Raw genomic sequence first — 56,469 nt, forward strand, 5'->3', positions numbered from 1 at the left:
GCCGATCGCCCGGTGCGGGCTCGTCTACGAGCTGACGCCCTACGGACGCGAGCTCGAGCCGATCGTGATCGCCCTCGGCCGCTGGGGGTTCGCGCGGATGGGAGACCCGCGCGAGGGCGACGTCGTCACGCCGGACTCGCTCACCATGGCGCTTCGCACAGCGTTCCAGGTCGACGTCGCCGCGATCATGCCCGACACGGCATACGAACTGCATGTGGGCGACATCGTCCTGCGTGCCGATGTGCGCGGCGGGGAGCTCGCCGTCGCGCAGCTCGCTCCGGCCGCACCGCCCGTGGGCGGCCGCGCGCCCGAAGGGGAGCCGGACGTCGTCCTCGCGGCCGGGCCGGCCATCCGCTCGGTCATCTCCGGCGAGCTCTCGCCGGCCGACGCGGTCGAGCAGGGGCTCGCCCACGTCCTCCGCGGCGAGCCCGTGCTGTTCGAGCGCTTCGCCGCCGTGTTCCACATCGACCCAGGAGCCGCGGCGGTCGCGGCCTGACCGGAAGGAGACCCTCATGGACGAGGGCGGCACGACGAGGGGGCGCATCCGCATCGACCTCTTCACGACGCTCGACGGTGTTGCGCAGGCGCCGGGCGGACCGGACGAGGACCCGTCGGGAGCGTTCCGCTTCGGCGGATGGCAGGCGCCCTTCGAGGACGAGACCGTCGGCCGCGAGATCGGCGCGGGCATCGAGGCGCTCGACGCCCTGCTGCTCGGAAGGCGCACGTACGACATCTTCGCCGGGTACTGGCCGCACCATACGACCGGGCCCGCCGGCCCGATCGGGCGGAAGTTCGACGCCGTGCCCAAGTACGTCGCCTCCCGGCAGGCGCGGGACCTCGCCTGGCAAGGCAGCACGCGCATCGGCGGCGATCTCGAGGTCGAGATCGCGGCCATCCGCGCCCGTCACCGCCTCACGGCCGTGATCGGCAGCGTCGACCTCGTGCAGACCCTGCTCGCGCGGCAGCTGTTCGACGAACTCCTGCTGTGGGTGTATCCGGTCGTCCTGGGCCAGGGCAGGAAGGTCTTCCCGGATGGCGCGCAGCCGGCGAACCTGCGGCTCATCGCCCCGCCCGTCGCGGGGCCGAGCGGTGCCGTGCAGCTGCGCTACGCCCCGGTCGACCTCGCGCCGCAGACGGGGACGATGGGCGACTGAACGGCGGGGCGTCAGCCGAAGATCATCGGCACGTCGTCGTCCTCGGCCTCCGAGGGGAGGTCGATGTCGACGACGACGGGCACGTGGTCGCTCGGGGAGTCGCCCTTCCGCTCGTCGCGCGCGATCGACGCCCCCGCGACGGCATCGGCGAACGCGCGCGAGCCGAGCACGAAGTCGATGCGGATGCCCTGGTCGCGAGGGAACTTGAGGCGCTGGTAGTCCCAGTACGTGTACCCGGTGGGGATGAGCGGACGCACGACGTCGGTCACGCCGGCGGCCTCGAGGGCGAAGAACGCGTCGCGCTCGGCGGGGGAGACGTGCGTCGACAGCCCGGGGACGATGTCGGGATCGCCGTTGTCCGCGTCGAACGGGATGATGTTGAAGTCGCCGACGAGGGCGAGCGGCAGATCGGGCTCGGCACGCAGCTGTGCCTCGGTCGCCACGCGCAGCGCCTCGAGCCAGCGGAGCTTGTAGGCGTAGTGCGGGTCGTCGAGCGAACGGCCGTTGGGCACGTACAGGCTCCACACCCGCACGCCGCTCACGAGCGCCGAGATCGCCCGCGCTTCATGCGGCGCGTCGTCGCCGTCGTAGCCCTTCTTGAACCCGGGCATGCCGTCGAAGGAATGCTGCACGTCGGCCAGCGGTTCGCGGCTCGCGATCGCGACGCCGTTCCACTGGTTGAGTCCGTGCGCCTCGACGTGGTAGCCGGCTGCCTCGAAGGCCGCATAGGGGAACTGCTCGGGCTTGCACTTGATCTCCTGCATCGCGAGCACATCGATGTGCTCGCGCTCGGCGAACGACACGATGCGGTCGACGCGGGCACGGATCGAGTTCACGTTCCAGGTGGCGAGGCGCATGCGACAAGCCTATTTCGCGCGTCCGACAGCGCGATCCAGCCGATAGCGTTCTCGCATGGACAGCGCAGCCGCCCCTCTCGCCACGACGACGGCGGGGGAGGTGCGCGGGATCGACCGCGGCGGGTCCGCCGCCTTCCTCGGCGTCCCGTTCGCGCAGGCGCCCGTCGGAGCGCTGCGCTTCCGACCGCCGGTTCCCCCGGTGCCGTGGGACGGCGTCCGCGACGCGACCGTCTACGGTGCGACGCCGCAGCGGCGTCCGTTCTCTGCCGTCACCACCATCCCCGAGCCCTCCGTCCCAGGGCAGGCGACGCTCAACGTCAACGTCTTCACGCCCGCTCCGGGTGATCGCGGCGCCGGTCTGCCCGTGCTCGTGTGGATCCATGGGGGCGGATTCCTCGCAGGATCGCCCGCGAGCCCGTGGTACGACGGTGCCGCCTTCAACCGCGACGGCGTCGTCACCGTGACGATCTCGTACCGGCTCGGCTTCGACGGCTTCGGATGGATCGACGGGATGCCGGCCAACCGCGGCATCCTCGATCAGATCGCCGCGCTGGAGTGGGTGCGCGACAACATCCGCGCTTTCGGCGGTGACCCCGCCCGCATCACGATCGCCGGGCAGTCGGCGGGCGGCGGCAGCGTGATGTACCTGCTCGCGGCGCGCGCCGCCCGCGGGCTCTTCCACGGCGCCATCGCGCAGTCGCCCTCCTGGACGCACCGCACCTCCGCCGACGGGGCGGCGGTCTCCTCCGCACTCGCCCGCGAGCTCGGGATCGACGGCATCGGCGTCGACGGCTTCCTCGCCCTCGACGAGGAGGCGATCCTCGACGCCTCCGCGCGTGTCGACGCGGCGGCGGCGCTGGGCCTGGAGCCCGCGCACGGCATCGATCTCCTCGGAGCCGGCCGCGACGCCATGCCGCTCGCCTTCGTCCCCCTCATCGACGGGGAGGTGCTCGCGCCCGTCGCCGACGTCGTCGCAACACCGCCCGTGCCGCTCCTCATCGGGACGACGGCGAACGAGTTCGGCTTCCCTGCGGAACCGGGCGATCTCGACGGTGTGATGGCCGCTCTCGGCGCCGCGGGCGCACGCGACGATGTGCTCGCCGGCTTCCGTGCCGAGCTCGACGGCCTCGGCGCGGGCTTCCTGCAGGGTCAGCTGCTCAGCGAGGCGATGTTCCGGATGCCCGTGGCCCGGTTCGCGGCGCAGGCGGCGGCCTCGGCGTGGGGCGCGACGACGTGGCTCTACGACTTCCGCCACCACTCGCCCGTCTCGCGCACCGCAGGCCACTGTCTCGACCTGCCGTTCACGTGGGACGGGCTGGCGCAGGAGGGCGTGACGGCCGTTCTGGGTGAGGAGCCGCCCCAGCTCCTCGCCGACCGGATGCATGGCGACTGGGTGCGCTTCGTGCGCGAGGGACGCGCCCACTGGGCTCCCGTCGACGACACGCCATCCGGGGCGTTCGTGTACGACATGCCTGAATCGGCATACGGAGCTCGCGCGTACGGGCTCGAGTCGGATCTCGCCGCGCGTCTCTAAGCTGGTGCGCATGGCCATCGCATCCACGCCCGAACTCGAAGCCGACCGCCAGGAGCTCATCCGTCTCATCACGGAGGACGCGGTCTTCCACGGCGACTTCACGCTCTCGAGCGGCAAGAAGGCCACCTACTACGTCGACATGCGCAAGCTCACGCTCGACCACCGCGCCGCCCCCGCGATCGGGCGCATCATGCTCGACCTCATCCGCGACATCGACGGCGTCTCGGCGGTCGGCGGGCTCACGCTCGGTGCCGACCCCATCGCGAACGCCGTCGTGCACGCGTCGGTCGCGGCGGGGACCCCGGTCGACGCCTTCGTCGTGCGCAAGGAGCCGAAGGACCACGGCCGCGGTCGCCAGATCGAGGGAGCCGAGGTCGAGGGCAGGCGCGTCGTCGTCCTCGACGACACCGTGACGACGGGCGGCTCTCCCCTTAAGGCCGTCGAGGTGCTCCGGAACGCCGGCGCCGAGGTGGTCGCGGTCGCGACGATCGTCGATCGCAAGACGGGCGCACAGCAGCGCATCGAGGCCGAGGGCCTGCAGTGGCTCGCCGCCGTCGACCTCGACGACCTCGGGCTCGAGGCGCAGTAGCCCGCGCCGCTAGGCTGGGCGGGCCCGAAGGCGGGCCACCCCGAGGAGCATCCATGACCCGCATCGCCCTCGCCGTCGATCTCGGCGGCACGAAGATCGACGCCGCCCTCGTCGACGAGAACGGCTCCGTGCTGCCCGACGGCCGGAACCGACGCCCGACGGGCCGCGCCATCACGCCCGACGAGCTGCGCGCGGCGGTCGCCGACGTCGTGTCGCACGCGCTCGCGCACCTTCCCGAGGGAGCCGAGTTCGCGGGAGCCGGCATCGGCAGCGCCGGCCCCATCGACCAGGCGGCGGGGGCCATCCACCCCGTGAACATGCGCGGCGTGCACGGGTTCGGCCTCGTCGAGGCGGTGCGCGACGCCGTCATCGCCTCCACCGGCGAGTTCGACCCCGTCGTGCGCCTGCGCCACGACGGCGGCTGCCTCGCGCTCGCGGAGTCGTGGATCGGCGCCGCGGCGGGAACCCGCGCATCGCTGTCGATCGTCGTGTCGACGGGCGTCGGGGGAGGCATCGTCATGGACGGCCGCCCCGTCGGCGGCGCATCGGGCAACTCCGGCCACCTCGGGCAGGTGCACATCGGCGAGCTCACGGTGGAGGAGATCGCGGCCGGCCCGCCGAGCGTGCAGTGGGCGCAGCTGCAGGGATGGCGCGGCGAGACGGGCGAGGACCTCGCGCGCGCGGCGCGCGGCGGCGACCGCATCGCGCGCGCCGCGATCGAGCGGTCGGCTCGCGCCGTCGGGCAGGCCCTCGCCGACGCGTCGACGCTCCTCGACCTCGAGGTGGTCGCGATCTCCGGCGGCTTCTCGAACGTGGCCGACGACTACGTCGACCTCGTCGCGGCAGCCCTCGCCGACTGGGCCGACCTGCCGTACGCGCGTGCCACGCGCGTCGTCCGCAGCGCCCTCGGCGGCGACGGCCCCATCATCGGAGCCGCCGCGCTCGTCCTGCGGGGCTGAGCCCGTCTCAGCGTCTGCGGTACGCGGCGCGCATGCGCCGCGTCGACAGGATCGCGCCGACGGTCAGCATGATCGCCGCGAAGGCGACCTGCTCGAGCGTCATCCACAGCGGATAGAGACCGGGGACGGCGGCGACCACGAGCGTGACGGCGGGGAAGATGAACGAGAACAGGCGCATGCGCGAGTAGGCCCAGAGCCAGCCCTGCTCGGCGCGGAACGAGAAGTAGCCGAGGCCACCCGTGAGCCCCAGCACGACGACGCTGCGGAACCAGACGAGCACGGGCTCCGGCACGCCCTGCAGGGTGAGCCAGAACGCGATGCCGACGGCGCTCACGCCGAGCATGATCGCGACGCCGAGCAGCACGCGCACGACGAGCCAGTCGCGGTGCAGGGCAGCGGAGTCGAGGCGGTCGGCGGGGATGCGCACATCGCGCTGGCGCCCCGCGGCGAGGCGGTCGACGCGCAGCAGCACCTCGTCGAGACTCACGCCGAGAATCGTACCCGGCGTGCGACCGGGGCCGCCGGAAGGCCCCTCGACATCGAGGCTCCCGCCCTCCGCCTAGTCTGTGGAGCATGAGCGACCCGCACGCCAGCGAGCCAGAGGCAGCCGACCACCGTCTGGAGAAGACGGTCGGCAACCGCGTGCGGCACCACCGCCTCGCGGCGGGTCTCACGGCGAGCGATCTCGCGGCGCGGGCGGGGCTCTCGCCCGCGATGATCTCGCGCATCGAGTCGGCCACGACGTCGGCGAGCCTCACGACCATCCACCGCCTCGCGCGGGCGCTCGACGTCCCCGTGGCGTCGCTCTTCCGCGGAGCGGACGCACCCCGCGCCGCCGTGGTGGTCAAGGCCGGCGCCGGCACCGACTCCGTCCGCGCGGGCAGCAGGCAGGGCCATCGCTATGCGAGCCTCGGCAACCTGCTGTCGACGAGCGGCCCCTCGCTCGAGCCCGTCATCGTCACGCTCAACGCCGACGCGGCCGAGTTCCCCCTCTACGAGCACGCCGGCATCGAGTTCCTCTACATGCTCGAGGGGGCCATCCGCTTCCGCCACGGCGACGACGAGCACGTGCTCGAGGCCGGCGACTCGATCCTCCTCGACGCCGAGACGCCGCACGGTCCGACCGCTGTGACGGCGGGCCCCGCGCGCTTCCTGTCGGTCAATCCGGCAGGAGCCTGACATGCGCGTGTAACACCAGACGTTTTACTGTCGGTAAATTAGTTGCGTTGGCCGCAAGATGGCACACGCGCACGCGCCGGACCCACCCCGTCCGACGACGACCCGATCGTCCTCTGGAGCACCCGTGCCCGAAAGCACCCTGTCCCGCGTCGCCATCTGGGACGGCGCCCGCGCCCTCGGCGCCGGCCGCCTGTCGTGGAACGGCGACGAGATCACCGCCGTCGAGGCGGACGCGGCGGGGGAGACCCCGCGCTACGCCGTCATCCCCGGTCTCATCGACACGCACGTCCACCTGGGCGGTTACGCGGGCCCCGGAGAGCAGCCCTGGGGCTCGCCCTGGTCGCTCGTCACGCCCGACGCCGAGAAGGTCTTCCACATCGCGGCGCAGGCGCAGCGCGCCATGCGCGCCGGCGTGACGACCGTGCGCGACCTCGCCGGCGACGCCCTGCAGCTCGCCGTCAGCCGCGTCTTCGACGACGGCGTGCAGATCGGCCCGCGCGTGCGCGTGCACGGCCAGGTGGGCATGACCGCGGGGCACGGCGACCTCTTCATCCCGCCGCACTACCCGCACCGCGACCCCGTCGCCGACAGCCCCGACGAGTGCCGCAAGCTCGTGCGCCAGTGGGCGCGGCAGGGTGCGCACGGCATCAAGATCTACGCGTCCGGCGGCGTGCTGTCGATGGGCGACCGGGTCGGATGGCGCAACCAGACCGACGAGGAGATCCGCACCGTCATCGACGAGGCGCACGCCCTCGCGATGCCGGTCGCGGCACACAGCCACGACGCCGTGAGCGCGCGCCGCGCCCTCGAGGCGGGCGTCGACTCCATCGAGCACGGCACGGGCCTCGTGCCCGAGCTGTGGCCGCTCGCCACGGCGCGCGACGTGCCCGTGGCCCCGACGCTCCTCATCAACGACCGTCTCGCGGATGGCACGGTGCCGGTGAGCGCGGAGGCGCGCGAGAAGGCCGCAGCCGTCGTCGCGGAGCGCGACGCGAACTTCGCCGGGGCCGCGCAGGCCGGCGTGCGCTTCGTGCTCGGCACCGACGCGAACGGCGTCATGGTGCGCTTCGGCGAGCAGCACGCCGAGGTGCGCCTCATGGCGCGCATGTTCGGCTGGTCGGCCGAGCGCGCCCTCGTCTCGGCCACGAGCGACGCGGCCGACGCGATCGGGATGGGCGACCGCATCGGCCGCCTGCGCCCCGGTCTCGGTGCCGACTTCGTCGTCGTCGACGGCCGCCCGTGGGAGGACGTCTCCCACATCGACGCCGACCGCGTCGTGGCCGTCGTCTCCCGCGGGCGCCTCGTCGCCGGCTCCCTGCCGTCCTGAACCCTGGCCTCCTGAACCCGACCTGCACCACCCTCCCCCCGAGAGGATCCATCGTGAACACATCCCCGAAGCGCCGCGCGGCCCTCGCCGCCGGCTCCGCCCTCGCGCTCGGCGCGCTCCTCGCCGGCTGCGCCGCGGGCGGCGACGCGGAGTCCGAAGGCGGCGGCACGCTCGTCTTCGCCGTCGAGACCGATCCGAGCTGCATCGACCCGCAGCAGCCCACCGTGACCCAGGCGCTCTACATCGGGCGCCAGGTCGTCGACTCGCTCGTCGACCAGGACCCCGAGACGGGCGACATCGTGCCGTGGTTGGCGGAGTCGTACGAGTCCGCCGCCGACATGACCTCGTTCACCTTCACGCTGCGCGACGACGTCACCTTCAGCGACGGGACGCCGCTCACGAGCGACGTCGTGAAGGCCAACTTCGACAGCATCGTCGAGATGTCGGCGGACGGGTCGACGGCCACGCTCGCCGGCCAGTACCTCTCGGGCTACACCGGCACCGAGGTCGCCGACGACCAGACGTTCACGGTGTCGTTCGACGCGCCGAACGCGGCGTTCCTGCAGGGCGCGAGCACCATGAGCCTCGGCATCGTGTCGCTCGCGAGCACGGAGGAGACCCCGGAGGCGCGCTGCCAGGACGGCGTCATCGGAACGGGGCCGTTCGTCTACGACTCCTACGCGCCCAACAGCGAGGTCTCGATGGACCGCCGCGAGGGGTACGCGTGGGCATCCGAGCTTCGCGGCCACGAGGGCGACGCCTTCCTCGACCGCATCGAGTTCGCCGTCGTGACGGAGGACAGCGTGCGCGTCGGTGGGCTGCAGTCCGGCGAGTTCGACATCGTGGGCGAGCTGCCCTACGCCGACGAGCCGCGCATCGCCGACGAGGGCTACTCGATCTACGCGAAGGCGAACCCGGGCATCCCGACGAGCCTCATCCCGAACCTCGAGAACCCCGTCCTCGCCGACGATGCCGTGCGCCAGGCCATCCAGCTCGGCATCGACCGCGCAGAGATCACCGAGACCCTCGGCTACGCGGGCGGCGACGTGCCGACGAGCGCGCTCTCGAGCGGCACCTCCGGCTACACGAGCCAGGCGGATGCCCTCGCCTACGACCCCGACGCCGCCGTGGCGGCGCTCGAGGCGGCGGGCTGGACCGAGGGGGCGGACGGCATCCGCGAGAAGGACGGCCAGCGCCTCGCCTTCACGGCGACGGGCTTCTACGAGCAGCAGATGATGGAGCTCATCCAGCTGCAGCTCACCGAGATCGGCATCGACATGCAGATCGACTTCACCGACGCGGGCGGGTTCTTCGGCGCCATCGCCGAGCGCAGCTACGACGTGCTGTTCGCGGCGCTCACGCGCACCGGCCCCGACGCGCTCGCCGTGATGTTCGAGCAGGCCGCCCCCTCGCACTGGGCCGTCGTCGACGACGCCGATCTGGAGGCGATGCTCGTCGAGCAGGCGGCGACGAGCGACGAGGTCGCGCGCCAGGCCATCCTCGACGACATCCAGGCGACCGTGATCGACGAGGGCTACCTCTTCCCGATCCTCGAGGTCTACCAGCTGCACGCGTCGCAGCCCGAGGTGACGGGCTTCGCGTTCGACTCGGCGTCGCGCTTCCACCTCTACGACGTGGAGCTCGGCTGACATGACCGCGGCAGGAACGTCACGGGCCGCCGGCCTCCTCAGGCGGATCGGCGCCCCCCTTCTCCAGTTCGTCTTCGTGGTCTGGGCGACCTACACCGTGACGTTCCTGCTCATCCGCGTGCTGCCGGGCGACCCCGTGCTCGCCGCTCTCGCCGTGCAGTCGGGCGACGCGACGACCGTGGACCCCGCGCAGCTCGCGGCGCTGCGGGAGGAGGCCGGCCTCGCGGGCGGCCTCCTCGAGCAGTACCTCGCTCAGCTCGGCGGGCTCATCACAGGAGACCTCGGCACCTCGCTCGCGACCGGGCGGCCGGTCGCGCAGATGATCGCCGACGTCGTGCCCGGCACGCTCGCCGTCGCCGGACTCGCGCTCGTCATCGGCGTCGCGATGTCGCTGCTCATCGGCTTCCTGGCCTACCTCTCGCCGTGGCGCTGGCTGCGTGAGACCCTCGTGCAGCTGCCGCCCCTGGGCGTCGCCGTGCCCGCCTTCGTCACGGGGCTCGTGCTCATCAGCGTGTTCTCGTTCGGGCTCGGCTGGCTGCCCGCCTCCGGCGCGCGCTCGCCGCTGAGCGTCGTCCTGCCCGCCGTCACCCTCGCGTTCCCCGTCGGCGCCATCTTCTTCCAGGTCTTCTCCGCCGCCGTCCGCGAGGCCGAGTCGAGCGCCTACGTCTTCACGGCCGACGTGAAGGGCCTCTCCCGCCTCACCGTCTTCGGCCGGCACATCCTCCGCAACGCCCTGCTGCCGTCCGTCACGAGCATCGGCCTGCTCATCGGCTTCCTCGCCGGAGGCACGGCCGTCGTCGAGACGGTGTTCTCGCGCGACGGCATCGGCCGGGTCGTCGTCGCGGCCGTGCAGGCGCGCGACGTCAACGTCATCCAGGGCGTGATCATCGTCGTCGCGGTCGTGTACGCGCTCGCCGCGCTGCTCGTCGACCTGTCGTACCCGCTGCTCGATCCGCGGCTGCGCCCGCGCGACCGCGCACGCCTCGTGCTCTCCGAGCCGGCGCCCCCGACTGCCACGGGCGCCGTCGCCGTGGATGCCTCCCCCCGGAAGGAGGGGCTCCGATGAGGGCCCGCCTGCTGCGTCCGACGACGCTCCTGTCCCTCGCGATCGTCGCTCTCGCCGCGATCATGGCCCTCGCGCCGCAGCTGATCGCTCCCGGCGACCCGCTCGCGGGCGAGCCCGCCGACCGCCTGCTCGCCCCCGGCGCCGGCCACCTGTTCGGCACCGACGCGCTCGGGCGCGACGTGTACACGCGCGTCGTGCACGGTGCCTTCCTCTCGCTCGCGGCGGCGACGGCCGCCGTGCTCGTGGGAGGACTCGTCGGGGGAGCGGTCGGCCTCGTCTGCGGCGCGCTGCGCGGACGCGCCGGGCGCATCGTCGACTTCGTCGTCATGCGGTTCGTCGACGTGCTGATCGCGGTGCCGGGCATCCTCCTCGCCCTCATCGTCGTCGCGACGCTCGGATTCGGGCCGTGGAGCATCGCGCTCGGCGTCGGCCTCGGCGCCGCGGGCAGCTTCGCCCGCGTCATGCGCGCGCAGGTGCTGCGCGTACGCGGCGAGGAGTACGTCGAAGCAGCGGCGACCCTCGGCGTCCGCCCGCTCGCCGTGCTCGGCCGGCACATCCTGCCGAACGCGATGCGCCCCGTGCTCGCGATGGCCGCGCTCGAGCTCGGCACGGCCATCCTCTCCGTGTCGACCATCAGCTTCCTCGGATTCGGGGCGCAGCCGCCCTCTCCCGAGTGGGGCGCGCTCGTCAGCGACGGCCGCGACTACATCGCCACCGCATGGTGGCTCACGGTGCTCCCCGGCGCCGTCATCGTCTGCGTGGTGCTCGCCGTCACCCGCATCGCGCGCGTGATCGGAGTGGAACGATGAGCGACGACATCCTCGCGGTCGAAGGGCTCCAGGTCGCCTACCGCACCGGACGGCGCGAGGTGGAAGCGGTCCGCGGCGTCGACCTGCGCGTGCCGCGCGGCGGCATCGTCGCGCTCGTCGGCGAATCGGGCTCGGGCAAGAGCAGCGTCTCGCAGGCGCTCGTGCGACGTCTGCCCGAGAACGGCCGGATCGCGGGCGGCTCGGTGCGCTTCGACGGACTCGACCTCGCCAGGGTGCGCGAGCGCGAGCTGCGGCGCATCCGCGGAGGGCGCATCGGCTTCGTGCCGCAGGACCCGAACGCGTCGCTCAACCCCGTCCTGCGCATCGGCGAGCAGATCGCCGAGGGGCTGCGCCTGCACGCGCGCATGTCGCGGGCGGATGCCGCCGCGCGCGCCGTCGAGATCCTCGGCGAGGTGGGGCTCTCGCGCCCCGAGCTGCGGGCGCGCCAGTACCCGCACGAGCTGTCGGGCGGCATGAAGCAGCGCGTGCTCATCGGCATGGCGTGGAGCTGCGACCCGCAGCTCGTGATCGCCGACGAGCCGACCAGCGCCCTCGACGTCACCGTGCAGCGGCGCGTGCTCGACCAGATCGAGGAGCTCGCGGCGTCGCGCGGCACCGCCGTGCTGCTCGTCACGCACGATCTCGGAGTGGCGAAGGACCGCGCGAGTCGCGTCGTCGTCATGCAGCAGGGGCTCGTCGTCGACGAGGGCACGACCGACGAGGTGCTCGGCGCCCCGCGCACCGACTACACGCGCGAGCTCGTCGCCGCGGCACCGGGGCTCACGAGCCGGCGTCTGGAGCCGACGATCGTCGGCGACTCGCTGCCGGCCCCCGACGGGCCGCCGCTCCTCGAGGTGGAGGGCCTGCAGAAGGCGTTCGGCGACGTCGTCGCGGCCGACGGCGTCTCGTTCGCCGTCCCCGCGGGCGCGACGGTCGCGCTCGTCGGCGAGTCGGGCTCGGGCAAGACGACGACGGCGCGGATGGCCGCGCGCATCGTCGACGCCGACGGCGGGCGCATCCGCTTCCGCGGCGACGACGTCACGGCGCTGCGCGGGTCGGGTCTGCGGGAGTGGCGCCGTCAGGTGCAGGTCGTCTACCAGAACCCGTTCGGCAGCCTCGACCCGCGCATGAGCATCGAGCGGATCGTCTCCGAGCCGCTCCGGGCCTTCGGCATCGGAGGCCGGGCGGAGCAGGCCAGGCGCGTGCGCGACCTGCTCGAGTCGGTACGGCTGCCGTCCTCCGTCGCCGAGAGGCTGCCCGCAGAGCTCTCCGGCGGCCAGCGCCAGCGCGTCGCGATCGCCCGCGCGCTCGCGCTGCAGCCCACGCTGCTCGTGCTCGACGAGCCGGTGTCGGCGCTCGACGTGTCGGTGCAGACGCAGATCCTGCAGGTGCTCGTCGACCTGCAGGCGCAGCTCGGCCTCGGGTACCTCTTCATCACGCACGACTTCGGCGTCGTCCGGCAGATCGCCGACCACGTCGTCGTCATGCGGTCGGGGAGGGTCGTCGAGCAGGGCCCCGCGTCGCGCATGCTCACGGCCCCCGGGTCGGACTACGCCCGCGAGCTGCTCGAGGCGGTGCCGGGGACGCTGTAGGCGGTGCCGGGCCCGCTGCGTCGGGGCCCGCCCCGCCTCGGCCTACGCGTCGCGGTCGTCGTCCTTGCGGCGCCGCAGCATGCCCCACACCACCGCGACGAGGGTTCCCGCCGTCACGAGGATGCTCACGGCGAACAGCAGGTCGCGCTCGCTCATGTCAGACTCCGGCGGCGAGCTCGCCGCCGCCCTCGCCCTCGACCGCGGGGCTCAGCAGCTCGGCGACCGAAGACACGATCTCGTCGGGCCGGAACGGGTACTGCTCGATCGACGCGCGCGACGAGATGCCCGTCATGACGAGGACGGTGTGCAGACCCGCCTCGATGCCCGCGACGATGTCGGTGTCCATGCGGTCGCCGATCATGCCCGTGTTCTCGCTGTGCGCGCCGATGCGGTTGAGCGCCGAGCGGAACATCATCGGGTTCGGCTTGCCGACGATGTACGGCTCCTTGCCGGTGGCCTTCGTGATGAGGGCGTTGATGGCGCCCGTGGCCGGCAGCACCCCCTGCGCGCTCGGGCCGGTCGCGTCGGGGTTCGTCGAGATGAACCGTGCGCCGTTGTTGATGAGCCGCACGGCCTTCGTGAGCGCCTCGAACGAGTAGTTGCGCGTCTCGCCGATGACGACGTAGTCGGGGTCGGTCTCGGTCATGATGAAGCCGGCCTCGTGCATGGCCGTGAGGATGCCCGCCTCTCCGATGACGAACGCGGACCCGCCGGGACTCTGCTGCTTCAGGAACGCCGCCGTCGCGAGCGCGCTCGTCCAGATGTTCTCCTCCGGCACCTCGATGCCGGATGCCCGCAGTCGCGCCGAGAGGTCGCGCGGCGTGAAGATCGAGTTGTTCGTCAGCACGAGGAAGGGAGTGCCCGTGTCGCGCCACTGCGCCAGCAGCTCGCTGGCCCCGGGGATGGGACGCTCCTCGTGCACGAGGACGCCGTCCATGTCGGTCAGCCAGCACTCGATCTCATCGCGTCGCGCCATGCTTTCAGCCTAGATCGCCCGAGCATCCGTCCGTGGCGGGAGTCGATGCGGCGCGAGGCATGCCCGCGGGCGTATCTTCGTCTCGTGACCGATCCCGCGCCCGCCGTCTGGGACCCCGACCGTCTGCCCGACCAGACGGGACGCACGTTCCTCATCACGGGCGCCAACGCGGGTCTCGGCTACTTCGCGAGCGAGCAGCTCGCCCGCGCGGGTGCCCACGTCATCCTGTCCGGCCGCAATCCGAACAAGCTCGCCGCCGCGCACGACGCCCTCGAGGCGCGCGTGCCGGACGCATCGGTGCAGACGCTGCTCCTCGACGTCAGCAACGTCGGCTCGATCCGGGCCGCCGCGGCGAGCGTGCGCGGAGGGCTCTTCAAGCGTCAGCGGCTCGACGGCGTCCTCCTCAACGCGGGCATCGTCCACACGCCCCGTCAGCGCGAGACGACCCGCGACGGGCGGGAACTCGTGCTCGTGACGAACGCGCTCGGCCACTTCGTGCTCGCGGCCGAGCTGCTCACGACGATGTCGAAGTCGGCGAGCCGCACGTGGACGCCGCGGATGGTCTGGCTCGGGAGCATGTCGACGCGCATGGGCGCCTACGATCCCGTCGACATCCAGCTCGAGCGCGGCTACGCGGCCTGGAAGGCCTACGTGCAGTCGAAGGTCGTCGTGCAGGCGCTCGGCATCGAGGCGGACCTGCGGCTGCGCGACGCGGGCGTCCCCGTGGAGAGCGTCGTCGCTCACCCCGGCTACTCGATCGGCGGCCGCACGCCGCGCGTCTCGGGCGTGAACGAGCCGAGCGCGTGGAAGCGCCTCAAGGGCGGCCTGCAGGCGCCCGTCGCGCAGTCGAAGGAGCGCGGTGCCGCATCCCTCGTGCGGGCGCTCATCGATCCCGAGATCTCGGGAGGCGAGTACTGGGGCCCGCGCCACCTCACGCGCGGCCTGCCCGTCCGACAGCAGCCGTCGCGCACGTCGTCCGACCCCGCCGTGCGCCGCCGCATCTGGGAGACCTGCGAGATCCTCGCGGGCATGGAGTGGCCGCTGCAGCGCGCCGCCCGGATGGCCGGCCGCTGATCAGCGGATCGGCCGCGCCGTCAGCTCCTTGAGGGCGGCGGACAGCTCCTGCACGGCATGGGCGAGATCCCGCAGCGCGGGATCCTGCGCCTGGTTCTTCGCCATGCGGGCGAGCGTCTCCGCGCGTTCGGCGTGCTTGTGGGCCTCGGGCTGGCTCATGTCGACCTCCCTGCATCGGTGCGCAGAGTGTAGCGCCGCCGTGTTTCCGGCACTCGCTCAGCGCACGACGCCCGTCTCGTAGGCGAGGATGACGAGCTGCACGCGGTCGCGCGCGCCGAGCTTCTGCAGCAGCCGCCCGACGTGCGTCTTCACCGTCGACGGGGCGAGGAAGAAGCGCTCGGCGAGCTCGTCGTTCGTCAGCCCCTCGGCGATCGCGACGAAGACCTCGCGCTCGCGCGGGGTGAGCGCGTCGAGGGCGTCGGCGGACGGCCGCGGCTCGGACGCGGCCGCGAACCGCTCGAGCATGCGCCGGGTCGTGCTGGGCGCGAGTGCCGCGTCGCCCGCATGCACGGCGCGGATGGCCGCGAGCAGGTCGGCCGGGAGGGCGTCCTTCAGGAGGAACCCGCTCGCCCCCGCCCGGATGGCCGCGAGCGCGTACTCGTCGAGGTCGAACGTCGTCAGCACGAGCACGCGCGGCCGGTCGCCGACCGCGGCGATGCGCTCGGTGGCCGCGATGCCGTCGATGTTCGGCATCCGCACGTCCATGAGCAGCACGTCGACGTCGCCCCGCGCGGCGAGCGCGATCGCCCCCGCCCCGTCGTCGGCCTCCCCGACGACCTCGACGTCGTCCTGCGCATCCAGGACCATCCGCAGCCCCAGCCGCACGAGCTGCTGGTCGTCGGCGACGCCGACCCTGATCCTGTCGGTCATGTGCCGTCCTCTCCCGTGTCCGCGAGCTCGGCCCGCAGCAGCCATCCGCCCTCCGCTGTCGCTCCCGCCTCGACGGCGCCCGCGTACAGCGCCGCCCGCTCGCGCAGGCCGACGATGCCCGTGCCGCGCCCGCCGGGAGCCGCCGTCGGGCGCCCGCCCGCGCTGTTGACCACCTCCACGACGACGCGACCGCCCCCGCGGAGCACCGAGGCCTCGACGCGCCGCGCACCGGGTGCGTGCCGGAGCACGTTCGTGAGCCCCTCCTGCACGATGCGGAAGATCGTGAGGGCCAGCGCCCCGTCGGCGATCGCGGGTCCGGATCGGGTGAGGCGCACGGGCAGCCCCGCCTCTCGAAACCGCTCGGCGAGCACATCCAGATCGGCGTCGCCCGGCTGCGGCGCGAGTTCGGCGCCCTCGTCGGGCGAGCGCAGCACGGCGAGCAGGCGCCGCATCTCGGCGAGCGACGAGCGGCCTGTCTCGGCCACCGTGCGCATGGCGTCGGGCGACGGCCGCCCCGCCTCGGCCTGCGCCGCCGCCCCCTCCGACAGGGTGATCATGACGGTGAGGCTGTGCGAGACGATGTCGTGCATCTCGCGCGCGATGCGCGCCCGCTCGTCGGCGACGGCGAGCTGCGCGCGCTGGTCGCGCTCGCGCGCGAGGTCGGCGGCGCGGGCGACGAGGGCGTCGATGTACCGTCGGCGGTTGCCGACCGAGAGGCCGAGCAGCGTCGGGACGAGGTACATGACGGCGTTCGGCAGCGGCGCGGAGGCGTCGCCCCACAGCTCGCTCGCGATCGTGCCCTCGACGAGCGACACGACGGTCGCGACGCCGGAGGCGACCACCGTCGCGGCCGTCGCGGCCGCGAAGCCGAGCCATGTGCGCCGGGTCGTGCTGTGCACGCCGAGCGCATACAGCGCGACGAAGACGGCGATGCCGCCGCCCATCGCGAAGGGCATCGGGAGCACGGCGAGCGTCCCGCAGACGATGGCGGCGAGGAGCGGCCGGCGCCGCCTCAGGAGCAGCATGACGGCGCCGACGGCGAGGCATCCCGCCGTCCCCGCGACGGTCCACGGCTCGAGCGCGTAGTCCTCGGGGATGGCCGCCGCGAGCAGCAGGATGAGCGCGGCCGGCGCGATCTGGCAGGCGACCACGACCGCGGCGTCGACGAGGCGCGGGTGCCCCTCGAGCCATCGCCGCACGATGCCCGGCGCGCGGGGGAGCGCGAGGTCGGGGTCGCTCATCCCCCGCTCCCGGTGTGCTCGGCTCGGAGGCGGTACACAGTGCAGGAGATCACGCCGCGCGCCGCGAGCGGAAGCGCGTTCAGGGCCCGATCCGGCGAGGAACTCCTGCGGTGTGATCGGGCCATGGGTGCGAGCCTACGGGGGAGGCCCCCGACCTCGAGAGACGTCTGCGGGGTCGGGGGCAGGCGGGTGAGGGGCCGCGTCACGCGTCGCGACGGCTGAGCACGGCCATGCCGGCGACGAGCGCCGCGGCCGGCCAGGCGATCGCGACGACCGCATCGCGCACGACCTCGCCCGTGATCTCGGCGTGGGCGGTGGAGAACACCTCGCCGGCCGAGCCCAGCAGGTACTCCGCCACGGTCGGCGCCCACTCGAAGGGGAGGGTGAGGAGCACCGTCGGGATCATGAGGAGGAAGACGAGCACGAGCGTCACCGACCAGGTCTCCGACCGCAGCAGCACGGCCATCCCGAGCGAGAACACCCCGACGAGGGCGACGAAGAAGGCGGCGCCCGCGATCGGCAGCGCGATCTGCGTCAGCGCGTCGTCGAAGGGCACCTCGGCACCCGCCGCGGCCGAGACCGCGACGACGCCCGCGAACGAGACCGCGAGCGCCGCGAGCGACCACGCGAACGACGCGACGCCCACGACGACGGCCTTCGCGCCGATGGTGGCGGCGCGCCGCGGCGCGGCGGCGAGCTGGGTGCGCAGCGACCCCGTGGCGTGCTCCTTGGCGAACACGCTCACCCCGACCAGCACGGCGACGATCTGGGCGACGGCCGCGCCGTTGAGGGTCATCGCGAGGGCGGGAGGCGCCATCCCTTCCGCCGCGTCGGTGAGCACGAGCATCATCGCGGTGAGCCCGACGGAGGCGAGGACGACGAGCGCCGAGCCGACGATGAGCGTGACGATCGTGCCGCGGAGGCTTGCGAGCGCGATCCACTCGGCGCGGACGAGGTGCGCGAAGGTGAGGCGGGGAGCGCCGACGGAGGGCGCGAGGCGGCGCGGGGCCGCGGTGGCGGTGGACATTGTTCTCCGTTCAGGCCGCGACGGCGGCCGGGTCGCTGCGGTACTCGACGGCGTCGCCCGTGAGGGCGAGGTAGGCGTCCTCGAGCGAGCCGCGGAGGGGGACGAGCTCGTGCACGTCGATGTCGGCGCCGACCGCGACGCGCGTGATGCGGGCGGCCGGGAGCCCTTCGACCTCGAGGGTGTCCGACGACGTCTGCGTGAGCGACACGCCGTCGCCGGCGAGCAGGGAGCCGAGGCGCCGGGCGTCCGATGCCCGCACGCGCGTGCGCTCGCGACCCGAGCCCTGCAGGAAGTCGCCGACGGGGGCGTCGGCGAGGATGCGCCCCTTGCCGAGCACGATGATGTGGTCGGCGGTCTGCGCCATCTCGCTCATGAGATGCGAGGAGAGGAACACGGCGCGCCCTTCGGCGGCGAGGGAGCGCACGAATCCGCGCACCCAGTGCACCCCCTCGGGGTCGAGGCCGTTGACGGGCTCGTCGAGGATGAGGGTGTGCGGGTCGCCCAGCATCGTCGCGGCGATGCCGAGCCGCTGGTGCATGCCGAGCGAGAAGCCGCCGACGCGCTTGCGGGCGACGCCCGTGATGCCCGTGAGCTCCATGACCTCCTCGACGCGCGCGCGGCCGATGCCGTGCGTCGCGGCGAGCAGGCGCAGGTGCGCCTCGGCGGTGCGGCCGGGATGGACGGCCTTCGCGTCGAGGAGCGCCCCGACCTCGGTGAGCGGCGCGGAGTGCTCCGCGAACGGACGGCCGTTCACTGCGACCGTGCCGGCGTCCGGCCGGTCGAGCCCGACGACCATCCGCATCGTCGTGGACTTGCCGGCGCCGTTGGGGCCGAGGAAGCCCGTGACGCGGCCGGGGCGCACCTCGAAGGTGATGCCGTCGACCGCCGTCTTGGCGCCGAAGCGCTTCGTGAGGTTCTCTGCCGTGATCATGCCTCCGACGCTACGGAGCGGGCGGCCCTGCCCGCGTCGGCGTCGAGGCTGATCCTCGGGGGTGGATGTCGTGCCGCGGTACTACGCCGTCAGCCAGATGACCTCGTCTGCCCCTTCGGGGAGGGCGACGGGCGCGCCGTCGAGCAGGATGCCGTCGGCCGTGACGGCGAGCGTGCGGCCCACGTCGACCCCGGCCTCCTCGATGGCGCACAGGAGGTCGGGGTCGCGGTCGCGCACGCGCAGCACGCGGCCCGCGTGCCCCGCGGGGGCGTCGGCGAGCAGCACGAACGGCTCGCGCTCGGCGCGGCCGTCGGCGTCGGGGATCCGGTCGCCGTGCGGGTCGTGCGACGGCCGGCCCAGGCGGTCGTCGATGCGCTCGAGCAGCCGGTCGCTCAGAGCGTGCTCGAGCACCTCCGCCTCGTCGTGCACCTCGTGCCATCCATAGCCCATCTCGCGCACGAGCCACGTCTCGATGAGCCGGTGGCGGCGGACGATGCCCACGGCACGGCGGCGCCCCTCGTCGGTGAGGCGGACGGCGCCGTACGGCACGTGGGAGACGAGCCCGGCCGCGGCGAGCTTCTTCACCATCTCGGTCACGCTCGACGGCGCGACGCCGAGCTTGCCGGCCAGCACCGACGGCGTGATCGGGTCGTCCTGCCACTCGGTGTGCGAGTAGACCGTCTTCAGGTAGTCGTCGGCTGCGGGGGAGGCCACGCCCCCACCCTACGCGGCGGCGAGCCTGGACCGGTCCGAGGCAGAATGGGCGGATGGCAGAGGCGAGACGCCCCACGATCCGCGACGTCGCGGCGGCCGCCGGCGTGTCGAAGTCGCTCGTCTCGCTGCACTACTCCGGGGGTGGGGTGAGCGATGAGCGCAGGGCGCGCATCGTCGCGGCGGCGGAGCAGCTCGGCTTCCGTCCGAACCTCACGGCGCGCACGCTGTCGGCCTCCGACGGCGGGTTCACGGGAGTGCTCGTCGCCGACCTCGGGCACTCCGTCTTCGCGGAGGTCGTCGACGCCGCACGCGCCGCCCTCGCCCGTTCGGGACGTGCGGCTCTCCTCACCTCGGCGATGCTGCCCGACGCCGACGGCGTGCCCCGTCTCGACGAGCGCGCGCTCGCGATCTTCGGCGACCTGCGGCCGCGGAGCGTGCTCGTCGTCGGCTCGATCCCCGACCTCCCGGCTCTCGCCGGGCTCGTCTCCGGCACGCCGATCGTCGTGGCGAGCGCGGCCTCGGAGGGAGCCGACGTCGCGGCGACCGTGCGCTCCGACGACGCCGCGGGCATCCGGATGGCCGTGGACCACCTCGTCTCGCGCGGGCACCGCCGCATCGCCCACATCGGGGGCCGCGGCGGTGCGGTCGCGACGCGGCGGGCGGAGGCCTTCGCCGCCGCCCTCTCCGCGCACGGCCTCGAGGTGCAGGTCGCGCCGTCCGACTTCTCGGAGGAGGGCGGGCACGCCGCCGCACGGTCGCTCCTCGCCGAGGGGCGTCCGGCGCCCACCGCCGTCGTCGCGGCCAACGACCTCGCCGCAGTGGGAGCGCTCGCCGCGGCGACCGCGACGGGCGCCGCCCTCGCCGTCACGGGGTACGACGACTCGCGGATCGCGCGCCTGCCGCAGGTGGCGCTCACGAGCGTCGACCCGCGCAATGCCGAGATCGGCGCGACGGCCGCGGAGCGGATCCTCGCGGTGGAGGCCGGGACGGAGCCGCCCGTCGAGACCCTCGTCGCGCCCCGGCTCGTCATACGGAGCTCGACGCCGTCGGCGTGAGGGAGCCATGTCTTGACAAAGGGGGGCGAGCGCTCCTAGTCTGGACCGGTCCAGAGAAGGATCCGCAGACCACGGAGGTCCGTCATGACCGCTTCCCCCGCCCGAGAGATCGGCGTCGGCCTCGTCAGTGTCGGCTGGATGGGCCAGCTGCACAGCCGCGCCTACACGCGGCTCCCGCACGTCTACCCCGAGCTCGGGCTGCGGCCCCGCCTCGTGCGCGCCGCCGATACTGCCGAGGCGGGTCGCGCGTACGCGACCGACGTGCTCGGCTACGGGGCGGCCACGGCCGACTATCGCGAGGTGCTCGCCGACCCCGACGTCGACGTCGTCTCGATCTGCGCTCCCAACTTCCTGCACGCCGAGGTCGGCATCGCCGCCGCCCGCGCAGGCAAGCACTTCTGGATCGAGAAGCCGGTCGGCCGTGGAGCCCACGAGACCGCGGCCATCCGCGATGCGGCGATCGCCGCGGGGGTCGCGACGACGATCGGCTTCAACTACCGTCAGCCGCCGGCCATCCGCAAGGCGCGGCAGCTCATCGCCGACGGCGCCCTGGGGCGCATCACCAACGTGCGCGGGCGCTTCTTCGGCGGCTTCAGCTCCGACCCGCAGTCGCCGAGGGCCTGGCGCTTCGTCCGCGAGACGAGCGGATCGGGTGTGCTGGGCGACCTCATGGGCCACCTCGTCGACCTCGTGCACTTCCTGCTCGGCCCCATCGGTTCCGTCACGGCGACGACGGGGACCTACATCACCGAGCGGCCGGGTCTGCCGGGGTCTCCCGACGCCGGCCGGATGCTGCCCGTCGAGAACGACGACTACGCCAACATGCTGCTGCGGTTCGACGACTCGGCGTTCGCCGCCGGCGCACTCGGCACCCTCGACGCGTCGTGGATCGCCGTCGGCCCGCAGGCCGAGTACGCCATCGAGATCTTCGGCACCGAGGGCTCGCTGCGCTGGGACTTCGAGCGCCTCAACGAGCTGGAGGTGGCGATCCGCCGTCCCGGCGAGAGCGTCGGCTACACGCGGCTCATGGCCGACGCGTCGTTCCCGGAGTTCTCGCGCTTCCAGCCCGGCCCCGGCACCTCGATGGGCTACGACGATCTCAAGGTCATCGAGGCGCGCGGATTCCTGCTTGCCGCGACGGGATCCGCCTCCGGCACCTCGACCATCCACGACGCGCTCGCCTCGGCGCAGGTGCTCACCGCCGCCGAGGAGTCCGCGGCTTCGGGTCAGTGGGTGGCGACGCCCGTCGTGGAGGGGCACACCGCGCACGTGCGCTGACTCCGGCTACCCTCGACGGGTGATCGACCCGCAGCCCGAGCCCAGCCGCGAGCTCACCACGCACGGGGTCGGGCCGTGGCCGGGCGAATGGCCGGACGGGGACGAGTACGACCCCGAGCTGCTCGCGCACGGCGACTCCCGCAACGTCGTGGACCGGTACCGGTACTGGCGGATGGAGGCGATCGTCGCCGACCTCGACACACGACGGCACGCGTTCCACGTGGCGATCGAGAACTGGCAGCACGACATGAACATCGGCTCGATCGTGCGCAGCGCCAACGCCTTCCTCGCCGACACCGTGCACATCATCGGGCGGCGGCGCTGGAACAAGCGCGGCGCCATGGTGACCGACCGCTACCAGCACGTCGTACACCACCCCGACGTGGCGTCGTTCGCAGCCTGGGCGGCGGGGGAGGACCTGCCGATCGTCGCCGTCGACAACGTCGGCGACGCCGTGCCCGTCGACAGGGCCGAGCTGCCGGAGCGCTGCATCCTGCTCTTCGGCCAGGAGGGCCCGGGGCTCAGCGCCGAAGCCCTCGCCGCGGCCTCGGCGCACATCGAGATCACGCAGTACGGGTCGACGCGCTCGATCAACGCCTCCGCCGCGGGCGCCGTCGTCATGTACGAGTGGGTGCGCCGCTGGGCGCCGTCGGCGTAGCCTGACCGCGGGGGACGATTCGAGGAGGAGTCATGGCCGATCTCGCACCCATCCAGCCCTGCCTGTGGTTCGACGGCGACGCGCGCGAGGCGATGGAGTACTACGTCGGCGTCTTCCCGGACTCCGCCATCAGATCGATCGAGGAATACCCCGATGAGGCCCTCGACCCGCATTTCGCCGGGATGCGCGGCAAGGTGCTGAACGGGTCGTTCACCCTCGCCGGCGTCGACTTCGTCTGCCTCGACGGCGGCCCGCTGTTCCGGTTCACCGAGGCGATCTCGTTCGTCGTCACGTGCGACGACCAGGATGAGATCGATCGCTACTGGGCGGCGCTCTCGCACGTTCCGGAGGCGGAGCAGTGCGGCTGGTGCAAGGACCGGTTCGGACTCAGCTGGCAGATCGTGCCGCGCCGCATGGCGGAGCTCCTGAGCGGGCCCGCCGCGATCCAGGTCATGATGCGGCAGAAGAAGATCGTCATCGCGGAGCTCGAGGCCGCCGGCCGGTAGCGCCTCTGGGCGTCGCCTCAGGTGTCGTGGTGCATCCAGGCGGTGCCGCGGATGCGGGCGCCGAGCGTGACGCCGCGCACGAGCAGGTACACGCCGTAGTAGGCGGCGGCGAGCCACGCGAGCGCGGCAGGACCGGATGGCGCGAGCCACGCCAGCAGGGCGAGCGCCGGCAGGTAGGGTACGAGATTCACGCCGCCGGCGGCGGCGAGATAGCGGGCGTCGTCCGCGCCCATGAGCACGCCGTCGAGCACGAAGACGAAGGCGGCGACGGGCTGCGAGAGAGCGAGCACGAGGAGCGCCGGCTGGATGAAGGCGGCGACCGCGGGGTCGCCCGTGAACACGAGGCCGATGACGCCCGACAGCGCGGCGATGACGACGCCGAACGCCACGCCCGCCCAGACGCCCCACGACACCGTGCGGCCGAGCACGGCGCGCACCTGGTGCGGGTCGCGCTCGCCGAGCGCCTTGCCGACGAGCGCCTGCGCCGCGATCGCGAGGGCGTCGAGCGCGAACGCGGTCGTCGAGAAGATCGTGAAGACGACCTGCCAGCCGGCGAGCTCCTCCGTGCCGAGGGCCGTCGCCACGGCCACGGTCGCGAGCGTCGCGATACGAAGGCTCACGGTGCGCAGGAACATCCATCCGCCTGATCGGGCGGAGCCGCGCACGCCCTCGCGCTGCGGACGCACGGATGCCCGATGGAGGCGCGCGAGGCGTCCCACGACGACGACGTAGGCCGCGACCATCCCCCACTGCACGAGCACGGTGCCGGCCGCCGACCCCGCGACGCCCCATCCGAACCCGTAGATGAACAGCCAGTTCACGAGGGCGTTCACGGTGAAGCCCGCCCCCGCGATCCACAGCGGGACGATCGTGTTCTGGAGGCCCCGCAGGAGGCCCGTCGCCGCGAACACGATGAGCATCGCCGGCAGGCCCCACATCGAGATGCCGAGGTACGCCTCGGCCGCCGCGGCCACGTCGGGCGCAGGCGAGAACGCGCCCACCACGGCGGGCGTCGCGAACGACCCCGCAACGGCGAGCACCGCCCCGATGGCGAGCGCGAGCCACATGCCGTCGATGCCGACCGAGACGCCGCCCTGCACGTCTCCCGCTCCGAACCGTCGGGCGACGGCCGGCGTCGTCGAGTACGCGAGGAACACCATCAGGCCGACGATCGTCGTCAGCACGGCCGAGGCGATGCCGAGGCCCGCGAGCTCGGACAAGCCGAGGTGGCCGATCATCGCCGCGTCGACCGCGAGGAACAGCGGCTCCGCCACGAGGGCGCCGAGGGCCGGCAGCGCGAGCCGCAGGATGTCGCGGTTGAGCGTGCGGCGGTCGGTCACCCTCCGAGCCTAGAGCGGGCCGCCGACGGCGGCGGGTGCCGGCGGCTGGACTGGGCGCGCCGCCGTCTGTACCATCGCCCGTGACTGCGCGGGAGGCCCCTGCCGGGCAGCCGCATCCGTCGAGAGGAAGCCATGTCCACGCCGAACTACCCGCCTGGCCCCGACCCGCAGCAGCCCTCCGGATACGGGAGCCCCTCCTCGTACGGGAGCGCCTCCTCGTACGGGACTCCGGGCGAGCCGCCCGCCTACCCTGCCGCGGGCTACGGCTCCCCGGCGCCCGCGCAGACCAACACGATGGCGATCGTCTCGATCATCGTCGTGTGGTTCGTGTCGCTCCTCGGCATCATCCTCGGCCACATCGCCCTGTCGCAGATCAAGCGGACGGGCGAGGGCGGGCGCGGCATCGCCCTCACGGCCGTCGTCGCGGGCTACATCCTGCTGGGCTTGACGATCATCGGCGGCATCCTCGGGGCGATCTTCTTCTTCGGCTCGCTCGCGTACCTCGGCACGATCGACCCGAGCATCTACGAGTCGACGTTCCCCTCCGACTGACGCCCGGATCCGACCCCGGGGTCGGGGGCCGACCCTACGATGGTCACCATGACGGCTGAGCCCCTGACCTCCGGAATCGCGATCGACGAGCTGAGCGAGGGGATCCGTCCGCAGGACGACCTCTACCGCCACGTGAACGGCGCCTGGATCGACCGCACCGAGATCCCCGGCGACAAGGCGCGCTGGGGCTCCTTCCATCAGCTCGCCGAGCAGGCGGAGAAGGACGTCCGCGTCATCGTCGAGGAGTCGCAGGACGCGGAGCCGGGAACCGAGACGCGCAAGGTCGGCGACGTCTTCGCGAGCTTCATGGACACGGCGCGCATCGACGCGCTCGGCGCCGCGCCGCTCGCCCCGCTGCTCGCCCGCGTCGACGCCGTCTCCGACGTGCCGTCGCTGCTCCGCACGGCGGGCGAGTTCGACCGCGAGGGGCTGGGGTCGCCCATCGGCGTCTTCGTCGAGCCCGACCCGGGAGACCCGTCCCGCTACGTGCCCTTCCTCGTCCAGTCGGGCATCTCCCTGCCCGACGAGAGCTACTTCCGCCTCGAGAGCTTCGAGGCGACGCGCGCCGCGTTCCGCGGCCACATCGAGCGCCTCCTCGACATCGCGGGCGTCGCGGACGCCGCCGACCAGGCCGAGCGGGTGTACGCGCTGCAGCGCGACATCGCCGCGCACCACTGGGACAACGTGCGCAGCCGCGACGCCGTCGCGACCTACAACCTCAAGACGTGGGACGAGATCGTCTCCCTCGCCGGCGTCGACCTCGCGCCCTGGCGCGACGCCGTCGCCCCCGGCCGGCCTGAGACGTTCGCCGAGGCCGTCGTCTACCAGCCGTCCGCCCTGGAGGGCCTCGGCTCCCTGCTCGCCGCCGAGCGGATCGACGACTGGCGCGCCTGGCTGCGCTTCCAGGTCGTGCACGCGCTCGCCCCCTACCTGTCCGACGCCTTCGTCGACGAGAACTTCGCGTTCTACGGCACAGAGCTGACGGGTGTGCCGACCATCCGCGATCGCTGGAAGCGCGGCGTCTCGCTCGCCGAGGGGGCGCTCGGCGACGCCATCGGACGCGTCTACGTCGAGCGCCACTTCCCGCCGGCGGCGAAGACCGCGATGGACGAGCTCGTCGCGAACCTCGTCGAGGCGTACCGGCAGAGCATCTCGTCGCTGCCGTGGATGAGCGCCGAGACGCGTGAGAAGGCGCTCGCGAAGCTCGACGCCTTCACGCCCAAGATCGGATACCCGGTCCGGTGGAAGGACTACTCCGCCATCGAGATCGACGCGACCGACCTCGTCGGCAACGTGCGCCGCACCAGCATCGCCGAGCACGACCGCCAGCTCGGCAAGGTGGGGAAGCCGATCGACCGCGACGAGTGGTTCATGTCGCCCATGACGGTCAACGCCTACTACAACCCGCTCATGAACGAGATCGTGTTCCCTGCGGCCATCCTGCAGTACCCGTTCTTCGACGCCGACCGCGACCCCGCAGCCAACTACGGCGGCATCGGGGCCGTCATCGGCCACGAGATCGGCCATGGCTTCGACGACCAGGGCAGCCGCTACGACGGCACGGGCGCCCTCAACGACTGGTGGACGGAGGACGACCGGGCCGCGTTCGAGCAGCGCACGGCGTCGCTCATCGCGCAGTACGACGCGCTCGTCCCCGAGGGGCTCGACGGATCGCACACCGTCAACGGGGCCCTCACGATCGGCGAGAACATCGGCGACCTCGGCGGCCTCGGCATCGCCCTCAAGGCGTACGAGCTGTCGCTCGGCGGCGCGGAGGCGCCCGTCGTCGACGGCCTCACGGGCGTGCAGCGCCTGCTGCTGTCGTGGGGCCAGGTGTGGCAGCAGAAGTCGCGGGAGGCCGAGACCATCCGCCTGCTCACGATCGACCCGCACTCGCCGAACGAGTTCCGCTGCAACCAGATCGTCCGCAACGTCGACGCGTTCTACACCGCGTTCGACGTGCAGCCCGGCGACCGCCTGTGGCTGCCGGAGGAGGAGCGCGTCACGATCTGGTGAGCGGGGATCCGTAGGCTGGACGGGTGAGGTTCGAATCGGACATCCCCGACGTGCGGCCGTTCCAGGTGGATCTGCGGGGCGTCGTCGACCTGCTCAGCCGCCACATCTACTCCAGCCCGCAGGTCTTCCTGCGCGAGCTGCTGCAGAACGGACGCGACGCCATCCGCGCCCGCCGGGCGGCCGACCCCTCGGCGCCGGCGGGGCTCCTCGAGATCGAGCCGGCGGCGCCCGGCCGCCCCTTCCGCTTCCGCGACGACGGCATCGGCCTCACGGCCGGCCAGGCGGCCGAGCTGCTCTCCACCGTGGGGCGCTCGTCGAAGCGCGACGACCTGCTGCAGACGCGGCGCTCCGACTACCTGGGCCAGTTCGGCATCGGACTGCTCAGCTGCTTCATGGTGTCGGACCGCATCGTCGTGCGCAGCCGCTCGGCGACGGCCGCGCCCGCCATCGAGTGGGTCGGCGACGCGTCGGGGTCGTTCGCGATCCGCGAGCTCGACGCCGACGAGACGAACCGGATGGCCGTGGGCACGGAGATCGCGCTGGAGCCGCGCCCCGACGACGCCGCCCTGCTCTCTGCCGACCGCGTCCGCGCCCTCGCGACGCGCTTCGGGCGCTACCTGCCCGTCGCGGTCGCCGTCGTGAACGCCGACGGCACGCGCGACACCCTGACCGAGGTGCCCGCCTTCGTCGGCGTCGACGCCGCCGACCCCTCCGACTCCGTCGTCGCGCTCGGCACCGAGCTGCTCGGCCGCCGGCCCCTCGACGTCATCCCGCTCTCGGTCCCCGGCACGGGCACGGAGGGCGTGGCCTTCGTGCTCCCGTTCGCGCCGCCGCCCGGCGCCCGCCAGGCCAGCACGGTGCATCTCGGGCGCATGCTCGTCGGCGAGCACCTCGACGGGATGCTCCCGGACTGGGCGTTCTTCGTGCGCTGCGTCATCGACACGACGGGCCTGTCGCCCACCGCATCGCGTGAGGGATTCGTCGAGGACTCCGCGCTCGAGCACACCCGCGAGCAGCTCGGCGCGGCCATCCGCTCGTGGATCCTCACACAGGCGACCACGCGACCGTGGCGGTTCCAGGAGTTCCTCTCGGTGCACCAGCTCGCCCTCAAGGCGATGGCCGTGCACGACGACGAGCTCGCTCGCATCGTGATCCCCTGGCTGACGGTCGAGACGTCGGCGGGCGACATGCGGGTCTCCGAGCTGACGCGCCGCTACGACGCCGTGCGCTACGCCGAGACCGTCGACGAGTTCCGCCAGATCGCCGCCGTCGTGCCGGCAGACGCCCCCGTCGTGAACGCCGGGTACTCGTACGATGCGGCGCTGCTGAGGCGCCTGCCCGACCTGCTCGACGTCCCCGTCGCGCGCGTCACGGTGTCGGAGCTCCTCGACGAGCTGACGCCGCCTCCGCTCGCCGACAGGGCGCGGGCCGTGGCTCTCGAGGAGCGCGCGACCGCGGCTCTCGCCGAGGTCGGCTGCACCGTGTCGGCGCGGGGGTTCTCTCCCGCCGAGCTCCCGGCGCTCTGCGTCGTCGACCCCGAGGTCGTGCGCCGCATCGAGCGCGACGCCGCGAGGGAGCAGGCGTCCGGGGGCATCTGGGGCGACGTGCTGGGCGACGTGAGCGCGCTCATCGAGGCGCGTCGTCGCGACGAGGGGCGTGAGGCCGCATCCGTGCGCCTGTGCGTGAACTGGGCGAACCCGCTCGTCCAGCGCCTCGCAGGTCTCGCGGACGACCTCGTCTTCGACCGCACGGCGAAGCTGCTGTACGTGCAGGCCCTGCTTGCCTCGCATCGCCCGCTGGCGGCGGCCGACCGGCGGATGCTGACATCCGCCATGACAGACATGGTGACGCTGAGCGTCGGGATCACGGAGGAGGAGCGGTGAGCCAGTTCGGGAGCCGGAAGGGGCGGAGGATCGAGCAGCTGCTCGACGAGGCGGAGGGGCTGCCCGTCGGCCCCGAGGAGCGCGCGCTCCTCGACGAGGCCGTGCGCCTCGCCGACGAGGCGGGCGAGGAGGAGCTCGCCTACCGGGCCCGCATGCTGCTCACGCCGTCGGCCCACATGGCCGGAGACACCGACGCCATGCTGGCCTCGTTCGGATGGTGCGTCGGCAAGCACGACGCCGACCCCGTGCGCTTCCCCGTCGACCCCGGCGTGCACGTCGACCTCCTCTTCCAGTACAAGTGGATGGCCTCGCGTCTCGCGAGCAACAGCCGCTTCCCGAGGGAGCGGGTCGCGGCCATCCACGACGACATGGAGCGGCGCTACCGCGAGTCGGGCGTCGGGCAGACGGGCGTGCTGCAGTCGAAGCACGACGTCGCCCTGCTCCTCGGAGACGTGGAGGCCGCCGGCCGCTTCGTCGCAGAGCGCGACACGCTCGAGCGCGACGAGTACTCCCACTGCGAGGCGTGCGTGCGCTCGAGCGACGCGAGCTTCGCGCAGCTGCAGGGAGACGACGCCGAGGCCATCCGGCTGTGGGAGGAGATCCTCGAGCAGAACCTGTCGTGCGGCGAGGAGCCGGAGGCCGCGGAGTCGGAGATCCTGCTCCCCCTGCTGCGCGCTGGCCGGTTCGACGACGCGCTCGCCGCGCACGCGCGCAGCTACCGCTTCGCGCGCACCAACCCCGACGGCTTCCCGATCATCGAGAACCACCTCGTCTTCTGCGCCGTCACCGGCAACCTCGCGCGCGGACTGCAGCTGCTCGAGCGGCACATCCCCCAGCTCGCGCACGACCCGTACCACGAGGCCAGCCACTTCTCGGGGCTCGCGGCGGTGGGCGTCCTCCTCGACGCCGTCGTCGAGGCGGGGGAGGGCGGGACGCCCGTGCGCGGCTCCGACCATCCCACGCTCGAGCCGCTCCTGGGAGCCGCCGCCTCTCCGCGCACCGCGGCGCAGCTGCGCGACGCCGCCTGGGCGGCGGCCGAGGAGATCGCCCGCCGGTTCGACGCGCGCAACGGCAACGGCTGGTTCGCGCAGCGGCTCGCCGCGCGGCGAGCCCTCGCGTCGGCGCGGTACGACGTGCCGTTCGGAGGCGAGACCTTCGCTCCGGCCGTCGCCGCCCCCGCCGAGCCCGCTGACGCCCTCGGCTGGCTCGCCCGCGCCCGCATGCGGCTGTTCGCGGCCGACGCGGAGGGCGTGCGCGACGCCGTCGCCCGCGGACTCGCGCTCTCGGATGCCGCCGTCGACCCCGAGCTGCACAAGACCCTCGTCTGGCTGAGCCTGCAGAACGGCGACCCGGCGGAGGCCGGCGTCCATGCCGCCGCCCGCATCGAGGCGCTCCGCCGGGTCGGAGCGCACGCGCAGGCCGGCCTCGAGGAGCGCGTGGGCCTGACGCTCCTCGGCCACGGCTCGTCCGACGACATCCCCACCCTCTCCGAGGCGCTCGAGGCGGCTCGCGTCGCAGGCGCCGAGCCGGGCGTCGTCGCCGATCTGCTCGTGACGATCGCGGCGCTGCACCTCGACGCCGACCGGCCGGACGACGCCATGCCGCTCCTCGACGAGGCGTCGGCCATCCTGCCGGACGACGACCCGCAGCTGCTGCGCTTCTCGCTCACCGCGCTGCGGCTGCAGGCACTCGCCCGCGTCGGCCGCCTCGAGGAGGCCGCGGAGCTCGCCGCCGTCGCGACCGACGATCCGCGCAACGCCGGATGGCCGCTGTTCACCGAGCTGCGCCTGCGCGCGCAGCTGCTCGCCCAGTCCGGGGTGTTCGACGAGGCGCTCGCCGTCGCCGAGCGCCTGCTCGCCGAGTCGGTCGCGATCGACGTCTCGCTCGTCATCGCGCAGTCGGCGCAGCTCACCGCCATGATCCTCGCCGACCTCGGGCGGCACGACGAGGCGGCGGCCCGCCTCGAGTTCGCCCTGCGGCACGCCGAGCGCGCCGAGCAGCCCACCATCGGGCTGCGGTTCTCGCTCGCGCGCCTGCAGCTCGACGCCGGCCATGCGACGGCCGCGCTGGAGAACTTCGAGACGGTCTACCTCGACGAGAAGGCCGCGGAGACGGCGCCGTCGTCGCTGGCCGAGACGGCGCTGCACCTCGGCCACGCCGCCAGCGCGGCCGACGAGGCGGGCATGGCCTACCGGGCATGGAGCGAGGCCGTGGAGCTCGCGGAACAGGGGGAGGCGTTCGCCCTCGCGGCCGACGCCGGCTCGCAGCTCGGCGAGCTGCTGCTGCAGTTCGGCGACTCCGACGCGCTCGAGGTGCTGCAGCGCGCGCTCGACCACGCCGGGCGCGCGGACGGCTACGCCTCCGTGCCGGTGCTGCTCCACGGCATCGGGCGGGCGCGCCTCATGGGCGGCGACGAGGCGGGGATGGCCGACCTCGACCGGGCACGCGAGCTCGCGACCGCTCAGGAGGCGACGTGGTACGCCGCGAACGTGCTCGACACGAAGGGCCGCTTCCTCGTCGACCTCGGCCGGATCGACGAGGGCGTGGGAACGCTGCTCGGCGCGGCGGACGCGCTCGCCGCGGAGGGCGACGTCATGACGGCGGTGAGCGGCGAGGTCTACGCGGGGAGGGGCCTCGCCGCCGCGGGGCGCGCGGAGGAGGCCGTCGCCATCCTGCAGAGCGCCCGCGATCGGGTGCCCGTCGGCACCTCTCCGCACACCGGGATCACGCTCGAGCTCGCGGACCTGCTCGACGGACTGGGTCGCCAGGGAGACGCCGCCGCGCTGCGCGCCGCCGTCGCCTGACACATCCCGCGCGGCCCGTCAAGTCGCTTGCGAGGTTTGACGGGCCATGAGAATCGGCGCAGGATGGCACGAATGAGCGGAACTGAGAAGGACCGCCGCAGGCAGAGCGAGCCCTCGAAGCCATCGGGGGCCGCCGACGCGGCGAAGAGAATCGTCCGTGACATCGCCGACCCCGCCCCGCATGGCGTGCATCCCGCGCTCATCCCGGGCATCGGCGTCGAGCAGACGGGGCGTGATTTCCGCACCGACCGGCTCGTCTTCGGCGTGGCCGCCGTGTTCGTCGTCGCGTTCATCGCCTGGGGCGTGTTCGCGGGCGACAACCTCGCGGGCACCGCGGGAGACGTGCTGGCGTGGGTGATCGAGTACCTCGGGGTGTTCTTCACCGTCATCGCGACGGTCGTGCTGGGATTCATGCTCTACGTCGGGTTCAGCCGTTTCGGGCGCATCCGCCTCGGCCGTGACGACGAGACGCCCGAGTTCTCGGTGTTCAGCTGGATCTCCATGCTGTTCGCGGCAGGAATGGGCATCGGCCTCGTCTTCTGGGGTGCGGCCGAGCCGCTCACCTTCTTCGAGTCGCCGCCGCCCAACACGGTCGAGGCCGACACCGTCGAGGCCATGCACACGGCGCTCACGCAGGTGCTCTACCACTGGGGCCCGCAGGCGTGGGCGTTCTACGCGCTCGTGGGCGGCGCCATCGCCTACGGCGCGTACCGGCGCGGGCGCACGCCGCTCATCTCCTCGATCTTCGCGCCGCTCCTCGGCGAGAAGCGCACGCAGGGGGCGATCGGCCGCACCATCGACATCTTCGCCATCATCGTGACGCTGTTCGGCACGGCGGCGTCGCTCGGTCTCGGCGCCCTGCAGATCGGGCACGGCGTCGAGATCATCACGGGCCTCGGCAGCGTCGGCAACGGCCTTCTCATCGGCGTCATCGCCGTGCTGACGGCCGCGTTCATCGCGTCGGCCGTGTCGGGGGTCTCGCGGGGCATCCGCGCGCTGTCGAACATCAACGCCGTCGTCGCCCTGCTGCTCGCCTTCTTCGTCTTCTTCGTCGGGCCGACGATGCTCATCGTCAACGTCGTGCCGTCGGTCGCGGCGCAGTTCCTGTCGGAGTTCCTCACGATGGCCGCGCGCTCGGGATCGCAGGGCCCCGACGTGCAGGCGTTCCTGTCGAGCTGGACGATCTTCTACTGGGCGTGGTGGATCTCGTGGTCGCCCTTCGTGGGCATGTTCATCGCGAAGATCTCGCGCGGCCGCACGCTCCGCGAGTTCGTGTCGGTCGTCGTGCTCGTGCCGTCGGTGATCTCGTTCCTGTGGTTCGCGATCTTCGGCACGACCGCCATCGACCAGCAGATGAACGGCGCGGGCCTCGAGGTCGACCCGCCGGAGAGCGTGCTCTTCGGCGTGCTCGACAACCTCCCGCTCCCGGCCGTGACGACGGTGATCCTCGCCGTGCTCGTGGCGATCTTCTTCGTGACGGGCGCCGACTCGGCTTCGCTCGTCATGGGCACGCTGTCGCAGCGCGGCAACCCGGAGCCGACGCGCTGGGTCACGGTGGTGTGGGGAACGCTCGTGGGCGTGATCGCCGCCGTGCTGCTCGTCGCAGGCGGCGACGAGGGCAGCGGTCTCACGGCGCTGCAGAACGTCACGATCATCGCCGCGCTGCCGTTCGCCGTCATCATGGCGCTCATGATGGTGTCGTTCATGAAGGATCTGCGGCGCGATCCGCTCATCCTGCGCGACGAGTACGCCGAGCGCGCCGTGCGGCACAGCGTGCGCACCGGGCTCGAGGAGTACGGCGACGACTTCGCGCTCGTTCCGGCGCCCTACGACCACTCGTCCGACGACCTGGCGTGGGTCGAGCCGGTCGTCGACGAGGAGTTCACGGAGCTCTACGCGAAGACCGAGCAGATCCCCATCCAGCAGATCGCGCCGGACACCGATCCCGATCTCGGGGGCTCGGCCGCTCCCGGCGGCGACCGCATCCCCGACGAGGACCGCTTCCCCGACGGCGCAGGGACGAAGCCGCCGGTGACGTGAGCGCGGCGCGGCGCGGTGCGTTTTCACCTCGCCGCGCTCAGGCGTAAGCGCCGCGCTCAGGCGTAAGCGCCGCGCGCTTCGCCAGTGCGGATGTGAGCGAAAACGCCCCCTGGCGCCAACATCCGCACTGGCGAAGCGGCGGGGTGCGCCCCTGAGCCGTGTGCCTCGCGTTCGCCAGTGCGGATGTAGCCCTTTTGGCCGTCTGACACCGACATCCGCACTGGCGAAGCCGCGGAGCCGCCGGGACGCCGACATCCGCACTGGCGAAGCCGCGGAGCCGCCCGCTCAGCCCTCGATGAGCCGCTCTCGCACCTCGCGGCGCAGCACCTTGCCCACGAGCGAGCGCGGCAGCTCGTCGACGGCGACGATGCGGCGCGGAACCTTGTACGACGCGAGGTGCGCGGCGCAGTAGTCGCGCAGGGCGTCGGGCGAGACCGCGGCCCCCTCTCTCAGCACGACGGCCGCGGCGACCTGCTCGCCTCCCTGGCCGCGCGGCAGCGCCACGACGGCGGCCTGGTCGACGTCGGGGTGCGTGACGAGCACCTCCTCTACCTCGGTCGGCGACACGTTGAAGCCGCCCGTGATGATGAGCTCCTTCAGCCGATCGACGATCGTGACGAATCCGTCGGGCGACACCGTCGCGATATCGCCGGTGCGGAGCCATCCCCCGGGGAGCAGCGTGTCCGCCGTCTCCTGCGGCCGGTTCCAGTAGCCCGAGAACACCTGCGGTCCGCGGACGAGCAGCTCGCCCGCCTCGCCGGCGCCGACGTCCGAGGTCGGGTCGTCCGGGTCGACGACGCGGATGGCCGTGCTCGGGAACGGCACGCCGACCGTCCCGGGGCGGCGTGTCGGGCCCATCGGGTTGCCGAGCGCGATGGGCGACGCCTCGGTCATCCCGTAGCCCTCGACGAGGAGGCCCCCGCTCGCCTCCTCCCAGCGCGTGACGGTGGGGACGGGCAGGCTCATGGCGCCCGAGATGGCGAATCGCACCGTGCCGAGATCGATCGAGCCCTGCTTGGCGGCGCGCGCGAGCTGGTCGTAGATGGGCGGCACGGCGGGCAGGAAGGTGGGCGGGGTGCGCTTCGCGGCCTTCGTCACGAGTGTGACGTCGAACGTCGGGAAGAGCACGACCTCGGCGCCGATGCTGAGCGCCGTCGTGAGGCACAGCGTCAGGCCGTACGCGTGGAAGAGCGGCAGCACCCCGTAGAAGACCTCGTCGCCCTCGCGCAGCCCCGCGACCCACGCGCGGCCCTGCATGGCGTTGGCCCGCAGATTGCGATGCGTGAGCATCGCGCCCTTCGGGGAGCCCGTCGTGCCGCTCGTGTACTGCAGCAGGGCCGTGTCGTCGAGCGCCGGCCGTGCGGCGCGCCTGCTGAGCGGGCGCGCGCCGCAGAGCTTTTCGAACGTCGTCACCCGGCGGGCGGATGGCCGACGCGTGAGCTTGGCGCGCGCGTCGCGGGCCTTCGCGATCGGCAGGCGCAGGGCCATCCGCTGGGCGAAGGGCATGGCGCGCGTGAGGTCGACGCTCACGATGCCGTCGGGGCGGACGTCGGAGGGGAGCCCCGCCACCGTGTCGTGGACGGCGTCCCACACGACGGCGAACCGCGCACCGTGGTCCTCGAACTGGTGGCGCAGCTCTCGCGGCGTGTAGAGCGGGTTGTGCTCCACGACGATCGCGCCGAGACGGAGCGCCGCGTAGAACGCCACGACGTGCTGCGGGCAGTTCGGCAGCACGAGTGCGACGCGGTCGCCGGCGCGCACGCCCATGCGCCGGAGCCCGTTCGCGGCGCGCGCGACCTGCTCGCCGAGCTCGCGATAGGTCGTCGTCGCGCCGAAGAACTCGAGCGCGGGACGGCGTCCGAAGCGGCGCACGCTCGCATCGAGCATGTCGACGAGCGTCTCGTCGACCTCGTCGATGTCGGCGGGAACCCCGTCGGGGTAGGCGGCGAGCCAGGGGCGGTCGGCGTACGGCGACGTCATGCCGACACGCTACCGGCGACGGCTATGGGCGTCTCTCAGGTCCAGAAGCCGATGTGGGGCGCGGCTGCCTCGTCCTCGAGGAGGGGGCCGACGACCTCGATCGCGCGCTGGCCGCGCGCGAACACCTCGCGGCACGGCAGCGAGAACGTGGGGTTCTCGGGATGGTCGCCCGTCAGCTCCAGCAGCCGGTGCTCCGAGAGGGCGTAGACGACGCGGTCGATGCCCGTCCAGTACGCCGCGCCCGCGCACATGGCGCAGGGCTCGGCGCTCGTGAAGAGGGTGGACCCGGCCATCCCGTCGGGTCCGAGCGCGCGGGCGGCGGCGGCGACGGCACGCAGCTCGGCGTGCTGGGTGGGGTCGCCGTCGGGCGGCAGCGAGTTGTTGCCGAACGCCGCGACGACGTCTCCCGATGCGTCGACGACGAGGGCCGCGAACGGATGAGCTCCCTCCTCGCGCGTGCGCGACGCGAGAGCGATGGAGGCGCGCAGATGCGCGAGGTCGTCGGAGGAGAGATCGGTCACGGGAGCCCAGTCTGCGGTGCGTGCCGGGCGCACGACGAGCCGACGCGCCGCACGAAACGAGGTCTTAACGCGGGCTCCGTAGGGTCGCGGCATGACTCTGCACGACGCGCTCCGCCTCCTCCCGAAGGCCGAGCTGCACTGCCACTTCGTCTCGACCATGCGGGCGTCGACGCTCGTCGAGCTCGCGCGACGGCACGGGGTGGGGCTGCGCACCGACGACCTCGACGCGCTGTTCGCCTACGAGGGCCTCCCCGACTTCCTCGACGTGTTCAACGCCGCGCATGCCGTGCTCACGACGGGGGACGAGATCGCCCGCGTCGCGTACGAGGGGGTCGAGGACGCGGTGCGCGCGGGCAACCTGCGGTATCGCGAGTACTTCGTCAACCCCGACAACTTCCGCGGCGCCGGCATCGGGTACACGAGCCTCGTGGACGCGATGACGGACGGCCTCGTGCAGGCCGAGCGCGACTTCGGCGTCGGGTTCCGCATCGTCGCGGCGGTCAACAGGGCGCTGCCCGCGCGGGCGGCCGTCGACCTCGTCGAGACGGTCGTCGGCCATCCGCGCGACGTCGTCGTCGGCATCGGGATGGACGACCTCACCCCCGAGGGCACGGAAGATCCGCTGCGGTTCCGGGAGGCGTACGCGCTCGCCGCGCGCCACGGGCTGCGCCGCACCGCGCACGTGGGTGAGACCATGGCGGCATCGCCGCGGAACGTCGTCGATGCGATAGCGGAGCTGGGCGTGGATCGCGTCGACCACGGTTACCGGGTCGTCGACGATCCCGCGGCGCTCGCGACCGCGGCGGAGAGCGGAGTGCCGTTCGTGTGCACCCCCGTCTCGACGCGGATGCTGTCGGGGTGGGAGTTCGAGCCGGGTCACCGGATCGCGCGCATGGTCAGGGCCGGGCTCCCCGTCGCGCTCGCGACGGACGACGCGGTGTTCTTCCGGACCGACATCGGCAGGGAGTACGCGGAGGCGCTCCCGGCCATGGGGATCGGCTTCGCGGATGCCGTCGGCATCGCCCGGACCGGATTCGAGGCCGCGTGGTGCGACGGCGCCCAGCGCGACCGGCTGCTCGCCGACCTCCGCGCCGCGGCTCTCGCGCTGGAGGGCATCGCGGGGGAGGGCATCGCGGGTGAGTGAGGAGGCGCGTGTCTCGGTCTTCCCGGAACGGCTTGGGTCGCAGTTTCCGTCCTGAAACGGCCGTTAGGGGCCGTGAACTGCGACCTGGGCGAGGAGGCGTCTCGTTCGGGTTGCGGTTTCCGTCCTGTAGTGGCCGTTTGGGGCCGTGAACTGCGACCTGGACGGACGGAACCGCGACGGTCAGCGGGCGGCGGTGACCCAGCGGGCGAGCTGTGCGAACAGGGCGCGGTGGCCATCCGATGCCCACGACCGCTCGTCGTGGCCGAGCGCGTCGAGCGCGACGCGCGACGGTCCGTGCTCGCGCACCCACGCCGTCGGAACGATCTCGCCGTCGGCCTCGTGCCGGGCGACGACCGTGCGCTCGCCGAAGGCCTGCAGGCGCGTGTACCGCTCGTCGTCGACGGTGAAGTCGGCCACCACCGTGCCGTCGGGCAGGGTGGCGCCCTCGACCGAGATCGTGTCGAGCGGCGGGTGCCACGACAGCCCCGGAACCCACATGCCGCCGAGCGCGACGGGCCAGTCGGGGTAGTCGCGCAGCGACGAGAGCGCCGCGTGCACGCCGATCACGCCGATCCCCCGGGCGAGCGCATTGTGGAGTCCGTCGAGCGCCAGGGCGGGGACCGGCCGCGTCGTCTCCGACCGCCAGGAGTCGCCCGCGTTGACGACGAGCAGGTCGACGCCGCCGAGCGAGCCCATCGCGTGGTCGACGTCCTCGTCGATCTCGACGTCGTACCCGTCCTCCCGGAGCAGATCCGCGATCAGCGGGCTGGTCGTCGAGTACGGGTGCCAGGGATCGGCGTACCGGCCGGTCCCGGTGGCGATGAGCGCGCGCATGGGTCCGATGCTACCGACGGATGGCCGCGCCGCGCGGGGGGGGGGGGGGGGCTCAGGAGCAGGCTTCGCCCGCGGGCAGGAGGATGACGCGGTCGTGCCGCGTGGTCGTCCAGGTCATCCCCGACGCCACGTACTCGATGTCGATGGCCGCCGTCTCCGCCTTCGCGGTCGGGTCGACGAGGCGGAGACCGACGTTGACGAATCGATGCTCTCCCGCCGACACGGTGTGCTCGGCGTCGGCGGGGACGGCGTACGGATAGGCCCCGCCGATCTCGTCACCGGGCGCCGCACGGTGCCATCCGGTCACCTCGATGGCGTCCGTGTCGGATGGCCGGACATCCGTGATCTCGATGTCGCCGCCGAAAGCGGGCAGGGCGATCCCGATTCCCGCAGTGCCGTCCGCTCCGACAGGCGAGCACGTGATATCGCCGCCGTCCGGGAACTGCAGCGGCGCACATGCCCCGAGCAGCAGCGCTGTGGAGACTGCCACCACGGCGATGATCGTCCGTCTCACTTGCACGTGGTGACCTCCATCGGGGTGCTGCCTTCTTCGGTTGACGCGACGCTCGTCCAGCACTCCCCGGAGTCAGAGGATGCCACGGGTCCGTTCGCGACAAGCCATCCGAGGAACACGACCCACGCCGCGAGGGGCACGAGACTGATCGCGACCTTCGTCGATCCGCGCAGCGCCATGCCGACATCCTCTCAGGATGCGGCGGGAGGACGTCGTCACGATCGGGCGACGGTTCCGATCAGGTCCTGCGCGCGAGGATGGCCGCATGCGGCCGGTGGGCTCGGCTCGTGCGCGTGTGGGTCTCGAGCACCTCGTAGCCCGCCGCGGCGATGCGCGTGGCGAGTGCGGAGGCGGGCCAGCGATACGCCGTCACCACGGCGTGGTCGAACGGCTCGACCGAGCCGCCGGCGTCGCCGCCGAAGAACCCGATGAGAAGTCCACCGCCGGGCGCGGTCGCGTCGGCGAGGGAGGCGAGTGCGCCATCGATGTCGTCGGGGTGGTGGTGGATGAGCGAATACCACGCCAGCGCGCCGCCGAGCGAACTGGGCAGCACCTCGAGGTTCTCGGCATCGGCGACGCGGAATGCGACTCCCGGATGGGCGCGCCGGGCATGGTCGACGAATGCGGGTGTCGGGTCGATTCCCTCCACGTCCGCTCCGGTCGCGGCGAGGTGCGCCGTCCAGTGTCCGGGGCCGCAGCCGACATCGAGCACGCGCCCGGTGAGGGCCCGGGCCCAGCCGGTCACGAGCTCCCGGTCGGACGGATGGACGGACGCCATCGTGCCGAGTGCGGCGGCGTACTCGTCGGCGCGGCCTCCGTAGGCGGCGGCAGTGGCGCCGGACACGGCGGACGCCGACCCGCTCAGAAGACGATCGTGTGGTTGCCGTCGCGGACGACGCGGTCCTCGGCGTGCCACAGCACGGCCCGTGAGAGCACGGCGCGCTCGACGTCGGCGCCGCGGCGGCGGAGGTCGTCGGCCGTCTCGGCGTGCGTGACGCGGACGACGTCCTGCTCGATGATCGGCCCCTCGTCGAGATCCTCGGTCACGTAGTGGCTCGTGGCGCCGATGAGCTTGACGCCGCGCTCCTTCGCCTTGCGGTACGGGTTCGCCCCGATGAACGCCGGCAGGAACGAGTGGTGGATGTTGATGACGGGCACGCCGACCTGCGTGAGGAAGTCGCTGGACAGGATCTGCATGTAGCGCGCGAGCACGACGAAGTCGACGTTGCCCGTGAGGAGCTTCACGATCTCGGCCTCGGACTGCGACTTGTCGGGCCCGACCTGCGAGGGCACGTGGAAGAACGGCACGCCGAACGAGCGCACGTCGTCGGCGGTCGTCGTGTGGTTCGCGATCACCATCGGGATGCTCACGGGCAGCTCGCCGCGACGGTGGCGCCAGAGCAGGTCGAGCAGGCAGTGATCGTCCTTCGACGCGAGGATGGCCATCCGCTTCGGGACGGAGAGATCGCGCAGAGACCAGTTCATGCCGTAGGGCGCGAGCGTCGCCGCGAGATCGGATTCGATCTCGTCCTTCGCGACGGCGAAGTTCGACCGGTGGAACACGACGCGCTGGAAGAACCGGCCGCCCGACGGGTCGGTGGAGTGCTGGTCGAGGGAGATGATGTTGCCGTCGTTGCGCGTGATGAGCGCCGCGATCGCCGCCACCACTCCGAACTGATCGGGACCATCGACGATGAGGCAGGCGTGATCGATCAGGTCTTCCCTCTGCGGCGTCATGCGCTCCATTCTCTCAGTCCGCGGAGGCGAGGACGTCCTCGTCGGGCCGGGTGGGGGAGCGTGCTGCGCCCCGCCCCCGCGCGACAGAGTTCGTCATCCGCGCGACATAACGGGATGGACGGATTAGGTTAGGCAATCCTCATTCAATTCCACGGAGGTCGACGACACGATGGCATCACTTCTGCCGGGCACCCACGAGAACGCACAGACGGATGGCGGAGGCGGGGCGACCGCGCTCCTCACGCGCGAATCGGCGCAGGAGTACTCCGACCTCGTGCGGAGCGTGGTCGCGGGCGTCGCCGACCGGTTCCGGACGGTGCGCCATCCCTCGTCGGGAGCCGAGCGCCGCGAGCTCGACGCCCTCGTCGGCGCCGTCGACCTCGACGGCCCCGGCATCGGCAACGCCGCGGCCCTCGCCGAGGCCGACGAGCTGTACGCGCAGCACGCCGTGTGGTTCCACCTGCCGGCCTACGCCGCGCACCTCAACTGCCCCGTCGTCCTGCCCGCCGTCGCGGCGGAGACGATGCTCGCGTCGATCAACACGTCGGTCGACACCTACGACCAGTCGCTCGTCGCGACCCTCATGGAGCGGCGCCTCGTCGCCTGGACGGGCGAGCGCATCGGCTTCGCCGACGCCGACGGCGTCTTCACCTCGGGCGGGACGCAGTCGAACCTGCAGGCGCTCTACCTCGCCCGCGAGCGGGCGCTCGCCGGCGGGGCGGCGATGAGCGACCTGCGCGTGCTCACGACGGCGACGAGCCACTTCTCGATCGCCCGCTCCGCGCACCTGCTCGGCCTCGCCGCCGACGCGGTGGTCCCGGTCGGCGCCGACGCCGACGGCCGGATGGACCCGCTCGCGCTCGCAGGCGCCCTCGCGCGGGCGGATGCCGACGGCCGCGTCGTCATGGCCGTGGTCGTCACGGCGGGCACGACCGATCGGGGCGTGATCGACCCGATCGCGCCCGCCGCCGACCTGTGCGCACCGCGCGGCCTCTGGCTTCACGTCGACGCCGCATACGGCGGGGGCCTGCTCGTGTCGCCGACCCGGCGGCATCTCCTCGACGGGATCGAGCGCGCGACGTCGGTCACGGTCGACTTCCACAAGACCTTCTTCCAGCCGGTGTCGTCGAGCGCGCTCATCGTCCGCGACGCCGCCGACCTCGCCGCCGCGGCGTGGCACGCCGACTACCTCAACCCCGCCGCCGAGGCGGCGGAGGACGACGCCGACCCGAACCAGGTCGACCGCTCGCTGCAGACCACTCGCCGCTTCGACGCGCTCAAGCTGTGGGCGACGCTCCGCGCACTCGGCCCCGACCGCATCGGCCGCCTGCTCGACGACGTGTGCGACCTCGCGATCGAGGTCCGTGCCCTCCTCGACGCCGATGCCGAGCTCCGAGCCGTCGGGACGACGGACCTCAGCACCGTCCTCTTCCGATACGAGCCGGACGGTCTCGACGCCGCGACGGCCGACCGGCTCGTGCCGCTCATCCGGCGCATCCTCTTCCAGTCGGGGCGCGCCATGGTCGCGCGCACCGTCGTCGACGGAGCTCCCTGCCTCAAGCTGACGCTGCTCAACCCGCACGCGACGATCGACGACATCGCCGCGGTGCTCGACCTCGTGCGGGCAACGGCGCACGGCCTGCTCGCGGGCGACGAGCTCGCGACCCGCGAGGAGCCGCCGTGCCGCGACGTCCATCCGCGCCTGCGCCGCGTCGACGCCGCGATCGCCGCAGCAGGGCGCACGACCGCGCGCACGGACGGGGATGCCCGATGACCGCCGTGCACGACCTCGTCTGCGTCGGAATCGGGCCGTTCGGCCTCGGGCTCGCCGCGCTCGCCGACCCGCTCCCCGACGTCGACGCGGTCTTCCTCGACCAGTCCGCGGGGTTCCACTGGCACCCCGGCATGATGATCGACGGCGCGACGATCCAGGTGCCGTTCCTCGCGGACCTCGTGACGATGGCCGATCCCACGTCGCGCTACTCGTTCCTCGCCTTCCTCAAGGCGACGGGGCGGCTCTACCCCTTCTACATCCGGGAGTCGTTCTTCCCCCTCCGGGCGGAGTACGACGAGTACTGCCGCTGGGTCGCCGCCCAGCTGCCCTCGCTCCGCTGGGGCCGCCGGGTCGTCGCCGTGGAGGAGGAGGGCGACCTGCTCGCCGTCCGCGCCGAGGTGCTCGACGCCGCGGGCGCCGTCATGGGCGTCGAGACGCACAGGGCGCGGCACGTCGTCCTCGCCGTGGGCACGAGGCCCGTGCTGCCCGCGGCCATCCGCGATCTGCCGGCCGACGGCCATCCCGTCGTGCACTCGGCCGACTACCTGCCGCACCGCGACGCGCTCGTCGCGAGCGGCGCCGTCACGGTCGTCGGCAGCGGCCAGTCGGCGGCCGAGGTCTACCGCGACCTCCTCGAGACGGGCGTGCGCGTCGACTGGGTGACGCGCTCGCCGCGCTTCTTCCCCATGGAGTACACGAAGCTCACGCTCGAGATGACGTCGCCCGAGTACACCGACCACTACCGCGCCCTGCCGGGTGCGCTGCGCGAGCGGCTCGCGCGCGAGCAGCGCGGCCTGTACAAGGGCATCAGCGGCGACCTCGTCGACGACATCTACGACACGCTCTACCGGCTCTCGGTCGGCGGGCGCCCGGTGCCGACGACGCTCCTCACCGACACCGAGGTCGTCGCCGCGCGCCGCGACGCCGCGACGGGCGACACCGTGCTCGACCTGCGCCATGCGCAGCTCGACCGCCGCCACGAGCACCGCACGAGAGCGGTCGTGGCCGCGACGGGATACCGCGCCGCGACGCCGCCGTTCCTCGCGCCCGTCGCGCATCGCGTGCGGGTCGACGACCTCGGCCGGCTCGACGTGTCGCGCGACTACGCGGTCGACGATGCGCACCGCATCCACGTGCTGAACGGCGAGGAGCACACGCACGGCGTCACGGCGCCCGACCTCGGGTTCGGGCCGTGGCGCGCGTCGGTGGTGCTCGCCGCCGTCACGGGCCGCGAGCCCTACGCGATCGAGCGCCGCATCGCGTTCCAGACGTTCGGGCTGCCCGACACGGCACCGGAAGACGCACCGGGAGACGATCCCGCCGACCTGCTCCTGGAGGCCGCACGATGACCCTCACGACCATCCTCGCCCCGACGCTCGAGCCGGTCGATCCCGCACGCGACGCCGCCGACGTGCAGGCATGGCTCGCCGCCGCGCCGTTCTGGGAGATGACGGACCGCACGCCCGATCAGGTGCGCGCCTACCTCGCGTCCGTCGTGTCCGATGCGGCCCAGAGCGGATGGCTCGGGCGCGTCGACGGGGAGCCCGCGTTCTACGTCGAGACGTACGCGCCGGCCTCGCTGCTCCCGGCCGACGTGTTCGACGCGCGCCCCGGCGACCTCGGCATGCACCTCCTCGTCGCGCCCCCGGCCGCCGACCCGGTTCCCGGGTTCACCTCCGCCGTCATGGCGGCTGTCATGCGGCACTGCTTCGCGCAGGGCGTCGACCGCGTCGTCGTCGAGCCGGATGCCCGCAACACGGCCATCCTCGCGAAGAACGCCGCGGCCGGGTTCCGCGTCGTCGGCGAGATCGACCTCGTCACGGAGGGCCACGCGAAGCGCGCGGCGCTCAGCGTGTGCACGCGCGACGACTTCGCGGCCAGCCCGCTCGGCGGCGGAGAAGACCCGTTCCCGCACCTGCGCCCCGACCTCGCCGAGGCGGCGCATCGGCACCTCGTCGCGAAGGCCCTCTCCGAGCTGTCGCACGAGCGGATCCTCGCGCCCGAGCCGGCCGACGACCTCGGCGACGGATGGCGGCGGCTCGCGGCGGGCGCGTCGACCTACGTCTTCCGCGCGCGCGTGATTCCCCTCGAGCACTGGCTGGTGGACGCGGAGTCGATCCGCCGGGAGGGCGCGCGCACGCACCTCGACGTGCTCGAGCTCGTCGTCGAGCTGCAGGACGTGCTGGGCATCCCCGACGCCCTGCTCTCGACCTACCTGGAGGAGCTCGCGTCGACGCTGGCGGGAGCCGCGGCCAAGCGCCACGGCGCCGCGCCGTCGAGCGCCGACCTGCTCGACGCCTCGTTCCAGGAGGTCGAGGCGGCCATGACGGAGGGCCATCCCGGATTCCTCGCGAACAACGGCCGCATCGGGTTCTCCCTGTCCGACTACCGCGCCTACGCACCCGAGACGGGAGCCCGCACGCGGCTCGTGTGGGTCGCGGCGGCGCGCGAGCACGCGCACCTCGCCCTCGGCGAGGGGCTCGACGAGCGGTCCCATCTCGAGGCGGCGCTCACGCCCGATGAGCGCAGGGTCTTCGCCGAACGCCTCGCCGACCGCGGTCATGACCCCGACGCCTTCCACTTCCTGCCCGTCCATCCGTGGCAGGCCGAGCACCGCCTGCCCGTCACGTTCGCCGCCGACGTCGCGCGCGGCGATCTCGTGCCGCTCGGGCGCACGGCCGACGAGTACCAGCCGCAGCAGTCCATCCGCACGTTCTTCAACCGCACGCGGCCGGGCGCCCCGTACGTGAAGGTGGCGCTCGCCATCCAGAACATGGGCTTCCTCCGCGGGCTGTCGCCGCAGTACATGCGCGACACACCCGCCATCAACGACTGGGTCGCGCGGCTCGTCTCACGCGACCGGGGCTTCGCCGACGCGGGGTTCCGCGTTCTGCGCGAACGGGCGGCGGTGGGCTACACGGGCGACGTCTACCACGCCACCCGCGCGACGAACCCGCACCGCAAGATGCTCGCGGCGCTGTGGCGCGAGAACCCCGTGCCCCTGCTCGCGGAGGGCGAGCGCCTCGTCACGATGGCCTCGCTGCTGCACCGCGACCACGAGAGCGCCGCCTATGCGACGGCGCTCGTGCGCGCGTCGGGGCTCGCGCCATCCGACTGGGTGCGCGCCTACCTCCGCGCGTATCTGCGCCCGCTCGTGCACGCCCTGCTCGCCCACGACCTCGCGTTCATGCCGCACGGCGAGAACCTCATCCTCGTGCTGACCGATCACGCCGTGTCGGGCGCGTTCATGAAGGACATCGGCGAGGAGGTCGCCGTGCTCGGAGCGCGCGCCCTCCCGCCGGGGATCGACCGCATCGTGCACGAGACCCCGGGGCGAGAGAAGGCGCTCGCCATCTTCACCGACGTGTTCGACGGCGTGCTGCGCCATCTGTCAGCCATCCTCGACGCCGACGGCGTGCTGCCGGCCGATGCGTTCTGGCGTCTCGTCGCCGAGTGCCTCGACGAATACGAGGCCGAGCACCCGGATGGCGCGCGCGGCCTCTCGGGCGACGTCGACCTGCGCGCGCACACCTTCGCGCATTCGTGCCTCAACCGCCTGCAGCTGCGCAACACCCTGCAGATGGTCGACATCGCCAATCAGTCGGAGTCGCTGCTCTACGCGGGCGAGATGCCGAACCCCGTCGCACGGGCGTGAGACGGCGTCCCCCGGGGCGGGTCCCCGGGGGACGTTCCCAGGGGGACGTTCCCTAGACTGGGACTCGTCCCTTCGCACGTACGAGGTCCCACCATGCCCGCAGGCAAGCCGTTCGCGCCGAGCACGCGCCACGTGCAGGTGCTGCGCGCGCTGATCGCGGCGCTCGCCGCGCTCATGATCACGTTCTCGCCCGACCACTCCGCGACCGTGGGGCTCTCGGTCTTCAGCGGATGGGCCATCGCGACTGCCGTCGTCCTCGGGCTCGGCGCCTGGATGGTCGTGCCCGCGGGCGCGCGCACCGTGCCGACGCTGCTCGCCGTCGCGTACCTCGTCGCGGGGATGGCCGCCGGCGTCTCGAGCATGCGCGGCACGCTCCTCTACTTCGTCGTGCTCGTCGCGTGGGGCGTCGTCGCCGGCGCCCTGGAGACTGGCCTCGGCATCGCGCAGCGCCGCCGCGGCGACGGGGCGGCCGCGCGCGACACGCTCACGATCGGCATCCTGACGATCGTCGTCGCCGCAGCGACCCTCCTCGTGCCCTCGGGATACTCGCTCGAGTACTTCATCGAGGATGCGGGACGCAGCTTCACCCTCACGGGCGAGATCATCGCCGTCGGCCTGTTCGGGGGCTACGCGGCCATCGTCGCGGTGTTCCTCGCGATCGCCGGCTTCTCGCCCGCCGTCGCGGCGAACGCCGCACCCGTCAGCGGGTCGCCGGCCCGCACCCCGGAGGACCGTCCGTGACCGACAAGCCCACCCGCCGCGCCCTCATGCGCCCCGTCCAGCTGCTCGCCGTCGCGTTCGGCTCGGCGGTGTTCGCGCTGCTCGTCGGGGCCATGTCGATGGGCGCCTTCACCGCTCAGCCGGGCGAGGTCATCGCGCAGGCGTGGACGGTCGCGTCGATCATCGCGGGCGTCGTGTTCATCGTCGTGCTGCTCGTCGTCGCGATGCTGCTGCTCGTCGTCGACCCGGCCGACGTCACGAAGACGATCGACCGGCCCGTGCTGCTGCCGGACGACGAGCCGGAGAGCCGGCAGGGCTGATCCGCTCGAGACGGCGTGTGACGCGGCCGCGGCCGGAGCCTCGCGGGCGCGCATAGCCTGAGAGGGTGACCGCCCCCGACGTCAACGCCCTCCTCCGTCAGCGCTACGGCGCGAGCGCTCCCGTGCTGGCCGACCCGGCCATCCTCTCGTCGGAGGCGCTCGCCCTCCTCCTTCGCCACCGGTCGGTGCGATCGTTCGCCGACGCGCCCGTCACGGACGAGCACGTCACGGCGATCACGGCCGCTGCGCAGTCGGCCGCCAGCTCGTCGAACAATCAGTCGTGGAGCGTCGTGGAGGTGCGCGACGCCGACCGCCGCGCCCGCCTGGTCTCGGAGGCCGGCGGCAGCGCGCTCATCGCCGATGCCCCGGTCGTGCTGCTGTTCGTCGCCGACTGGGCGCGGGCGTCGGACATCGCCGGATGGCACGGCGAGCCCGCCGAGGCGGCCGCGTACCTCGAGAGCACGCTCGTCGGCTTCGTCGACGCGGGCATCGCCGCGCAGAGCGCGGTCGTGGCGGCCGAGGCGCTCGGGCTCGGCACGGTCTACCTCGGCTCGCTGCGCACGCGACCCGAGGTCTCGGCCGACGAGATCGGCCTGCCGGACGGTGCGGCGGTCGCCTTCGGCGTGGCGATCGGATGGCCAGACCCGGCCGACACGGCCGGCATCAAGCCGCGCCTGCCGCAGCGCGCCGTCCGCTCGCGCGAGCGCTATCGGCCGATCGCCCGCGAGGACGTGGAGGCGTACGAGCGCGAGCTCGCCGCCTACAACGCGACGCAGGGGCGCGCGGGCAGCTGGATCGCGCAGGTCGTCGCGCGCGTGCGCGACGTGAGGGGCCTGCACGGCCGGGAGAATGCCCGCGCCGCGCTCGAGCGCCGCGGCCTGCCCTCGCGCTGATCGGGGCCGTCCCGCGAGCGCGGGCATTCCGCCTCAGAACCGCGAGGAGCTGCCCGATCCCGAGAAGCTGCCGCCGCTCGCGCCGTAGCCGATCGTGCTGCCGCCCCCGAACGACGACGAGCTCGCGCTGCGCGACGTCTCGACCTCGCTGACACCCGCGGAGTACCCGGCCGCGAACGACACCGGGCTCCAGTAGTAGCCGGGGGTCGAGACGGTGTCGAGGATCGAGCCCGACCTCGCGCGGCCCGTGCGGCGCTGCTGCTCGAACTGCTCCTCCATGGCCTCGCGCTCGGTCTCGTCGTCGGCGTAGACGGAGATCATGGCGCGCGAGTGCTCGATGAGCAGCTCGGAGAGGCGCTCGCGCAGCCCCTCGAGCGCCCGCATGGCGTCGCCCGGCTCGAGGGATGCGTCGCGCAGACCCGCCCCCAGGCGCTCGATCTCGGCGTCGGCCGTCGCCGCGAACGCCGTGAGCGCCTGCATCGACGGCAGCCCGGCCGCCCCCTCCTGCGCGAGGTCGGGGATCGCGGCGAGGTCGTCTCGGACGGGGTCGATCTGCGCCGCCCAGGCGCGCTCCCACGTGGGCGCCTTCGTGAGCAGCGCGGCGGCGTTGACGATGGCGTCGTCGACGAAGTCCATGTCGGCGGTCTCGTCGGCGAAGGCGGTGGCGGTGCGCACGGCGGCCGAGCGCGATCTCTCCTTCTTCTCGAACCCGTCGAGGCGGTTCCGCTCCTCCACGGCCGCGTGGTAGCGGCGCGAGAAGTCGGCGAACCGCTGCTCGAGCCGCTGGGCGTACGGAGACTCCGCCGGCAGGGTGCGTGCCGCGAGCTCGGTCGTGTCGAGGTCCATCGTGACGGTCGTGAGGTGCGTCGTGCCGCGCTCGAGCTGCTCCGCGAAGCGCGACCGCCGGCTGGAGCGGACGAAGAGCACGATCATGCCGGTCGCGGCCGCTGCTCCTCCGCCGACCCATGCGGTGCCGATGACGGCGGGCGAGGCGTACCAGGGGCGCGCGACGATGTCGGCGGCCGACGCGACGCCCGCGATCATCCCCTCCGTCCACCGGCCGGAGGCGAACTCCTCCTTGGCGGCGTCCTGGATGGCGGTCTGGTCGGGTTGCGCGACGGCGAGGTCCTCGCCGAAGTAGGTGCCGACCTGCCGGCCGTCGGGATCGAGGGCGAGGATGAAGAGGCCGTCGGCCCACTTCTGGCCGTCGTCCGAGATCCACTCCGGATGGCTGTCGCGCGCGTAGGCGAGCACGAGCTCGTTCATGTTGTCGGAGGCCGTGCCGCGGTACGTGTAGAGCACGACCGTCGTCGGCACGCGGAAGTCGACCTCGGCCAGCTCCTCCTCGATCTGTGGGAGGTACAGCGTCCCCGCCGTGTCCTCCACCACGAGGTCGCCGTCGGCCGTCTCGACCGCCTGCGCCGGTGCGGCGCCGAGCACCACCAGCATCGCGGCCGCCAGCACCGCTCGCGTCCATCGGAACATGAGACCTCCCCCTGGTCGCTGTCGCCTCCACCCTAGGCGGGCGGGCGAGCGGGGGCATCCGCCGTGCGACGGAGGCCGCGAGCGACCAGAGCTCAGCACTCCTGCGCGATGTCGTCGGGAGCCGACACGCGCACGTCCTCGCCCCATCCGGCGAAGGCGAACCGACCGTCGCCCGAGGCGTCGCCCGCGACGAACTCCTGCGGCAGCGGGGCCCCCACGGCGGCCACCGTCATGGTGCCGGTCGGCGTCTCGCTGCCGCCCACCACGACGTCGGTCGTCGCGGCGTCGGCAGGCGGCACCATGACCGACACCTCCTCGGCGCCGCGCAGGAGCTCGGCGACGAGCTGCGACGGATCGAGCAGCGGCTGCCAGTCGTCGAGAGCGGCCGTGGAGGCGAGGCACACGTAGCCCTCGCGCGCGGCCGCGACGCCGCTGCGTTCGGCGAACGCGTCGTTGCCGCGCACGTAGGTCGCGCCATCCGCGACCACCACGTCGACCGCGAGGTCGCCTGCGGCGAGCGAGGCGCGGAAGCGCTCCGGGTCGCCCGCGAACGACACCGTCAGCGCGCGCCCCGCGTACGGCGCCGCCTCCGGATCGTCGGGCACGACGAGCTCCGTGAACACGCCCTCGTACGTCACGTCGCCGGCTGCGCGCACGGCCTCGGCGATCTCGGCGATCGCCGTGTCGCCCGACACGAGCCAGATGCCGTTGCCCGGATGGTCGGGGTCGTACGCCTCGACGTCGACGCCCGCCGGGGGCTCGGCCTCGACCCCCGCGGGCCCGGAGCATCCCGCGAGCAGGAGCGTCACAGCGAGCCCCGCGGCGGCCGCCCACCGGGGCGCGGGTGTCATCGTGCCGCCTGGGCCACGCACACGCTCTGCGCCCCCTCGCGCGCGAGCGCCGCCGCGTCGAGCGCGACCGGCTGGTCGGCGTAGGCGGCGCTGCGCACCACGAAGCACGTGTCGCTTTCGAACAACCCGGCCGACTGCGGCAGCCACGCCTCCGTGCTGCGCACGACGAACTGGCTGAGATCCGTCGCCGTGCCGTCGCCGTGCACCGCGTACAGGCTGTACGCCGCATCGGGTCCCGACCAGTCGACGTGCGCATTGCCGTCGTCGAGCGCGAGAGCGATGTCGGAGACGACGACCGCGCTCGACGTGACGGCGCCCACGATCATCCAGGCCGCCATCCCGCCCATCGCGAGCACGGTGAGGATGCTCGACACGAGGAACGCGGGGTGCAGCCACCAGCGCCTCGCGCGCTGCTGGCGCGCCGTGAGCTCGGGGAGCGGCCATCCGCCGCGTCCCAGCGCGGGCTTCGCGTCCACCGCGCGCAGGCGCGTGCGGCCGGGCTCGTCGCCGACCGTCGCGGTTCGGGTGTCGGATGGCGCGTTCATAGGATCGCGACGATTCTCGCGCACCCGGAGGGGCATCGCGGTGGGGAGTAGTGCCCCGTTCCGATCCGGGCAGACCGGCCTAGCATGGGACACCGCCGGTCGGTCGAGGAAGGAGCGTGGCATGCGCCGCCGTTTCGCCGTCCTCGCGCTCGCCGCCGTCCTCGTCTCCGCGGCGGCCGCGACACCCGTCGCCGCCTACACGGGCCCGAACGCCGTGGCCGTGCCGTATCTCGACGAGAAGGCGGTCTCCCTGCCGCAGGGGTGGACCATCACGGACTGCGCGCCGATCACCGCCGCGTCACCGCTCGTCGTCGCCTGCGCGGCCGACGGGTTCCTGCTGCGCGCCGACTCCTACGACCCCGACTACGGGCAGGACGTCGTGCCTGTTCCCATGACGAACGGCCGCACGACGACGACCATGGAGTACGTGGTCACACTCGAGGCCCCCGAGCAGCCGACCGTCGCCGACCTGTCGTACGCCCATCCCGTCGCGGCGGGCGGCGCGATGCTCCTCCCGCTGAGCGACCTCGATGCCGCGTGCCTCGTGTGCGGAGGGGGAGCGCGCCTCGAGGTCTTCTCGGTCTCGCCCTCCGCGGCGGCCGAGGTCACGGCCACCGAGACCCATCTCATCGTCCGCCCGCGCGCGTCGTTCGACGGACCCCTGGAGGTGACGATCCGCGTCGCCGACGAGTTTGGAACGTGGTCGGAGCCGGCGACCATCGCCATCCCCGTCTACCGGGCGGACAGCGCGCCCGTCGCCCAGGCGGTGCGGCTCCCGCTGCCCACGGACACGACGGCGATCGACCTCGCCGCGCTCGTGCAGACCACGGTCGACGGGCCCGTGTCGCTCGTCGGCTGCGGCGAGGCGCTGCACGGCGTCGTCGCGTGCGGTGCCGACGGCACCGCCCGCTACACGCCGCGCCCCGGCGTCTCGGCCGACCAGTTCTCCTTCCATGTCGCACAGGGCGGCGCGCAGGCGACCGGCTCCGTCACCTTCGTCGGCTCCGACACCGGCATCCCCGACGACGGCCCCGCCGCGACGCAGCCCGTCGAGCCGGCGGAGCGCGTGCCGCGCGCCGAGCTCGAGGCAGCGCAGCAGGCCGAGCGCGACAAGGAGGCCGAGGCCGCGGAGGCCGCGGGGGAGGAGCCGCCCGCCGACGACGAGGACGTCGCGCTCATCGGCCTGCGCGTCCCCCTGGTCCTCCAGCCCCGTACGCCCGTCGAGCAGACCGGGCAGGCCGTCGGCGCCTTCGACGCGCTGCGGTCGCTGCTCGACCGGGTGGGGGCGCGATGACCCCCGCACGCCATCGACGAGAGGACCCGAACGGATGACCGTGCGCCTGACCCTGCGGACGTCGCCCACCGAGGACAGCTCGTGGATGCTCGACGTCGACGAGGCCACGACCGTCGGCGAGGTCGCCGAGTCGCTCGGCGTGAGCCCGCAGCTCCTCGACCCCGCAGCCGGCGATGCGACCCCGCTCGCGGCGTCGGCGCTCGTGTCGGGCGCGATCGTCCCGCCACCCGGGGCCGACGAGCCGCCGGCCGGCACCGTGCGCCTCGAGATCGTCGGCGGCCCGTTCGCCGGGCGCTCGGTCCCCCTCGAGCGCGGCCAGTCGCTCACTCTCGGCAGCGGCGATGCCGACGACGTGCGCGTCGCCGACCCGTCGCTCGCGGCGGGGCACGTGACGATCCAGATCGGGCTCGGCGAGCCATCCGACCCCCTGCTCGCGACCATCGCCCCTGCGCCCGGTGCCGTCGTCCGCGTCAACGACACCCTCGTCACGGCCCCCGAGCGCATCGTGCCCGCCGACCTCGTCCACCTCGGCAGCCTCATCGTGCGCATCGGCATCGCGCCGCGCTCCGACGCCGACCTCACCGACGCCGCCGGCGTCCGCGGCTTCAACCGGCCGTCGCGCGTTCCCGCTCAGGCCGCGCAGCCCGCCATCCCCCTGCCCGGCGACAAGCCGGAGGACCAGGACCAGTCGCCGCTGCCGTGGCTCTCGGCCGTCATCCCCGTCGTGCTCGGCGTGACCATGGCCATCCTCTTCCAGCGCCCCGTCATGCTGCTCATGGCGGCCGCGAGCCCGATCATGGTCGTCGGCTCGTTCCTCACGCAGCGCAAGCTCGCCAAGAAGAAGGGCCTCAAGACAGAGCAGCAGTGGATCGAGGAGGTCAAGCGGGCGGGAGAGCGGGTGCGCGACCTCGTGAAGCGGCAGCGCCTGACGGCCTGGTACCGGCTGCCCGACCCCGTCGTCGTGCGCGACATCGTGCTGCGCCCCCTCTCCCGCCTGTGGGAGCGTCGCAAGGCCGACGTCGACGCCATGGCGCTGCGCGTCGGCGTCACCGAGATCGACCTCGACGTCCGGTTCGAGGGCGGCGGCCGGGACCGCGGCGCCGAGCAGCGCGTCGGCGTCGGCCCCGCCCCCGTCGCCGCCGACGCGCGCGCCGGCGTCATCGGCATCGCCGGCCCCGCAGACGCCGTGCGCTCGCTCGCCCGGTCGATGGTGCTGTCGTTCGCCGCGCTGCGCAGCCCCCGCGACGCCGAGGTCATCGTGCTGTGCGACGACGGCGGCGAGGGCGACTGGGGCTGGGCGGGATGGCTGCCGCACGCCCAGTCGGCCGCGCACGTGCCCGCGCTCGTCGGCAACGACGACGACACGCGCCGCGAGCGGCTGCGCGAGATCGCCGTCGCGCTCGACGTGCGCATGCGGATGGCCGGCCAGCGCGGCTACGAGGCGCCCACCGACGTGCTCGTCGTCGTCGACGGCGCCCGCCGCTTCCGCATGCTGCCGGGCATGGTGCCGCTGCTCGAGCACGGCGCGCAGCACGGCATCCACGTGCTCGCCCTCGACAGCGACCGGTCGCGCCTGCCCGAGGAGGCGACGAGCGTCGTGGTCGTCGACCCGGCCGACCCGTCCATGGCGTCGCTGGAGCGACCGGGCGGATGGTTCCCCTCCGTCCTCCTCGACGGGGCCGATGTCGCCTCCTGCGAGCGGATGGCGAGGGCGCTGTGCGCGCTCGAGCACGTCTCGGGGGTCGGCGACGAGGCCATGCTCCCGACGAGCGTGCGGATGGTCGACCTTCTCGGCATCGACCTCGACGACGCGGCCCCGCTCGTACGGAGGTGGACGGCGCAGCCGCGCAACACGTACGTCGTCGTGGGCGCGAACGCCGACGGCGAGTTCGCGCTGGACATCTCGCGCGACGGCCCCCACGCGCTCGTGGCCGGCACGACCGGCTCCGGCAAGTCGGAGTTCCTGCAGGCGCTCGTCGTCGGACTCGCGATGGCCAACCGGCCCGACGCTCTGAACTTCGTGCTCATCGACTACAAGGGCGGATCGGCCTTCGCGGACTGCGAGCGCCTGCCCCACACGGTCGGCATGGTCACGAACCTCGACGCGCGCGAGACGGAGCGCGCGCTCGCCTCGCTCGACGCCGAGCTCAAGCGCCGCGAGCAGGTGCTGCGGGAGATGGCCGCGAAGGACATCGACGCCGCGTGGGCGAAGGACGCCGAGACCGCCGCCCGTCGGGGCCTTGCGCGCCTCATGATCGTCATCGACGAGTTCGCGGAGCTGCGCACCGAGCTGCCCGAGTTCATCGACGGCCTCGTGCGCATCGCGCGCGTCGGACGCTCGCTGGGCGTCAACCTCGTGCTCGCCACGCAGCGGCCATCCGGCGTCGTGACACCCGAGATGCAGTCGAACATCAACCTGCGCGTCGCACTGCGGGTGACCGACCGCGGCGACTCGTCGGATGTGCTCGGCTCGGGCGAGGCGGCGCTCATCAGCCCGTCGACGCCGGGACGCGGCTTCGTGCGCCTCGGTCCGTCGACGGCGCCCGCCGGCTTCCAGACGGCGCGCGTCGCGGGCATCCGCCCCGGCGCCGTGCGCACGGCGAAGGTGCTGCCGCCCAAGGCACCCCTCGCGTGGGACGCGCTCGGGTTCCCCGTGAAGTATCCGCCCGCGTCGGGCGCGCACGCCGACAACAACGATCACGACGACACCGACCTGCGGGCCCTCGTCGGCCTCGTCAGCGCGGCGACCGATGCGCTCGGGATCGCGAAGAACCCCAGCCCGTGGCTCATGCCCCTGCCGCTCACGCTGCCCGTCGAGCGCTTCGAGGCGGAGCCGCGCGGCGAGACGGAGGTCGTGCTCGGCCTCGAGGACGTGCCCAGGGCGCAGGCGCAGCGCACGCTCGTGTGGGATGTCGCCTCCGGCTCGCACCTGCTCTTCGCGGGCGGGGCGATGTCGGGGCGCACGACGGCTCTGCGCACCGTGCTCGCCCAGGTCGTCGAGCGGATGGACCCCGGCCACGTCCACCTCTACGTCGCCGACTTCGGCAACGGCGCGCTGCTGCCGCTCGCCGACGCCCCGCACTGCGGCGCCGTGGTCACGCAGCTCGACGCCGACCGGCTGCCGCGGCTCATGCAACGGCTGCTGGAGGACCTCGCACGCCGGCAGGCCGTGCTGTCGGCGGCGGGTGTCGGTCACATCTCGGAGCAGCGCCGATCCGCCGCGGCGGGCAAAGCGCTGCCGTATGCGATCGTCGCGGTCGACGGATGGGAGCGGATGCTGTCGTCGATGACGCCCGAGCAACTGCTCGCCTTCCGCGAGCAGTTCATCCGGCTGCTGCGCGAGGGCCCGGCCGTGGGCGTGCGCATCGTGATGACGGGCGATCGCGGGGTGTTCGGAGACAAGGTGGCCGCGTTCATCGACGCGCAGTACGTGCTGCCCGTGCGAGACATCTCGGACTACCGCGCCGCGGGCATCCATGCGAAGGACGTGCCGCTGAACCTGCCGCCCGGCCGCGTGCTCTTCGGCGTCGACGCGGCGGAGGCCCAGCTCGCCGTGCTCGGACGCGACACGGGAGGCGAGGCGCAGACGACCGCGCTCCGGCGCGTCGTGGAGCGCGTGCGCGATGCGTTCGACGACGCCGGCACGGTGCGGGCGTCCGAGCCGTTCCGCGTCGACCCGCTGCCGCGCTACCTGGCGGCGTCGGCCATCCGCGACCTGCCGATCGCGGAGGGCGACGATGCGGCGGGCATCGTCGTCGCGGTCGGCGGCGACCGGCTCGCGCGGTACACGCTCGCGTGGCCGGCCGACGGCGGGTTCGTCGTGTCGGGGACACGGCGCTCCGGCCGGTCGTCGACGCTCGCGCACATCGTGCGCCAGCTCGCCGACCGGGGCGATGCGACGGTCGTCGTCGCGCCGCGCCCGTCGGTGCTCACCGAGCTCGCGGCGTCGAGAGGGGTGCCCGTCGTCACGCGCACGGATCTCACGCCGATGGAGCTCGAGGACGTGCTCGCACCGTACCCGGGCCTCGTCACCGTCGTCGTCGACGACGTCGAGCAGCTCAAGAACGCGCCCCTCGACCACGCCCTCACGGGCATCCGACACCGGGCGGCGTTCATCGTCTCGGTCGACGCCGAGTCGACGTCGACGCTGTTCGGCGGGCCGTTCGTCGAGGCGAAGCGCTCGCGGCGTGCGCTCGTGCTGCGCCCGGAGGCGGCGCTCTACGGCACGCAGGTGGCGGGCGCGGCCATCCCGAAGTTCCTGCTCGGACAGGTGCCGACCGGCGGCGGCGTGCTCGCGACGCCCCGTGGATGGCTGCCCGTGCGCGTCCCCGACATCCTGCAGTGAGGAGCTGACATGGCCTCCGCCCGGTGCGCGTACTGCGCCGCGACCCTCGAACCCAGCAGCATGTACTGCCTCGGCTGCGGGCAGCTGATCCTCGCGGCGCGCGACGGCGCCGACGGCCTGGACGACGGCTGGGCGGTGGCGCCGAAGCCGCGTGCAGGAGCGGGTGGTGCTGCGGCG

51 protein-coding genes (2 of these 51 running past the window's edge) are annotated in these 56,469 nt (G+C 73.1%); 31 read left to right on the forward strand and 20 right to left on the reverse strand.

Features of this window, described 5'->3' with window-relative positions:
- On the forward strand, positions 1–496 hold the 3' portion of the coding sequence (locus ACWGPF_RS02220) for a winged helix-turn-helix transcriptional regulator (RefSeq protein WP_452331262.1). Its footprint begins 206 nt before the window's first position; 496 of the gene's 702 nt are visible here — the last part of the coding sequence; the start codon falls outside the window, past its left edge; it ends in the stop codon at positions 494–496.
- 16 nt (positions 497–512) lie between these two features.
- Positions 513–1,154 carry a dihydrofolate reductase family protein gene (locus tag ACWGPF_RS02225; RefSeq protein ID WP_452331263.1) on the forward strand — a complete coding sequence of 214 codons (642 nt, stop codon included), beginning with the start codon at positions 513–515 and terminating at the stop codon, positions 1,152–1,154.
- Positions 1,155–1,165: 11 nt separating this feature from the next.
- Here the strand turns inward: ACWGPF_RS02225 and ACWGPF_RS02230 are convergent, their stop codons facing one another.
- The gene (locus tag ACWGPF_RS02230) at positions 1,166–2,011 is read right to left on the reverse strand and encodes an exodeoxyribonuclease III (RefSeq protein ID WP_452331264.1); all 846 of its coding nucleotides are present in this window, start codon (positions 2,009–2,011) and stop codon (positions 1,166–1,168) included.
- 55 nt (positions 2,012–2,066) lie between these two features.
- Here ACWGPF_RS02230 and ACWGPF_RS02235 point away from each other — a divergent pair, with 55 nt between their 5' ends.
- From ACWGPF_RS02235 to ACWGPF_RS02245, 3 genes are read left to right on the forward strand one after another with little or no spacing between them, the layout of a single operon-like run.
- Positions 2,067–3,545: a carboxylesterase/lipase family protein gene (locus tag ACWGPF_RS02235; protein ID WP_452331265.1), complete on the forward strand. Its 1,479-nt coding sequence runs from the start codon at positions 2,067–2,069 to the stop codon at positions 3,543–3,545.
- Positions 3,546–3,555: 10 nt separating this feature from the next.
- Positions 3,556–4,134, forward strand: a complete 579-nt coding sequence (pyrE, locus tag ACWGPF_RS02240; RefSeq protein WP_452331266.1) for an orotate phosphoribosyltransferase — start codon at positions 3,556–3,558, stop codon at positions 4,132–4,134.
- 53 nt (positions 4,135–4,187) lie between these two features.
- Positions 4,188–5,093: an ROK family protein gene (locus ACWGPF_RS02245; RefSeq protein WP_452331267.1), complete on the forward strand. Its 906-nt coding sequence runs from the start codon at positions 4,188–4,190 to the stop codon at positions 5,091–5,093.
- Positions 5,094–5,100: 7 nt separating this feature from the next.
- Here ACWGPF_RS02245 and ACWGPF_RS02250 read toward each other — a convergent pair whose 3' ends face one another.
- Positions 5,101–5,580 carry a hypothetical protein gene (locus ACWGPF_RS02250; protein ID WP_452331268.1) on the reverse strand — a complete coding sequence of 160 codons (480 nt, stop codon included), beginning with the start codon at positions 5,578–5,580 and terminating at the stop codon, positions 5,101–5,103.
- Between the two features lie 86 nt (positions 5,581–5,666).
- On the opposite strand from ACWGPF_RS02250, the gene ACWGPF_RS02255 reads away from it, so the two are divergent.
- From ACWGPF_RS02255 to ACWGPF_RS02280, 6 genes are all read left to right on the forward strand, one after another.
- Positions 5,667–6,272 (forward strand): helix-turn-helix domain-containing protein, encoded by a 606-nt coding sequence (locus tag ACWGPF_RS02255; RefSeq protein ID WP_452331269.1) that lies wholly within the window; start codon positions 5,667–5,669, stop codon positions 6,270–6,272.
- 124 nt (positions 6,273–6,396) lie between these two features.
- Positions 6,397–7,599 (forward strand): metal-dependent hydrolase family protein, encoded by a 1,203-nt coding sequence (locus ACWGPF_RS02260; RefSeq protein WP_452331270.1) that lies wholly within the window; start codon positions 6,397–6,399, stop codon positions 7,597–7,599.
- A gap of 53 nt (positions 7,600–7,652) precedes the next feature.
- Positions 7,653–9,248: an ABC transporter substrate-binding protein gene (locus ACWGPF_RS02265; RefSeq protein WP_452331271.1), complete on the forward strand. Its 1,596-nt coding sequence runs from the start codon at positions 7,653–7,655 to the stop codon at positions 9,246–9,248.
- A 1-nt stretch (position 9,249) separates the two neighbouring features.
- Entirely contained in the window at positions 9,250–10,314 is a 1,065-nt protein-coding gene (locus tag ACWGPF_RS02270; RefSeq protein ID WP_452331272.1) for an ABC transporter permease, read from the forward strand.
- Positions 10,311–11,123, forward strand: coding sequence for an ABC transporter permease (locus ACWGPF_RS02275; RefSeq protein ID WP_452331273.1), 813 nt, complete (start codon positions 10,311–10,313; stop codon positions 11,121–11,123). The genes ACWGPF_RS02270 and ACWGPF_RS02275 overlap by 4 nt, the downstream gene beginning before the upstream one ends.
- Positions 11,120–12,715, forward strand: coding sequence for a dipeptide ABC transporter ATP-binding protein (locus ACWGPF_RS02280; protein WP_452331274.1), 1,596 nt, complete (start codon positions 11,120–11,122; stop codon positions 12,713–12,715). The genes ACWGPF_RS02275 and ACWGPF_RS02280 overlap by 4 nt, the downstream gene beginning before the upstream one ends.
- Positions 12,716–12,872: 157 nt before the next feature.
- On the opposite strand, the gene ACWGPF_RS02285 is transcribed toward ACWGPF_RS02280, so the two are convergent.
- Positions 12,873–13,691 carry an HAD-IIA family hydrolase gene (locus ACWGPF_RS02285; protein ID WP_345437655.1) on the reverse strand — a complete coding sequence of 273 codons (819 nt, stop codon included), beginning with the start codon at positions 13,689–13,691 and terminating at the stop codon, positions 12,873–12,875.
- 84 nt (positions 13,692–13,775) lie between these two features.
- Here ACWGPF_RS02285 and ACWGPF_RS02290 point away from each other — a divergent pair, with 84 nt between their 5' ends.
- Entirely contained in the window at positions 13,776–14,765 is a 990-nt protein-coding gene (locus tag ACWGPF_RS02290; RefSeq protein ID WP_452331275.1) for an SDR family NAD(P)-dependent oxidoreductase, read from the forward strand.
- Here ACWGPF_RS02290 and ACWGPF_RS02295 read toward each other — a convergent pair whose 3' ends face one another.
- The 6 genes from ACWGPF_RS02295 to ACWGPF_RS02320 form a co-directional block, all read right to left on the reverse strand.
- The gene (locus tag ACWGPF_RS02295; protein WP_345437651.1) at positions 14,766–14,924 is read right to left on the reverse strand and encodes a hypothetical protein; all 159 of its coding nucleotides are present in this window, start codon (positions 14,922–14,924) and stop codon (positions 14,766–14,768) included. It abuts the gene before it with no gap.
- Between the two features lie 57 nt (positions 14,925–14,981).
- Positions 14,982–15,635 (reverse strand): response regulator, encoded by a 654-nt coding sequence (locus ACWGPF_RS02300; RefSeq protein ID WP_452331276.1) that lies wholly within the window; start codon positions 15,633–15,635, stop codon positions 14,982–14,984.
- On the reverse strand, positions 15,632–16,876 hold the full coding sequence (locus ACWGPF_RS02305; protein ID WP_452331277.1) for a sensor histidine kinase: 1,245 nt from the start codon (positions 16,874–16,876) through the stop codon (positions 15,632–15,634). The genes ACWGPF_RS02300 and ACWGPF_RS02305 overlap by 4 nt, the downstream gene beginning before the upstream one ends.
- A 202-nt stretch (positions 16,877–17,078) precedes the next feature.
- A complete protein-coding gene (locus tag ACWGPF_RS02310) occupies positions 17,079–17,903 on the reverse strand; it encodes a hypothetical protein (protein WP_452331278.1) in 825 nt (274 codons plus the stop codon).
- A gap of 10 nt (positions 17,904–17,913) precedes the next feature.
- Positions 17,914–18,834 (reverse strand): ABC transporter ATP-binding protein, encoded by a 921-nt coding sequence (locus ACWGPF_RS02315; RefSeq protein WP_452331279.1) that lies wholly within the window; start codon positions 18,832–18,834, stop codon positions 17,914–17,916.
- An 81-nt stretch (positions 18,835–18,915) separates the two neighbouring features.
- Entirely contained in the window at positions 18,916–19,548 is a 633-nt protein-coding gene (locus ACWGPF_RS02320; protein WP_452331280.1) for a metal-dependent transcriptional regulator, read from the reverse strand.
- A gap of 53 nt (positions 19,549–19,601) precedes the next feature.
- On the opposite strand from ACWGPF_RS02320, the gene ACWGPF_RS02325 reads away from it, so the two are divergent.
- From ACWGPF_RS02325 to ACWGPF_RS02340, 4 genes are all read left to right on the forward strand, one after another.
- A complete protein-coding gene (locus ACWGPF_RS02325) occupies positions 19,602–20,603 on the forward strand; it encodes a LacI family DNA-binding transcriptional regulator (RefSeq protein ID WP_452331281.1) in 1,002 nt (333 codons plus the stop codon).
- Positions 20,604–20,687: 84 nt separating this feature from the next.
- Positions 20,688–21,881 carry a Gfo/Idh/MocA family protein gene (locus ACWGPF_RS02330; RefSeq protein WP_452331282.1) on the forward strand — a complete coding sequence of 398 codons (1,194 nt, stop codon included), beginning with the start codon at positions 20,688–20,690 and terminating at the stop codon, positions 21,879–21,881.
- Positions 21,882–21,900: 19 nt separating this feature from the next.
- Positions 21,901–22,539: a TrmH family RNA methyltransferase gene (locus ACWGPF_RS02335; protein ID WP_452331283.1), complete on the forward strand. Its 639-nt coding sequence runs from the start codon at positions 21,901–21,903 to the stop codon at positions 22,537–22,539.
- 32 nt (positions 22,540–22,571) lie between these two features.
- Positions 22,572–23,045 carry a VOC family protein gene (locus ACWGPF_RS02340; protein ID WP_452331284.1) on the forward strand — a complete coding sequence of 158 codons (474 nt, stop codon included), beginning with the start codon at positions 22,572–22,574 and terminating at the stop codon, positions 23,043–23,045.
- Between the two features lie 17 nt (positions 23,046–23,062).
- Here the strand turns inward: ACWGPF_RS02340 and ACWGPF_RS02345 are convergent, their stop codons facing one another.
- Complete coding sequence (locus ACWGPF_RS02345; RefSeq protein ID WP_452331285.1) at positions 23,063–24,385, reverse strand: MATE family efflux transporter; 1,323 nt, start codon at positions 24,383–24,385, stop codon at positions 23,063–23,065.
- 132 nt (positions 24,386–24,517) lie between these two features.
- On the opposite strand from ACWGPF_RS02345, the gene ACWGPF_RS02350 reads away from it, so the two are divergent.
- The 5 genes from ACWGPF_RS02350 (at position 24,518) to ACWGPF_RS02370 (ending at position 33,680) form a co-directional block, all read left to right on the forward strand.
- Positions 24,518–24,937: a DUF4190 domain-containing protein gene (locus ACWGPF_RS02350; protein WP_452331286.1), complete on the forward strand. Its 420-nt coding sequence runs from the start codon at positions 24,518–24,520 to the stop codon at positions 24,935–24,937.
- Between the two features lie 48 nt (positions 24,938–24,985).
- Entirely contained in the window at positions 24,986–26,953 is a 1,968-nt protein-coding gene (locus ACWGPF_RS02355; protein WP_452331287.1) for a M13 family metallopeptidase, read from the forward strand.
- Positions 26,954–26,976: 23 nt separating this feature from the next.
- Positions 26,977–28,836 carry an HSP90 family protein gene (locus ACWGPF_RS02360; RefSeq protein WP_452331288.1) on the forward strand — a complete coding sequence of 620 codons (1,860 nt, stop codon included), beginning with the start codon at positions 26,977–26,979 and terminating at the stop codon, positions 28,834–28,836.
- Positions 28,833–31,640 (forward strand): hypothetical protein, encoded by a 2,808-nt coding sequence (locus ACWGPF_RS02365; protein WP_452331289.1) that lies wholly within the window; start codon positions 28,833–28,835, stop codon positions 31,638–31,640. Before ACWGPF_RS02360 ends, ACWGPF_RS02365 begins: the two co-directional genes overlap by 4 nt.
- Before the next feature lie 72 nt (positions 31,641–31,712).
- Entirely contained in the window at positions 31,713–33,680 is a 1,968-nt protein-coding gene (locus tag ACWGPF_RS02370; RefSeq protein ID WP_452331290.1) for a BCCT family transporter, read from the forward strand.
- Between the two features lie 285 nt (positions 33,681–33,965).
- Here ACWGPF_RS02370 and ACWGPF_RS02375 read toward each other — a convergent pair whose 3' ends face one another.
- Both ACWGPF_RS02375 and ACWGPF_RS02380 read right to left on the reverse strand, forming a co-directional pair.
- Positions 33,966–35,660, reverse strand: coding sequence for a long-chain-fatty-acid--CoA ligase (locus ACWGPF_RS02375; RefSeq protein WP_452331291.1), 1,695 nt, complete (start codon positions 35,658–35,660; stop codon positions 33,966–33,968).
- 35 nt (positions 35,661–35,695) lie between these two features.
- Entirely contained in the window at positions 35,696–36,181 is a 486-nt protein-coding gene (locus ACWGPF_RS02380; RefSeq protein ID WP_452331292.1) for a nucleoside deaminase, read from the reverse strand.
- A 91-nt stretch (positions 36,182–36,272) separates the two neighbouring features.
- Between ACWGPF_RS02380 and add the strand changes: the two genes are divergently transcribed.
- Positions 36,273–37,325 (forward strand): adenosine deaminase, encoded by a 1,053-nt coding sequence (gene add / locus ACWGPF_RS02385; RefSeq protein ID WP_452331293.1) that lies wholly within the window; start codon positions 36,273–36,275, stop codon positions 37,323–37,325.
- A gap of 180 nt (positions 37,326–37,505) precedes the next feature.
- Here the strand turns inward: add and ACWGPF_RS02390 are convergent, their stop codons facing one another.
- From ACWGPF_RS02390 to purU, 5 genes are read right to left on the reverse strand one after another with little or no spacing between them, the layout of a single operon-like run.
- Positions 37,506–38,159, reverse strand: a complete 654-nt coding sequence (locus tag ACWGPF_RS02390; protein WP_452331294.1) for a ThuA domain-containing protein — start codon at positions 38,157–38,159, stop codon at positions 37,506–37,508.
- Between the two features lie 52 nt (positions 38,160–38,211).
- Positions 38,212–38,649, reverse strand: a complete 438-nt coding sequence (locus tag ACWGPF_RS02395; protein ID WP_452331295.1) for a hypothetical protein — start codon at positions 38,647–38,649, stop codon at positions 38,212–38,214.
- 20 nt (positions 38,650–38,669) lie between these two features.
- A complete protein-coding gene (locus tag ACWGPF_RS02400; RefSeq protein WP_452331296.1) occupies positions 38,670–38,852 on the reverse strand; it encodes a hypothetical protein in 183 nt (60 codons plus the stop codon).
- 59 nt (positions 38,853–38,911) lie between these two features.
- Complete coding sequence (locus ACWGPF_RS02405) at positions 38,912–39,517, reverse strand: class I SAM-dependent methyltransferase (protein WP_452331297.1); 606 nt, start codon at positions 39,515–39,517, stop codon at positions 38,912–38,914.
- Between the two features lie 17 nt (positions 39,518–39,534).
- On the reverse strand, positions 39,535–40,410 hold the full coding sequence (gene purU, locus ACWGPF_RS02410; protein ID WP_452331298.1) for a formyltetrahydrofolate deformylase: 876 nt from the start codon (positions 40,408–40,410) through the stop codon (positions 39,535–39,537).
- Between the two features lie 169 nt (positions 40,411–40,579).
- Between purU and ACWGPF_RS02415 the strand changes: the two genes are divergently transcribed.
- From ACWGPF_RS02415 to ACWGPF_RS02440, 6 genes are all read left to right on the forward strand, one after another.
- Entirely contained in the window at positions 40,580–42,184 is a 1,605-nt protein-coding gene (locus tag ACWGPF_RS02415) for a pyridoxal phosphate-dependent decarboxylase family protein (protein WP_452331299.1), read from the forward strand.
- The gene (locus tag ACWGPF_RS02420) at positions 42,181–43,533 is read left to right on the forward strand and encodes a lysine N(6)-hydroxylase/L-ornithine N(5)-oxygenase family protein (RefSeq protein ID WP_452331300.1); all 1,353 of its coding nucleotides are present in this window, start codon (positions 42,181–42,183) and stop codon (positions 43,531–43,533) included. The genes ACWGPF_RS02415 and ACWGPF_RS02420 overlap by 4 nt, the downstream gene beginning before the upstream one ends.
- The gene (locus ACWGPF_RS02425) at positions 43,530–45,839 is read left to right on the forward strand and encodes a GNAT family N-acetyltransferase (RefSeq protein ID WP_452331301.1); all 2,310 of its coding nucleotides are present in this window, start codon (positions 43,530–43,532) and stop codon (positions 45,837–45,839) included. Before ACWGPF_RS02420 ends, ACWGPF_RS02425 begins: the two co-directional genes overlap by 4 nt.
- 93 nt (positions 45,840–45,932) lie before the next feature.
- Positions 45,933–46,580: an acyl-CoA synthetase gene (locus ACWGPF_RS02430; protein WP_452331302.1), complete on the forward strand. Its 648-nt coding sequence runs from the start codon at positions 45,933–45,935 to the stop codon at positions 46,578–46,580.
- Positions 46,577–46,879, forward strand: coding sequence for an amino acid transporter (locus tag ACWGPF_RS02435; protein WP_452331303.1), 303 nt, complete (start codon positions 46,577–46,579; stop codon positions 46,877–46,879). The genes ACWGPF_RS02430 and ACWGPF_RS02435 overlap by 4 nt, the downstream gene beginning before the upstream one ends.
- 65 nt (positions 46,880–46,944) lie before the next feature.
- Complete coding sequence (locus tag ACWGPF_RS02440) at positions 46,945–47,772, forward strand: nitroreductase family protein (RefSeq protein ID WP_452331304.1); 828 nt, start codon at positions 46,945–46,947, stop codon at positions 47,770–47,772.
- A gap of 33 nt (positions 47,773–47,805) precedes the next feature.
- On the opposite strand, the gene ACWGPF_RS02445 is transcribed toward ACWGPF_RS02440, so the two are convergent.
- The 3 genes from ACWGPF_RS02445 to ACWGPF_RS02455 form a co-directional block, all read right to left on the reverse strand.
- Entirely contained in the window at positions 47,806–49,257 is a 1,452-nt protein-coding gene (locus ACWGPF_RS02445) for a DUF5129 domain-containing protein (protein WP_452331305.1), read from the reverse strand.
- Positions 49,258–49,349: 92 nt separating this feature from the next.
- On the reverse strand, positions 49,350–50,108 hold the full coding sequence (locus ACWGPF_RS02450; protein WP_452331306.1) for a hypothetical protein: 759 nt from the start codon (positions 50,106–50,108) through the stop codon (positions 49,350–49,352).
- Entirely contained in the window at positions 50,105–50,653 is a 549-nt protein-coding gene (locus ACWGPF_RS02455) for a hypothetical protein (RefSeq protein ID WP_452331307.1), read from the reverse strand. The genes ACWGPF_RS02450 and ACWGPF_RS02455 overlap by 4 nt, the downstream gene beginning before the upstream one ends.
- A 121-nt stretch (positions 50,654–50,774) precedes the next feature.
- On the opposite strand from ACWGPF_RS02455, the gene ACWGPF_RS02460 reads away from it, so the two are divergent.
- The 3 genes in view from ACWGPF_RS02460 to ACWGPF_RS02470 are tightly spaced (at most 34 nt apart) and all read left to right on the forward strand, a layout consistent with a single transcriptional unit that may run on beyond the window.
- Positions 50,775–51,947: an Ig-like domain-containing protein gene (locus ACWGPF_RS02460; protein ID WP_452331308.1), complete on the forward strand. Its 1,173-nt coding sequence runs from the start codon at positions 50,775–50,777 to the stop codon at positions 51,945–51,947.
- 34 nt (positions 51,948–51,981) lie between these two features.
- On the forward strand, positions 51,982–56,292 hold the full coding sequence (locus tag ACWGPF_RS02465) for an FtsK/SpoIIIE domain-containing protein (protein WP_452331309.1): 4,311 nt from the start codon (positions 51,982–51,984) through the stop codon (positions 56,290–56,292).
- Between the two features lie 9 nt (positions 56,293–56,301).
- Positions 56,302–56,469, forward strand: the 5' portion of a protein-coding gene (locus tag ACWGPF_RS02470; protein WP_452331310.1) for an FHA domain-containing protein. It continues 552 nt past the right edge of the window; the window shows 168 of its 720 coding nt (coding positions 1–168); its start codon is at positions 56,302–56,304; its stop codon lies off the right edge, out of view.

The sequence above is a fragment of the Microbacterium sp. NPDC055683 genome, assembly GCF_053617895.1.

Excerpts from the sequence above, each read along its gene's own strand:
- ACWGPF_RS02225 (WP_452331263.1), top strand. The coding sequence starts at position 513 with ATGGACGAGGGCGGCACGACGAGGGGGCGCATCCGCATCGACCTCTTC.
- ACWGPF_RS02230 (WP_452331264.1), bottom strand. The coding sequence starts at position 2,011 with ATGCGCCTCGCCACCTGGAACGTGAACTCGATCCGTGCCCGCGTCGAC.
- ACWGPF_RS02235 (WP_452331265.1), top strand. The coding sequence starts at position 2,067 with ATGGACAGCGCAGCCGCCCCTCTCGCCACGACGACGGCGGGGGAGGTG.
- pyrE (WP_452331266.1), top strand. The coding sequence starts at position 3,556 with ATGGCCATCGCATCCACGCCCGAACTCGAAGCCGACCGCCAGGAGCTC.
- ACWGPF_RS02245 (WP_452331267.1), top strand. The coding sequence starts at position 4,188 with ATGACCCGCATCGCCCTCGCCGTCGATCTCGGCGGCACGAAGATCGAC.
- ACWGPF_RS02255 (WP_452331269.1), top strand. The coding sequence starts at position 5,667 with ATGAGCGACCCGCACGCCAGCGAGCCAGAGGCAGCCGACCACCGTCTG.
- ACWGPF_RS02270 (WP_452331272.1), top strand. The coding sequence starts at position 9,250 with ATGACCGCGGCAGGAACGTCACGGGCCGCCGGCCTCCTCAGGCGGATC.
- ACWGPF_RS02275 (WP_452331273.1), top strand. The coding sequence starts at position 10,311 with ATGAGGGCCCGCCTGCTGCGTCCGACGACGCTCCTGTCCCTCGCGATC.
- ACWGPF_RS02280 (WP_452331274.1), top strand. The coding sequence starts at position 11,120 with ATGAGCGACGACATCCTCGCGGTCGAAGGGCTCCAGGTCGCCTACCGC.
- ACWGPF_RS02285 (WP_345437655.1), bottom strand. The coding sequence starts at position 13,691 with ATGGCGCGACGCGATGAGATCGAGTGCTGGCTGACCGACATGGACGGC.
- ACWGPF_RS02295 (WP_345437651.1), bottom strand. The coding sequence starts at position 14,924 with ATGAGCCAGCCCGAGGCCCACAAGCACGCCGAACGCGCGGAGACGCTC.
- ACWGPF_RS02300 (WP_452331276.1), bottom strand. The coding sequence starts at position 15,635 with ATGACCGACAGGATCAGGGTCGGCGTCGCCGACGACCAGCAGCTCGTG.
- ACWGPF_RS02305 (WP_452331277.1), bottom strand. The coding sequence starts at position 16,876 with ATGAGCGACCCCGACCTCGCGCTCCCCCGCGCGCCGGGCATCGTGCGG.
- ACWGPF_RS02310 (WP_452331278.1), bottom strand. The coding sequence starts at position 17,903 with ATGTCCACCGCCACCGCGGCCCCGCGCCGCCTCGCGCCCTCCGTCGGC.
- ACWGPF_RS02315 (WP_452331279.1), bottom strand. The coding sequence starts at position 18,834 with ATGATCACGGCAGAGAACCTCACGAAGCGCTTCGGCGCCAAGACGGCG.
- ACWGPF_RS02325 (WP_452331281.1), top strand. The coding sequence starts at position 19,602 with ATGGCAGAGGCGAGACGCCCCACGATCCGCGACGTCGCGGCGGCCGCC.
- ACWGPF_RS02330 (WP_452331282.1), top strand. The coding sequence starts at position 20,688 with ATGACCGCTTCCCCCGCCCGAGAGATCGGCGTCGGCCTCGTCAGTGTC.
- ACWGPF_RS02340 (WP_452331284.1), top strand. The coding sequence starts at position 22,572 with ATGGCCGATCTCGCACCCATCCAGCCCTGCCTGTGGTTCGACGGCGAC.
- ACWGPF_RS02350 (WP_452331286.1), top strand. The coding sequence starts at position 24,518 with ATGTCCACGCCGAACTACCCGCCTGGCCCCGACCCGCAGCAGCCCTCC.
- ACWGPF_RS02355 (WP_452331287.1), top strand. The coding sequence starts at position 24,986 with ATGACGGCTGAGCCCCTGACCTCCGGAATCGCGATCGACGAGCTGAGC.
- ACWGPF_RS02370 (WP_452331290.1), top strand. The coding sequence starts at position 31,713 with ATGAGCGGAACTGAGAAGGACCGCCGCAGGCAGAGCGAGCCCTCGAAG.
- ACWGPF_RS02375 (WP_452331291.1), bottom strand. The coding sequence starts at position 35,660 with ATGACGTCGCCGTACGCCGACCGCCCCTGGCTCGCCGCCTACCCCGAC.
- add (WP_452331293.1), top strand. The coding sequence starts at position 36,273 with ATGACTCTGCACGACGCGCTCCGCCTCCTCCCGAAGGCCGAGCTGCAC.
- ACWGPF_RS02390 (WP_452331294.1), bottom strand. The coding sequence starts at position 38,159 with ATGCGCGCGCTCATCGCCACCGGGACCGGCCGGTACGCCGATCCCTGG.
- ACWGPF_RS02400 (WP_452331296.1), bottom strand. The coding sequence starts at position 38,852 with ATGGCGCTGCGCGGATCGACGAAGGTCGCGATCAGTCTCGTGCCCCTC.
- purU (WP_452331298.1), bottom strand. The coding sequence starts at position 40,410 with ATGACGCCGCAGAGGGAAGACCTGATCGATCACGCCTGCCTCATCGTC.
- ACWGPF_RS02415 (WP_452331299.1), top strand. The coding sequence starts at position 40,580 with ATGGCATCACTTCTGCCGGGCACCCACGAGAACGCACAGACGGATGGC.
- ACWGPF_RS02420 (WP_452331300.1), top strand. The coding sequence starts at position 42,181 with ATGACCGCCGTGCACGACCTCGTCTGCGTCGGAATCGGGCCGTTCGGC.
- ACWGPF_RS02425 (WP_452331301.1), top strand. The coding sequence starts at position 43,530 with ATGACCCTCACGACCATCCTCGCCCCGACGCTCGAGCCGGTCGATCCC.
- ACWGPF_RS02430 (WP_452331302.1), top strand. The coding sequence starts at position 45,933 with ATGCCCGCAGGCAAGCCGTTCGCGCCGAGCACGCGCCACGTGCAGGTG.
- ACWGPF_RS02445 (WP_452331305.1), bottom strand. The coding sequence starts at position 49,257 with ATGTTCCGATGGACGCGAGCGGTGCTGGCGGCCGCGATGCTGGTGGTG.
- ACWGPF_RS02450 (WP_452331306.1), bottom strand. The coding sequence starts at position 50,108 with ATGACACCCGCGCCCCGGTGGGCGGCCGCCGCGGGGCTCGCTGTGACG.
- ACWGPF_RS02455 (WP_452331307.1), bottom strand. The coding sequence starts at position 50,653 with ATGAACGCGCCATCCGACACCCGAACCGCGACGGTCGGCGACGAGCCC.
- ACWGPF_RS02460 (WP_452331308.1), top strand. The coding sequence starts at position 50,775 with ATGCGCCGCCGTTTCGCCGTCCTCGCGCTCGCCGCCGTCCTCGTCTCC.
- ACWGPF_RS02465 (WP_452331309.1), top strand. The coding sequence starts at position 51,982 with ATGACCGTGCGCCTGACCCTGCGGACGTCGCCCACCGAGGACAGCTCG.